Raw genomic sequence first — 55,688 nt, 5'->3', positions numbered from 1 at the left:
CATATATGCACTTGTTATTCATAAAGTGTGCATCTATGCTGGGGTTGTCTCGTTGTATGGACGAACAATAGGCCCGTAGAATGGCGGACGCAATAGGAAGGAAGACTTCATAATGATCAAGGTGGAGTGCCACGCGCAACTGGTCGTGCGCGACGCGGATGGCCGCGAGGCAAGCCTGACGGACGTTGTACCGCTGCTCGCGCTCGTCGCGGAAGAAGGCAGCATCGCGCAGGCCGCGCAGCGTAAGGGTTTGTCCTATCGCCATGCGTGGGGTTTGTTGCGCGAAGTGGAGGAGCGTCTGGGCGGCGCGCTGATCGCGAAGGCGCGCGGGCGCGGTTCGGTGCTATCCGAACTCGGCGAGGCCGTGCTGCGTTCGCAGCGGCTGTGCGGCGAGCGCCTTCAGGGCAATCTGCAGGCGCTCGCGAGTGAAGTGGCGAGCGACCTCAATCGATGGCTCGCGCCCGACGTGCAGGATCTGCGCATCCATGCTTCGCACGGCTACGCGGTGGCCACGCTGGTGACAGCGCTCGTCGGCGATCAGGTGCCGGTCGAGATCAAGTACCGCGACAGTGCCGACGCCATTTCGGCGCTCGCGCGTGGCGAGTGCGATCTGGCGGGCTTCCATCTGCCGCGCGGCGATTTTCGCGAGGCGTGCGCCGACGCCTATCGCAACTGGCTCGACCCGCAGCGTCATGTGCTGATCCATCTCACGCGGCGCAAGCAGGGGTTGTTCGTCGGACGCGGCAACCCGCGTCAGGTGACGGGCCTCGCCGATCTCGCGCGCGGTGACATCCGCTTCGTGAACCGGCAGCCCGGTTCGGGCACGCGCATGCTGATCGATCTGCTGCTGACGCGTATCGGCGTCGATCCGGAACGTGTGAACGGTTATGCCTCGTCGGAACTCACGCACTCGGCGATCGCGGCCTTCGTCGCGAGCGGCATGGCGGACGTGGGCTTCGGCGTGGAGCCGGCCGCGCATCACTTCGGGCTCGACTTCATTCCGATCGTCGACGAAGACTATTTCTTCGCCTGCGATCGCGGGCAGCTCGAACGCGAGCCGCTGGCCGCGGTGCTCGAGCTGTTGCGCGGCGCGCCGTTCAGGCAGGCGGTGGCGCAACTCGAAGGCTACGATCCCGACACTTGCGGCGACATCGTGCCGCTCGACGAAGGCTGGGCGGGCGCGCGTTGACGTGCGCGAAGCGTGGTTTCGCCGTCCGCGCGCTGTAATACGACGCAACATGCCCAGCGGGTGGGGCTGCAGAGTGCGGCGCTTTTTGTGATACTTTCAGACCGTATAGGTTCTTCCGTTCCAGATGCGCGTTGAGCGCGCCGATCGACCATGAAATTCCTGCTTAATGTTTGTGCAGCCGCCGCGACCGCGGGTGTGCTGTTCGCCACCGTCAACGTCGCCTTCGCGCAGAACTCGCCGGGCGTGCCGGGCGGCATTCTCGACGACGAGTTCAAGTTCAATGCGCATCCGCAGATGCAGTTCGCGGCATCGGCGCCGGACGCCAAATATCAGCACGGCAAACCGACTTCCGCGCGTAAAAAAGGCGATCTCGGCGATCCCAATGGTTGTAATCTGCAATGCCCGCAGGACAATTGATATTTTTATGACAATTTAATGAAAGCCGGTGCCATTGAATTCGATTAGCTTCGATTGGCGCCGGTTTTGATTTATCGCAGATTATTGCGATGCAAAAACAAAAAACTCGCGAAGCTTGTAAAAGCTTTCGCGAGTTTTTTATTTGCTGCCCAGAATTTTTGGTGGAGCCGGCGGGAATCGAACCCGCGTCCAGAAGCAGTCCATAAACAGTTCTACATGCGTAGTTCTGTCTTTTGATTTAACCGGAGCGACGCGGACGAACACGCTGCGCTACGGCGATTCACTAAATTTTCGACTCTGGCGTCGTGACGCCGACAGAGCTTAACTGACGTATATGACCTCTGGCGGTATTGCTACCGGTCTTGCGACACTAGCCCGTCAGTGAGCCAGGCAGAGGACGGCGGCCCTTAGGCTGCCAGTGCGAACGTTTCGTCGTTTGCAGTTACGTTTTTCCCATTGATTAACGAGGTGACGGGTCCTCGGCATGCCCTGCCTACTTCATAACCCCTGTCGAAACCAGGTCGGCCCCAGAGGAAGGAACAATTATCCCATAGTTCGCGAGATGAGGCGAACCGCGCCCGTTTCAAGGGGCGCGGGCGCGGTTTCGGCGCGTCGGGTGCTTCTGGGGCTGGATCAGGCGCGGCTGCCGACCGGGCGCAGCAAGGCGAGCAGCGTCTCGGCCGTGTCGGCCAGATAGTCGGCGTTCCATTGCTCGGGCGGCTCGATATTGCCGCAGTAGCCGTAGGCGGCGGCGATCGTGGCCATGCCGGCCGCGTGGCCCGCCTGGATGTCGCGCAGGTCGTCGCCGACGTACACCACGCGTTGTGGCGCGATGCCGAGCGCCTCAGCCGCATGCAGCAGCGGGGCCGGATGCGGCTTGGAGTAGGGCGTGGTGTCGCCGCTCACGACGCAGGCCGCGCGCGTGTCGAGATGCATCAGCTTCACGAGCGGGTCGGTCAGGCGCGCAACCTTGTTGGTCACGATGCCCCAGCGCACGCCGCGCGCGTCGAGGTCGTCGAGCACCGCGTCGATGCCCGCGAACAGCGCCGTTTCCACACGCAGATTGGCCGCGTAGTTGGCGAGGAATTCCTCGCGCATCGCGGCGAACTCGTGGTCGTCGGGCCCCACGCCGAAAGCGCCGCCGATCAGACCCCGCGCGCCCGCCGAGGCGAGCGGGCGCAGCTTCTCGTAGGGCGCGGGCGCGAGGCCGCGCGCGTGGCGCATCTGGTTGACGGCGGCGGCGAGGTCGGGCGCCGTGTCGGCGAGCGTGCCGTCGAAGTCGAACAGCACGGCGTCGTAGGCGGCGAGCGCGGCGACGTCGCGCGGCGCGGTATCAAGCGGAGTCTGGGTCATGTCGGAATGTGACGGGCGCGCCGCTTCAGGCTTCGCGCCGGCAGGCGATCATGTAGTTGACGCTGGAGTCGTTCGAGAGCGCGAAGTGGCGCGTGATCGGGTTGTACGTGATGCCCTTGATCTCGACCGCGTTCAGCCCGGCCTGGCGCACGAAGCCCGCAAGCTCGGAGGGGCGGATGAAGCGCGCGTAGTCGTGCGTGCCCTTGGGCAGCATCTGCGCGATGTATTCCGCGCCGACCACGGCGAGCAGGTAGGACTTCACATTGCGGTTGAGCGTGGAGAAGAACACCCAGCCGCCCGGTTTGACGAGCGTCGCGCACGCCTTGACCACGCTCAGCGGTTCCGGCACGTGTTCGAGCATTTCCATGCAGGTGACCACGTCGAACGAGGCGGGCTCGCGCGCTGCGATCGCTTCTGCTGCGATCTCCTCGTATTCCACCGTGATTCCGCTTTCAAGACTGTGCAAGTCGGCGACGCCGAGCGCTTCGCTCGACAGGTCGATGCCTTTGACGTTCGCGCCAAGACCGGCCATCGATTCCGACAGAATGCCGCCGCCGCAACCGATGTCGAGCACGCGCTTGGACGGCAGGTGCGCGTGGCTGTCGATCCAGCCGAGACGAATGGGGTTCAGCTCGTGCAGCGGCTTGAACTCCGCGTTCGGGTCCCACCAGCGATGAGCGAGATCGCTGAATTTCTGTAGTTCGTGGGGATCGGCGTTGGTCATGTCGAAGCGGCCTGAGGCGCGGTAGAAGGTTGGTGAAAACAAACCCCGAGTATATAGGCGTGCAGGGAAGGGGGCAAAACCGGAGGGCAAAAGCGGGGGCAAAACGGGCGCTGCTGCACCGTGGGCTGTGCGCGACGTTGCGAGTGACTTCGCGGCGCGTTGCGCGCAGATCGCAGTGCGTAGCCAGAGCGAAAGCGGCGCGGCAATAAAAAAGCCCCGCCGAAGCGGGGCTTTTGAGTCGTACAGCCGTAGCGCGCGATTACTGCTTTTGCGTGCCGACGACTTCGACTTCCACGCGGCGATCCGGTGCGAGGCACGAGATCAGCTGCTTGCGGTTCTTCTGGTTGCAGCCAGTCGTAACCGGGTTGCGCTTGCCCTTGCCTTCCGTGTAGATACGCTCTGCCGGGACGCCCTTGCTGACCAGGTACGACTTGACGGCTTGCGCACGGCGCAGCGACAGACGGTCGTTGTAGGCAGCCGAACCGATGCGGTCCGTGTAGCCCGTAGCAACGACGACTTCGAGGTTCAGAGCCTGGATCTTGCCTGCCAGATCGTCCAGCTTTTCCTTGCCAGCCGGCTTCAGGATAGCCTTGTCGAAGTCGAACAGAGCGTCGGCTTGATACGTGATCTTTTGGCTCGTGATTGCCGGCGGCGGCGGAGCGACCGGCGGCTGCGGTGCCTGGGCGACCAGTGCGCCATCGCACTTGGCGTTAGCCGTGGCCGGCGTCCAGAACGCATCGCGCCAGCACAGTTCGTTCGTGCCGTTCATCCAGACGTATTCGCCCGTGCCGTTCACCCAGTTGTCATTGACGGCTTGTCGCGACGCCGGCACCGATTGTGCCTGTGCGCTTGCAGCGACTACTGCGGTAGCTGCAATGAACGCGAGCTTTGAAAAGTTATTCATATTTCTCCTCTCGAAATTGAGATTACCGCAGGTTTACTGCGAGCCATATGACGAAGACAAGTCATACATTGCTCGAAGTATAACATTGGCACGTTGTGGGGCACGTCTTGTGTAGACTTCGAGCGGTGTCTAACTTTGTGCGTTGGCATTTTGCCATATCGTTCCCTTCCAACGATAAAAAAAATCCGCCCCTTTCATTGCGGCTCGTCGAATGTGGTACACCCGCAACAAAAAGTTCCCGACGAATCTCCTGGTAGTGTGCCTGGTTGTTTGCCTGTCAGTGTGTCTCGAAATTGGCTGCCTGTCGCGCGGTCTCGTGTCGCCACTGAGGTCCTTTCGCAACGGCGCTGCGCATTGTCGTTCATATGACGCAATCGTGCGTTTCGTGTGACGTGACAGATGACAATTCTTTACAGTTCCGGCGCACTTTCCATGCTCTCGCCATTGGTTTCACTCCCGTCCTTTCGCGCGGTTTGACGCGCGCTTCACACCCCGTCGCACGCTCAATCCCATTAGCGCCGTTTTGAGCCGTTCCAGGTCACCCCTCTAATAGGTATACGTGGAGCGCCTCGAGTCGGCGGGCGGGGGTGCCGCGCATGATAGAATCGGAAGATTGCGCTGCGTCCGCGGCGTCCATGCGACAGCAAGGGCGTGTTGCGATGCATCCAGGCCGCTCGCCCGTCAGGCAATGGCAGGTGAGGCCCTAGCATCGCGCGTGCCCGATAACGACATCGATAATGGATCAATTCGCCAAAGAGACTCTGCCTATCTCCCTCGAGGAGGAAATGCGCCGCTCGTATCTCGATTACGCGATGAGCGTGATCGTCGGGCGGGCGCTGCCGGATGTGCGAGACGGCCTCAAGCCGGTGCACCGGCGCGTGCTGTACGCGATGCACGAGTTGAACAACGACTGGAACCGCGCGTACAAGAAGTCGGCGCGTATCGTCGGCGACGTCATCGGTAAATACCATCCTCACGGCGACACGGCGGTGTACGACACCATCGTGCGTATGGCGCAGAGCTTCTCGCTGCGCTACATGCTGGTCGACGGCCAGGGCAACTTCGGTTCGATCGACGGCGACAACGCCGCGGCCATGCGTTACACCGAAATCCGCATGGCGAAGATCGGTCACGAACTGCTCGCCGACATCGACAAGGAAACCGTCGACTTCGGGCCGAACTACGACGGCAGCGAAAGCGAGCCGCTGATCCTGCCCGCGCGCATTCCGAATCTGCTGATCAATGGCTCGTCGGGTATCGCGGTCGGTATGGCCACGAACATCCCGCCGCACAACCTCAACGAAGTGGTCGATGCTTGCCAGCATCTGCTGAAGAATCCGCAGGCCACGATCGACGAGCTGATCGAGATCATCCCCGCGCCGGATTTCCCGACCGCCGGCATCATCTACGGCGTCGCCGGCGTGCGCGACGGCTATCGCACGGGCCGCGGCCGCGTCGTGATGCGCGCTCTTACGCACTTCGAAGAGATTGATCGCGGTCAACGTATGGCGATCATCGTCGACGAACTGCCGTATCAGGTGAACAAGCGCTCGCTGCTGGAGCGCATCGCCGAGCTGGTCAACGAGAAGAAACTCGAAGGCATTTCCGACATTCGCGACGAGTCCGACAAGAGCGGTATGCGCGTCGTGATCGAGCTCAAGCGCGGTGAAGTGCCCGAGGTCATTCTCAATAACCTCTATAAGGCGACGCAGCTGCAGGACACGTTCGGCATGAACATGGTCGCGCTGGTGGACAACCAGCCGAAGCTGCTGAACCTGAAGGAAATGCTCGACCATTTCCTGTCGCACCGCCGCGAAGTGCTCACGCGTCGCACGGTCTACGAACTGCGCAAGGCCCGCGAACGCGGCCACGTGCTCGAAGGCCTCGCGGTCGCGCTCGCGAACATCGACAGCTTCATCGAGATCATCAAGGCCGCGCCTACGCCGCCGATCGCGAAGCAGGAGTTGATGAACCGTTCGTGGGATTCGTCGCTCGTGCGCGAGATGCTCCAGCGTGCGGAGCAGGAAAACGCATCGGCCGGCGGCCGCGACGCGTATCGTCCGGAAGGGCTCAACCCGCTGTACGGCATGCAGGGCGACGGTCTCTATCGTCTGTCCGACACGCAGGCGCAGGAAATCCTGCAAATGCGTCTGCAACGCCTGACGGGTCTGGAGCAGGACAAGATCATTGGCGAGTACCGCGAAGTCATGGCGCAGATTGCCGACCTGCTCGACATCCTTGCGCGCCCCGAGCGCGTAACGACCATGATCTCCGACGAACTCACCTCGATCAAGAGCGAATTCGGCGATGCCCGCCGCTCGAAGATCGAGATGAACGCGACGGAACTGAACACCGAAGATCTGATCACGCCGCAGGACATGGTCGTGACCATGTCGCACGCCGGTTACGTGAAATCGCAGCCGTTGTCCGAATATCGCGCCCAGAAGCGCGGCGGTCGCGGCAAGCAGGCGACCTCCATGAAGGAGGACGACTGGATTGACACGCTGTTCATCGCCAATACGCACGACCACATCCTGTGCTTCTCGAACCGTGGCCGCGTGTACTGGGTGAAGGTGTATGAAGTGCCGCAGGGCTCGCGCAACTCGCGCGGCCGTCCGATCGTGAATATGTTCCCGCTGCAGGACGGCGAGAAGATCACGGTCGTGCTGCCGGTCAAGGAGTTCTCGGCCGACAAGTTCGTGTTCATGGCAACGGCGCTCGGCACCGTCAAGAAGACCCCGCTGGAAGCCTTCAGCCGCCCGCTGCGCAAGGGTATTATTGCGGTCGGCCTGGACGACGGCGACTACCTGATCGGCGCGGCCATCACCGACGGTCAGCACGACGTCATGCTGTTCTCCGACGCCGGCAAGGCCGTGCGCTTCGACGAGAACGACGTGCGTCCGATGGGCCGCGAGGCACGCGGCGTGCGCGGCATGCAGCTCGACGACAGCCAGCAGGTCATCGCGCTGCTGGTGGCCGGCGACGAGCAGCAGTCGGTGCTCACCGCCACCGAAAACGGTTACGGCAAGCGCACCCCGATCACGGAGTACACGCGTCATGGCCGCGGCACGAAGGGCATGATTGCGATCCAGACGTCGGAGCGTAACGGCAAGGTGGTCGCGGCCACGCTGGTCGACCAGGAAGCCCAGATCATGCTGATCACCAACACGGGCGTGCTGATCCGCACGCGCGTCTCGGAGATCCGTGAAATGGGCCGTGCAACGCAAGGTGTTACACTCATCAGCCTTGACGAAGGCACGAAGCTCTCTGGCTTGCAGCAGGTCGCCGAGGCCGACGCCGACGGCGATCTGGCCGAAGGCGAGGGCGAAAGCGAAGAGTAAGGCTGAGCCCGTAGTACAGGACGGCCCGCGTGAGCGGGCCGCTTCGTGTCCAGCGTCCCAGCCGGTGCGCTCGCGTATAAAATCGCGCGGGCGCCGGACGGCGAAGATGGGCGGCCACGGTACTGAATGATGGTGCTGAATGACGCCGGGTGGATTGGGCGGCGGGCGCGAAAGGCGCGCCCCGCGATCCGCGCGGCTGGCAGTTCGATTAATTTCTCTGAGGGAGTAATGATGCAAAAACGATTCAAGCAGGTTTTGTTGCTGGCCGCTCTCGTGCCGACGTTTGCCATGGCTCAGGCGCTCCAGAACCAGGCGCCCGATCAGGCACCGGCCGCTGCCGCAGCACCGATCGATCCGGCGAAGCAAGCCGCGATCAAGGACCTGCTCGACGCAATCGACGCACAGAAGCTCGTCGGCGCGATCGGCAACAGCGCACAGATGCAAGCCAAGCAACTCGTCCCGGCGATCCTGTCGGACGCGCTGTCGGAAAACAAGACGATGACGGACAAGCAGAAGCAGGCTTCCGTCCCGTCGCTGCAAAAGAACGCCGTGCCGAAGCTGGTTGACTCGGCAGGTCAGGTCTTCGCGACCGACTCGTTCAAGCAGGACGCGATGCAAGCTCAGTACGAAGCTTACGCAAAGTACTACAGCACGTCGGAAATCAAGGACCTGACCTCGTTCTACCGCAGCCCGACCGGCCGCAAGTTCATCCAGGTTCAAGACCAGGTTGGCCGCGACGTCGTCAACGGTCTGATGCAGAAGTACATGCCGCAGTCGATCAAGGCAACGCGTGACCAGGCCGACAAGGAAGTCGCGTCGGTCAAGCCGGCTAAGTAAGTCAGCATCGTCAGCATCACCGGTGCGCCTCTCTTGGGGCGCGATCGGGCACGATGCGTCGCCGTCCCCGGCGAGCCCGCGTTGGCGGGTTCCCGGCGACAATGCGATAATGGCCGTTTGCGCGATAGCAGCGCAAACGGCCTTTTCTTTTTCTGGCGCATCCCGGTGTCCTCAGCCGCCGCGCCTGCCTCGGGATCTCCTTACGATGCGCGTCTTCAACTTCTCCGCCGGACCGGCAGCCTTGCCGGAAGAGGTGCTCCGCCAGGCCGCCGACGAAATGCTCGACTGGCATGGCAGCGGCATGGGCGTGATGGAAATGAGCCATCGCGGGCCGGAATTCATGCAGATCCACAGCGAAGCGCTGCTCGATCTGCGTGAACTGATGCAGGTTCCCGCGAGCCATCAGATCCTCTTTCTGCAAGGCGGCGGCATCGGCGAAAACGCCATCGTGCCGCTGAACCTGTTCGGCTCGAAGCCGCGCGCGGACTTCGTCATCACGGGTTCGTGGTCGCAGAAGTCGCAGAAGGAAGCGCTCAAGTACGGCGCGTCGCACATCGCCGCCACGGGCCGCACCGAGGCCGGTTTCACGCATGCGCCGCAAAAGAGCGAGTGGCAGCTTTCCGACGATCCCGCTTACGTGCACCTGTGCACGAACGAGACGATCGACGGCGTCGAGACCTTCGAGATTCCCGATCTGGGCGACATCCCGCTCGTGGCGGACGCGTCCTCGCACATCCTGTCGCGACCGATGGACATCGCCAAATACGGCGTGCTCTACGGCGGCGCGCAGAAGAACATCGGCATGGCGGGCGTCACCGTCGTGATCGTGCGCGAGGATCTGCTCGACCGCGCGATGCCCGTCTGCCCGTCGGCGTTCGAATGGAAGACCGTCGCCGCCAACAATTCGATGTTCAACACGCCGCCCACTTACGCGATCTACATCGCGGGGCTCGTGTTCAAGTGGTTGAAGCGCCAGGGTGGCCTCGAAGCCATCGAAGCGCGCAATATCGAGAAGGCCCAGCTGCTCTACGACACGATCGATTCGAGCAGCTTCTACATCAACAAGGTGGAGCGCCGCGCGCGCTCGCGGATGAACGTACCGTTCTTCCTCGCCGACGAAACACGTAACGATGATTTCCTGGCCGGCGCGAAGGCGCGCGGGCTGGTGCAGCTGAAGGGCCACAAGTCCGTCGGCGGCATGCGGGCGTCGATTTACAACGCGGTGCCGCTCGAAGCAGTGCAGGCACTGGTCGAGTACATGAAGGAATTCGAGGCGAAAGCCTGACCTCGCGTCGGGCGGCGCCTGCCGCGCGCGCAGCTCACGCCGCGCGCCTCCTTTCAGATTGCCGGTTTCACGCATGGACGACGAACTCAATTCCCAACTCAAGCCGCTGCGAGAGCGTATCGACGCTCTCGACGCGCAGCTCATCTCCCTCCTGAACCAGCGCGCTGCTGTCGCGCTCGAAGTCGGCGAGGTGAAGAAGCATTTCAACGCGCCCGTGTTCCGTCCGGAGCGCGAGCTGCAGGTGATCGAACGCCTGCAGAACCTGAGCGCAGGCCCGCTCGGCAACGAGCACATCAGCGCCATCTGGCGCGAGATCATGGCCGCGAGCCGCTCGCTCGAAAAGACCATTTCGGTGGCCTATCTCGGGCCGGTCGGCACGTATAGCGAACAGGCGGTCTACGGTTACTTCGGTCAGTCGATCGAAGGTCTGCCGTGCCCGTCGATCGACGAGGTGTTCCGCGCGGTCGAGGCGGGCAGCGCCGAATTCGGCGTCGTGCCGGTCGAGAATTCGACCGAGGGCGCAGTGTCGCGCACGCTCGACCTGTTCCTGCAGACGCAGCTCTCGATCGGCGGCGAAATCGCGCTGCCGATCCAGCACAACCTGATGACGCAAAGCGGCAAGCTCGCGGGCGTGACGCGCGTGTGCGCGCATCCGCAGGCGCTCGCGCAGTGTCAGCACTGGCTGACGGCGAACGCGCCGCATCTGGAGCGTCAGGCCGTGTCGAGCAACGCGGAAGCCGCGCGTCTCGCGGCGGAAGATCCGACCGTCGCGGCCATCGCGGGCGAGCGCGCGGCCACGCATTACGGCCTGCTGATCGCCAACGCGCTGATTCAGGACGACCCGCACAACCGCACGCGTTTCGTGACGATCGGCAAGCAGCCGGCGGGCGTGTCGGGCCACGATCAGACGTCGATGATCGTCTCGGTGAAGAACGAGCCGGGCGCGGTCTACAAGCTGCTCGAACCGCTCGCGCGTCACGGCGTTTCGATGACGCGTTTCGAGTCGCGTCCGGCGCGTGTCGGCACGTGGGAGTACTACTTCTACATCGACTTCGAAGGCCATCGCGACGAACCCGCCGTGGCGGCCGCGCTCGACGAGCTCGGCAAGAAGGCGGCGTTCCTCAAGATTCTCGGTTCGTATCCGCGCTCGCGCTGAGTGCGCCGAGCGTTCGTGCGGCGCGCGCAGGCGCGCCTTCGCTGAATCAAGTCGATGTCACGTCGATGATGCCGCGCCGCCGCACGCGAGCGGCCCTGGAGAGACACGCATGACCCAGCCATTCGGCCCTTCCTATGTGCGCGCGATCGCGCCGTATGTCGCCGGCAAGCCGATTTCCGAAGTCGCTCGCGAGTTCGGACTCGACGAGGCGCGCATCGTCAAGCTCGCGTCGAACGAGAACCCGCTCGGCATGCCCGCGTCGGCGCAGCGTGCGATTGCGCAGGCGGCGGCCGAACTCGGCCGTTATCCGGACTCGAACGCGTTCGAGCTGAAGGCCGCGCTCGCGGCGCGTTACGACGTGCCGCCCGAGTGGATCACGCTCGGCAACGGCAGCAACGATATTCTCGAAATCGCCGCGCACGCGTGCGTGGAACGCGGTCAGTCGATCGTCTATTCGCAGTATTCGTTCGCGGTTTACGCGCTCGCGACGCAAGGGCTCGGCGCGCGTCACGTGGTGACGCCGGCCGTGCAGTACGGCCACGATCTCGACGCGATGCTCGCGGCCATCGCCGACGACACGCGCCTGATCTTCGTCGCCAATCCGAACAATCCGACTGGCACGTTCATCGACGGCACGGCGCTCGAAGCGTTCATCGCCAGGGTGCCGCGCGAGGTCGTCGTGGTGCTCGACGAGGCCTACACGGAATATCTCGCGGCGGACAAGCGCTACGACTCGATCGCATGGGTGCGCCGCTATCCGAATCTCGTGGTGTCGCGCACGTTCTCGAAGGCTTACGGGCTCGCGGGCCTGCGCATCGGGTTTGCGATCGCGCAGCCGGCGCTGACCGATCTGCTGAACCGTCTGCGCCAGCCGTTCAACGTGAACACGCTCGCGCAGGCCGCGGCGGTCGCGGCGCTCGGCGACACGGCGTTTCTCGAACAGAGCGCCGCGCTCAACGCCGAGGGCTATCGCACGCTCACGGCGGCCTTCGAGCGCATGGGCCTCGAATACGTGCCGTCGGACGGCAACTTCGTGCTCGTGCGCGTCGGTCAGGACGATCAGGCGGGCGAGCGCGTCAATCTCGGCTTGCTCAAGCAGGGTGTGATCGTGCGTCCGGTCGGCGGCTACGGACTGCCGCAATGGCTGCGCGTGACGATCGGTCTCGCCGACGAAAACGCCGCGTTCGTCGCGGCGCTCGAACGCAGTCTGGCCCCGGCATGAGCACGCCACTTTTTCTCGATCCGGTGATGGCGTGAGCGCGTTTCCCTTTAGCAAACTGGTGATTTTCGGTGTCGGCCTGATCGGCGGCTCGCTGGCGCGCGGGCTGCGCGAACGCGGCGCAGTGCAAGGTCAGCGCGGGCAGGTGATCGGCGTGGGCCGTCGTGCGCATTCGGTCGCGCGCGCGCTCGAACTCGGCGTGATCGACGCGGCCGCGACGCTCGACGACGAAGCGGCGCTCGCCGCCGCGCTCGACGGCGCCGACATCGTGTTGATCGCCGCGCCGGTCGCGCAGACCCAGGCGCTGCTCGAACGCATCGCGCCGCATCTGCAGCCGCACACGCTGATTACCGATGCGGGCAGCACCAAGAGCGACGTGATCGCCGCCGCGCGTGCGGCGCTCGGCGAACGCATCGGCCAGTTCGTGCCGGGCCATCCGATCGCGGGCCGCGAGTCGAGCGGCGTCGAGGCGGCGCTGCCCGACCTCTACGTGGGCCGCAACGTCGTGCTGTGTCCGCTGCCGGAAAATACGCCGGAGGCGGTGGAGCGTATCGCCGCGATGTGGCGCGCAACGGGCGCCGTGATCGGCCAGATGAGCGCCGCGCAGCACGACCGCGTGTTCGCGTCGGTGAGCCATCTGCCGCACGTGCTGTCGTTCGCGCTTGTCGACCAGATTCTCGATACGCCTGACGCCGAGCTGAAATTCTCGTTCGCGGCGGGCGGTTTCCGCGACTTCACGCGCATCGCGGCGTCGAGTCCCGAAATGTGGCGCGACGTGTGTCTCGCGAACCGCACGGCGCTGCTCGCCGAGCTGGACGCCTACACTGAAGTGCTGGCGAAGCTGCGCGTAGCCATCGACGCCGGCGACGGCGCGGCGCTCGAAACCGTGTTTGCGCGCTCGCGCGCGGCGCGCGAGGCGTGGCAGGAGCGCGGCGGCAAGAAGCTCGCGCAGGCGACGCCCGAAGCGGACGGCGCGAAGTAAAGCGACAAAGCAAGCGACAAAGATAGCGATCAGTAGTCAAGCATCAGCCATGCGGCGCGACGCAGTCCCGCGTCACGCCGCACCATCAGGACACGTCATGGAACACCTCGATCTCGGACCGTTCACCCGTGCGTCCGGCACGATCCGTCTGCCCGGCTCGAAGAGCATCTCGAACCGCGTGCTGCTGCTCGCGGCGCTCGCCGAAGGCGAAACCACGATCACGAATCTGCTCGATTCCGACGACACGCGCGTGATGCTCGACGCGCTCGAAAAGCTCGGCGTGAAGCTCAAGCGCGAAGACGACACCTGCGTCGTGCAAGGCACGCGCGGCGCGTTTACGGCGGTGCGCGCAGACCTTTTCCTCGGGAACGCGGGCACGGCGGTGCGTCCGCTCACGGCGGCGCTCGCGGTCAACGGCGGCGATTACCGCATCCACGGCGTGCCGCGCATGCACGAGCGCCCGATCGGCGATCTGGTCGACGGTCTGCGCCAGATCGGCGCGAAGATCGACTACGAGGAGAACGAGGGCTATCCGCCGCTGCGCATCCGTCCGGCGCAGATCGACGTCACGGCGCCGATCAAGGTGCGCGGCGACGTGTCGAGCCAGTTCCTCACCGCGCTGCTGATGACGCTGCCGCTCGTGCGCGCCAAGGACGGCGTGACGATCGTCGAAGTGGACGGCGAGCTGATTTCCAAGCCCTATATCGAGATCACGATCAAGCTGATGGAGCGCTTCGGCGTGAAGGTCGTGCGCCACGGCTGGCATCGCTTCGAAGTGCCGGCGGGCGTGCGTTACCAGTCGCCGGGCAAGATCATGGTGGAAGGCGATGCCTCGTCGGCGTCGTACTTCCTCGCCGCGGGCGCCATCGGCGGCGGCCCGCTGCGCGTGGAAGGCGTGGGGCGCGCGAGCATTCAGGGCGACGTCGAGTTCGCGGCGGCGCTCATGCGCATGGGCGCGAACGTCACGGTCGCCGACGACTGGATCGAGGTGCGCGGGATCGGCAACGATCACGGCAAGCTCGACCCCATCGACATGGACTTCAACCTGATTCCCGACGCGGCCATGACGATCGCCGTCGCCGCGCTGTTCGCCGACGGCGCGACCACGCTGCGCAATATCGCGAGCTGGCGCGTGAAGGAAACCGACCGCATCGCGGCGATGGCCACGGAGCTGCGCAAGGTCGGCGCAGACGTGGAAGAAGGGCCCGATTACCTGATCGTGCGTCCGCCCGAGAAACTTACGCCGAACGCGGCGATCGACACCTACGACGATCACCGCATGGCCATGTGCTTCTCGCTCGTGAGCCTCGGCGGCGTGCCGGTGCGCATCAACGACCCGAAGTGCGTCGCCAAGACGTTCCCCGATTATTTCGAGCGCTTCCTCGCGCTCGCCCAACCTTGAATCTCTTTAAGTCGCCGAGTCTCGCTGCCGAATGAAATCGACCCGTCCCTTTTATCCGACGCCCGTCATCGCGATCGATGGCCCGACCGCTTCCGGCAAAGGCACGGTGGCCACGCTGGTCGCCGCGCATCTCGGCTTTCACCTGCTCGACAGCGGTGCGCTGTATCGCCTGGCGGCGCTCGCCAGCATGCGCTACACGATCGCCGCCGATGATGCCGACGGCCTGGCGAAGCTGATCGACGACCTCCACATCACGTTTCGTGAGGGCATGGCCCAGCTCGACGGCGTGGACGTGTCGAACGATATTCGCGCCGAGGAAGTGGGCAACCGCGCCTCGATGATCGCCGCGCATCCGTCCGTGCGCACCGCGCTGGTGGCTCGTCAGCGGGCCTTCCGCAAGCTGCCTGGCCTCGTTGCCGACGGCCGCGACATGGGCACGGTGATCTTCCCGGACGCCGGTCTGAAGGTGTTCCTGACGGCCAGCGTGGAGGCCCGCGCGGCCCGCCGGTATAAGCAATTGATCCAGAAGGGATTTTCTGCTAATATGGATGACTTGCTCCGGGATTTGCGTGAGCGCGACGCGCGTGACAGTAACCGCGCAGCCGCGCCGCTCAAGCCTGCGGCGGATGCGAAGCTGCTGGACACCTCGGCGCTGACCATCGACCAGGCGGTCGAACAGGTCGTGCAGTGGTATCAGCAAGCGAGCGAACTGCGGAGTGAACTGCGACCCGCGCGGCAGGATGCGCACGGTAAATCGCAGTAAGAACGCAGTACAGCAGTAGCGGTAAATGTAGTGGTGCCCTGCTGGGAAGCAGGGCGTGTCTTAACCCTTTAACCCCGTATGGCTTTTGCATCTGTGCCACGAGCGTAAGCGCTCCGGCCTCAACGCCCAACCGGCCTGGAACAGGCTGGAAGCGCAGCAGAAACCATGCAAATCCAGATTTTTATGTCCGACCTGCAAACCTCCACCCCGAATACCGAATCTTTTGCGGCTCTGTTCGAAGAGTCGCTGACCCGCCAGGACATGCGCGCCGGCGAAGTGATTTCCGCCGAAGTCGTGCGCGTCGACCACAACTTCGTGGTCGTCAATGCTGGTCTCAAGTCCGAAGCCTATATTCCGCTCGAAGAATTCCTGAACGACGCGGGTGAAGTGGAAGTGCAGGCGGGCGATTTCGTTTCCGTCGCGATCGACGCGCTGGAAAACGGCTACGGCGACACGATCCTGTCGCGTGACAAGGCGAAGCGTCTCGCTTCGTGGCTGTCGCTGGAAAAGGCTCTCGACAACAACGAACTCGTGACCGGCACGATTACGGGCAAGGTCAAGGGCGGCATGACCGTCATGGTCAACGGCATCCGCGCGTTCCTGCCGGGTTCGCTGGTTGACACGCGTCCGGTCAAGGACACGACGCCGTACGAAGGCAAGACGCTCGAATTCCGCGTCATCAAGCTCGACCGCAAGCGTAACAACGTCGTGCTGTCGCGCCGCGCAGTGATCGAAGCCACGCAAGGCGAAGAGCGCGCAAAGCTGCTCGAAACGCTGAAGGAAGGCGCGATCGTCAACGGCGTGGTCAAGAACATCACCGACTACGGCGCGTTCGTGGACCTCGGCGGCATCGACGGCCTGCTGCACATCACCGACATCGCATGGCGTCGCGTGCGTCACCCGTCGGAAGTCCTGTCGGTTGGCCAGGAAGTCACCGCCAAGATCCTCAAGTTCGATCAGGAAAAGAACCGCGTTTCGCTCGGTATCAAGCAACTGGGCGACGATCCGTGGGAAGGCATCTCGCGCCGTTACCCGTCGGGCACGCGCCTGTTCGGTAAGGTCACGAACATCACCGACTACGGCGCATTCGTCGAAGTCGAATCGGGCATCGAAGGCCTGGTTCACGTGTCGGAAATGGACTGGACCAACAAGAACGTTGCTCCGTCGAAGGTTGTCCAGCTGGGCGACGAAGTCGAAGTCATGGTCCTCGAGATCGACGAAGACCGCCGCCGCATCTCGCTCGGCATGAAGCAGTGCAAGCCGAACCCGTGGGATGACTTCAGCCGCAACTTCAAGAAGGGCGACAAGCTCCAGGGCGCGATCAAGTCGATCACCGACTTCGGCGTGTTCATCGGTCTGCCCGGCGGCATCGACGGTCTGGTTCACCTTTCGGACCTGTCGTGGTCGGAAGCTGGCGAAGAAGCCGTCCGCAAGTACAAGAAGGGCGACGAAGTCGAAGCCGTGGTTCTGGGCATCGACGTCGAGAAGGAACGCATCTCGCTCGGCATCAAGCAGCTCGAAGGCGACCCGTTCAGCAACTTCGTTGCTGTCAACGACAAGGGTTCGACGGTTGACGGCGTGGTCAAGTCGGTCGACGCAAAGGGTGCAGTTATCACCCTGAACGCCGACGTCGAAGGCTACCTGCGTGCTTCGGAAATCGCGCAAGACCGCGTGGAAGATGCTCGCAACGTGCTGAAGGAAGGCGACAAGGTCAACGCGATGATCATCAACATCGATCGCAAGTCGCGTGGCATCAACCTGTCGATCAAGGCCAAGGATTCGGCTGAGACGCAGGAAGCCCTGCGCAGCATGTCGTCGGACACGGGTGCGGCTGCTACCGGCACGACCAACCTCGGCGCGCTGCTGAAGGCCAAGCTCGACGGCCAGAACCAGTAAGCCTCAAACGGGGGCAAGCTGAAGTATGACCAAATCTGAATTGGTCGCGCAGCTGGCTACGCGATTTCCGCAACTTGTCCTCAAGGATGCGGATTTCGCGGTCAAAACGATGCTCGATGCGATGTCCGAGGCGCTTGCCAAGGGCCATCGCATCGAAATTCGAGGCTTCGGCAGCTTTGGCCTGAACCGCCGGCCGTCGCGCGTCGGACGCAACCCGAAGTCGGGTGAAAAAGTGCTGGTGCCCGAGAAGTTCGTGCCGCACTTCAAGCCGGGCAAGGAGCTGCGCGAGCGTGTGGACCGTCGCTCGGGCGAGCCGCTGAAAGCGGACCAGCCGGACGACGATCTGTAAGCGCTGCAAGTTATTGCCGTGTTTGCGGTTGTCGGCAATCAATGCCAGATGGCCAGAACGCAAGGACCGGAAAGCGCCGGGGCTAATAGCCCGGCGCTTTTTTTTCGCCTGTTGGTTTCGCGTCCGCGGCGTCGTGGGGCGCTCGGCGTGTGTCCGTGCGAATGTCCCTGCGCGGTTTTGGCGCCGCCGCGCGTTCGCGCGCCACCTGCGCGGGCGCGAGGCCTTCCATTACAATACGGGACACTTCGGCGGCGCCGCTGCTGCGGCGCAACACGCGTTGCGGCATGCATGGCGACATACGTGCGGCGCCGGGGTTTGTTCAACTGCCAAGAGAATCCTTCATGAGATTGATCGCCTGGGTGATCCGTGTGCTGGTGTTCGTGCTGCTGCTCGTGCTCGCACTCGCCAACACGCAAACCGCGACGCTGAACTTTCTTGCCGGATATTCGTGGCAGGCTCCGCTCATTCTGATCGGCCTCGCGTTTTTCGTCGTCGGTCTGCTGGCCGGCCTGCTGTCCGCGCTGCCCGCGATTTTCCGGCTGCGCATGGAGAACGGCCGCCTCAAGCGCGAGCTGCGCACCGCGCGCGAAACGCCTGCCGTGGTGGCGGAGCCGCCGCTGCCGCCGCTCATCTGATCGATTTGCCGCTGCGCGTCTGCCCGGGCGCGCGGCTTGATTACCTCTCACCATCGCTCGCATGGATCTCGATTTCTGGTGGCTCCTCGTCATTCCCGTGGCTTTCGCACTCGGCTGGATGGCGTCGCGCTACGACCTCAAGGCGCTGCTGTCCGAAAGCGCCAACCTGCCGCGCTCGTATTTCCGCGGCCTGAATTTCCTGCTCAACGAGCAGCCCGACAAGGCCATCGACGCGTTCATCGAAGTCGCCAAGCTCGATCCGGAAACGGTCGAGCTGCACTTCGCGCTCGGTAACCTGTTCCGCCGCCGCGGCGAAACCGACCGGGCGATCCGCGTGCACCAGAATCTGTTGTCGCGCGCCGATCTGCCCGTGAACGAGCGCGATCACGCGCTTTATGAGCTGGGTCAGGATTTCCTGAAGGCCGGCATGCTCGACCGCGCCGAGGAAACCTTCAGCACGCTCAAGTCGGGCGATTACGCGCAGGGCGCGCAGCGCGCGCTGCTGACGATCTACGAGATCGAGAAGGACTGGAATCGTTCGATCGACACCGCGCGCCACCTCGAAACGATGGGCACGCCGTCGCTCGGCGTCGAGATCGCGCAGTTCCATTGCGAACTCGCGCAGGAAGCGCTGCAGCAGAAGAAGCCCGACGAAGCGCGCCGTCAGCTCGGCCTCGCGCTCAAGGCGAACGAGCACAACGTGCGCGCGACCATTCTCGCGGGCGATGTCGATGCGGCCAGCGGCAACTGGGAGTCGGCGCTCGTGCAGTGGCAGCGCGTCGAAGCGCAGAACCCCGCCTATCTGCCGCTCGTGGCCGAAAAGGTCATGAAGGGCTACGAGGCGCTCTGCCGCGCGCACGACGGCGCGCAGTTGCTCATGGAGTGGGTCGATCGCCATTCGTCGAACGATCTGCTCGATGTGGCCTATAAATATGTGTCGGAGCTGAGCGGTCCCGAAGCGGCGCACACGCTCGCGCGCACGCAGATGCAGAAGTCGCCGAATCTCGCCGGCATGACGCGTCTGCTCGAAGCGCAACAGGCGACGGCCGAAGAGCCGCGCCGCAGCGAACTCGAACTCATGCGCAAGCTGATCCAGCAGCGCACCAAGAACCTGCCGCGCTACACCTGCCAGAACTGCGGCTTCCGGGCGCGCCTGTTCTACTGGCAGTGCCCTGGCTGCAGCGGGTGGGAAACCTACGCGCCGCGCCGCGTCGAGCCGATTCCGGCTTCCAGCTGACGCGCCGCCGCGCACGCATTACCTCAATCCGAATCTGTTACCGGAGCGCGTATGAAAATCACCATTATCGGTACCGGCTATGTTGGCCTCGTCACCGGGGCGTGCCTTGCCGAAATCGGTCACGACGTGTTCTGCCTCGACGTCGATCCGCGCAAGATCGACATCCTGAACAACGGCGGCGTGCCGATCCATGAGCCGGGTCTGCTCGAGCTCATTCAGCGTAACCGCAAGGCGCGCCGCATCACGTTTTCCACCGACGTCGCCGCGAGCGTCGAGCACGGCGAAGTGCAGTTCATCGCCGTCGGCACGCCGCCCGACGAAGACGGCTCGGCGGACCTGCAATACGTGCTCGAAGCGGCCCGCAGCATCGGCCGCCACATGACCGGCTTCAAGGTGATCGTCGACAAGTCGACGGTGCCCGTCGGCACGGCGCAGCGCGTGCAGGCCGTGATCGCCGAAGAGCTCGCCAAGCGTGGCCTCGGCGCGAGCGACGCGCAGCGCTTCTCGGTGGTCTCGAACCCCGAATTCCTGAAAGAGGGCGCGGCCGTGGACGACTTCATGCGTCCGGACCGCATCATTATCGGCATCGACGAGGACGCCAATGGCGAAGTCGCGCGCGAGAAGATCAAGCGCCTCTACGCGCCGTTCAACCGCAATCACGAACGCACGATCTACATGGATGTGCGCTCGGCCGAATTCACCAAGTACGCGGCCAACGCGATGCTGGCCACGCGCATTTCGTTCATGAACGAAATGGCGAATCTGGCCGACCGCGTCGGCGCCGATATCGAGTCGGTGCGTCGCGGCATCGGTTCGGACCCGCGCATCGGCTATCACTTCCTGTACGCCGGTTGCGGCTACGGCGGCTCGTGCTTCCCGAAGGACGTGCAGGCGCTGATCCGCACGGCTGCGGAGTCGGGCCAGAACCTGCGCATTCTCGAGGCGGTCGAGGACGTCAACGACGGCCAGAAGGACGTGCTCGTGAACAAGATCGTCCAGTCGCTGGGCGAGGACCTCAAGGACAAGCATTTCGCGGTCTGGGGTCTCGCGTTCAAGCCGAACACCGACGACATGCGCGAGGCGCCGAGCCGCCGTCTGATCGCCGAGCTGCTGCGCCGTGGCGCGACGGTGTCGGCGTACGATCCGGTCGCGACGGAAGAAGCGCGTCGCGTGTTCGCGCTGGATCTGGCGAGCGCGCCCGAACTGCAGGCGCGCCTGACGTTCGCGGCGAGCCAGGACGACACGCTGACGGGCGCCGACGCGCTCGTGGTCGTCACCGAATGGACGGCGTTCAAGGCGCCGGACTTCGAATTCCTGAAGGAACAGTTGAAGACCCCGCGCATCTTCGACGGACGTAATCTGTACGAGCCCGACGCGATGGCGGAGCTCGGTTTCGACTATCACTCGATTGGGCGGCCCCATGTCAAACACGCAAACCCGGCCGCAGTCTGACGCCATGACCGACAGCGCGGCGCTCGCGCCCGAAGTCCAGGCCGTGCCGCGCGCGCAGTTCGCGCGCTCGCGTGTGCTCGTGGTCGGCGACGTGATGCTCGACCGTTACTGGTTCGGCGACGTCAACCGCATTTCGCCGGAAGCGCCGGTGCCGGTCGTGCACGTGCAGCGCCAGGAAGACCGTCTCGGCGGCGCGGCCAACGTCGCGCGCAATGCTGCGGCGCTGGGTGCGCAGGCGGGCCTGCTGTGCGTGGTTGGTCACGACGAGCCGGGCGAGCGCATCGTCACGCTGCTCGGCGAGAGCAACGTGAACGCGTATCTCGAACGCGATCCCGCGCTGCCCACCACCATCAAGCTGCGCGTGCTGTCGCGCCAGCAGCAGCTGCTGCGCGTGGACTTCGAAAACACGCCCGCGCACGAGGCGCTGCTCGCCGGCCTCGCGCGCTTCGACGCGCTGCTGCCGTCGCATGACGTGATCCTGATGTCGGATTACGCGAAGGGCGGCCTCACGCACGTCACGCAGATGATCTCGACCGCGCGCGCGGCGGGCAAATCGGTGCTGGTCGACCCGAAGGGCGACGACTGGGAGCGCTATCGCGGCGCGAGCGTCATTACGCCGAATCGCGCGGAGCTGCGCGAAGTGGTCGGCACCTGGAAGTCGGAAGACGACCTGCTCGCGCGTGTGACGAAACTGCGCCACGAATTGCAGTTCGACGCGCTGCTGCTCACGCGCTCGGAAGAGGGTATGACGCTCTTTTCCGAAGAGGGCGTGCTGCACGCGCCGGCTGTCGCGCGCGAAGTGTATGATGTCTCGGGCGCCGGCGACACCGTCATCGCGACCGTCGCGGTCTCGCTGGGCGCGGGCCTCTCGCTCGTCGAAGGCGTCGCGCTCGCGAATCGCGCCGCCGGTATCGTGGTCGGCAAGCTCGGTACGGCCACCGTCGACTACGACGAACTCTTTCAATGACGTGCCGCGCGCGGCGGCCACCAGGCTGTCGCGTGACGGACGCATCCCCGGGCCGGCTTCGGAGAGTTTTGCCGGTCCCGCGTGAACTCCTCTGCGCAGAACTACCATGACCCTCATCGTCACCGGCGCGGCCGGCTTTATCGGCAGCAACATCGTCAAGGCGCTCAACGAACGCGGCGAAGATCGCATCATCGCCGTCGATAACCTCACGCGCGCCGACAAATTCAAGAATCTGGTCGATTGCGAAATCGACGACTACATCGACAAGACCGAGTTCGTCGAGCGCTTCGCGCGCGGCGACTTCGGCAAGGTGCGCGCGGTGTTCCATGAAGGCGCCTGTTCGGACACGATGGAAACCGACGGCCGCTACATGATGGACAACAACTTCCGCTACAGCCGCGCGGTGCTCGACGCGTGTCTCGCGCAGGGCACGCAGTTTCTGTATGCGTCGTCGGCGGCGATTTACGGCGGCTCGAGCCGCTTCGTCGAAGAGCGCGACGTGGAAGCGCCGCTCAACGTGTACGGCTATTCGAAGTTCCTGTTCGACCAGGTGATCCGCCGCGTGCTGCCGAAGGCGCAAAGCCAGATCGCGGGCTTCCGCTACTTCAACGTGTACGGTCAGCGCGAAACGCACAAGGCGCGCATGGCGTCGGTGGCGTTTCACAACTTCAACCAGTTCCGTGCCGAAGGCCGCGTGAAGCTGTTCGGCGAGTACAACGGCTACGCGCCGGGCGAGCAGACGCGCGATTTCGTGTCGGTGGAAGACGTGGTGAAGGTGAACCTGTTCTTCTTCGATCATCCGGAAAAGAGCGGCATCTTCAATCTGGGCAGCGGCCGCGCGCAACCGTTCAACGACATCGCGACGAGCGTGGTGAACACGCTGCGCGCGCTCGAAGGTAAGCCGGCGCTCTCGCTCGCGGAGCAGGTGAAGGAAGGGCTGATCGAGTACATTCCGTTCCCGGATGCGCTGCGCGGCAAGTATCAGTGCTTCACGCAGGCCGATCAGTCGAAGCTGCGCGCAGCGGGCTACGACGCGCCGTTCCTGACGGTGCAGGAAGGTGTCGATCGTTACGTACGTTGGCTGTCTGGCCAGGTGTAACGCGCGATCGTTGCTCCCTAAACTGGACTCTCCTCGCCGGCGATGGTCGCCGGCGACGGCACAAGGGAGATCCAGCATGTTCAAGAAGCTTCTCGCCGCGGTCGCGCTCGTCGCCGCGTTCGGCCAGGCCTTCGCGGCCGTGGACGTCAACACTGCCAATGAAGATGCGCTGCGCGGCATCAAGGGCATCGGTCCCGCGCGGGCCAAGGCCATTCTCGACGAGCGCGGCGCGCACGGTCCGTTCAAGGACGCGTCCGATCTCGGCAAGCGCGTGAAGGGGCTTGGCGGCCACACCGTCGAACGTTTGCAGGCCGAAGGATTGTCGGTCGGTCCCGCGAACGGGCAGGCTGCCGTTGCGGCGCAAGGCGCGAAGGGCGCGCAGAGCGCACCGAACGCGCAAGGCAAGAACGCAGCGCCGCAGCCGGCTACCGTCGCCGTCAAGAAGTAGGGTCACGCTGCCGCAGTGTAGATTCGCGTGGGGTCGCGTGCGCCCGAGCCGGTGCGCCACGGCGTGCGCGACTTCGCAGAACAGGGATGAGCGGTTCCTTCAGGTGTCGCTTCGGCGACATTGACCCGCGGCTTGCGCCGCGGGCTTTTTGCAGCGCTGCCCGAATCCTCACCGAATCCCCAGTTTTTCCATCCCCACCGATGTCAGGGCTAGTCGGCGAGGGTTGGCCGCGTGGTTTAGAATCGAACGATCACGTATTCGCACAATCGCACGTCATTGCGCCTCACTATTCACTATGCCCTACAAGACTATTGAAGACACGATCGGCAACACGCCGCTCGTGCAGCTCGTTCGTCTCCCGGACGATGAAATCCGCGCCCGCAACAACGTCGTGCTGGCGAAGCTGGAAGGCAACAATCCGGCGGGTTCGGTGAAGGACCGCCCGGCGCTGTCCATGATCCACAAGGCCGAGGAACGCGGCCGCATCAAGCCCGGCGACACGCTGATCGAAGCCACGAGCGGCAACACGGGCATCGCGCTCGCCATGGCTGCGGCGATCCGCGGCTACAAGATGGTGCTGATCATGCCCGAGGACCTCTCGGTCGAGCGCCGTCAGAGCATGGCCGCCTACGGCGCGGAAATCCTGTTGACGCCGGTCAAGGGCGGCATGGAATACGCGCGCGATCTCGCCGAACAGATGCAGCGCGACGGCAAGGGCATCATCCTCGACCAGTTCGCGAACCCGGACAATCCGCTCGCGCACTACGAGACCACGGGCCCGGAAATCTGGCGCGACACGGAAGGGCGCATCACGCACTTCGTTTCATCGATGGGCACGACGGGCACCATCATGGGCACGTCGCAGTATCTGAAGGAACAGAGCACGGCGATCGAGATCGTCGGCGCGCAGCCTGAAGACGGCTCGCGCATTCCGGGCATCCGCAAGTGGCCCGAAGCCTATCTGCCGAAGATTTTCGACCGCAGTCGCGTCGATCGCGTGGAGAACGTGAGCCAGGCCGCAGCCGAAGCGATGGCGCGCCGCCTTGCCTCGGTCGAAGGTATTTTCGCGGGCATCTCGTCGGGTGGCGCGTGCGAAGTGGCCATGCGCATCGCGCGTCAGGTCGAGAACGCGACGATCGTGTTCATCGTCTGCGATCGCGGCGACCGCTATCTGTCGACGGGCGTGTTCCCGGCGTAAGCGAATCCGCCGCGCGGTCCGCGCGCGCACAGAATGAAAAACGGGCGGCCTGTTTGCGACAGGCCGCCCGTTGTGTTTTGTGACGCGTGGTGAGGTGCCGAGCGGCGCTTACTGCGTCGCGTTCGGGGTGTTCAGCGCCGGACCCGTGCCCACGTTCGGCTGCGTCGCGAGCATCTGCGCCTTCACGCGCTCGCCGAGCTGATACACCGCGAGTGCGTAGAAGAAGCTGCGGTTGTAGCGCGTGAGCACATAGAAGTTCTTCAGGCCGAGCATGTACTCGGTCGGACGGCCGGGCGTAGGCAGGTCGATGACGGTGACCGGCGTGCCGCCTTCCGCAGCGATGTCGATGTTCGGCTCGTTGAGCACGAGGCCCGAGCGCAGCAGCTGCACGAGCGGCCAGCGCGGTTCCGGCTTGCCGTCGGCGGCCGCCTGCGCGATGCCGAGACTGCCCGCGTCCTTCGCGATCTTCCAGACCACCGGGCGACCCGGCTCCCAGCCGTTCTGCTTCAGATAGTTCGCGACGCTGCCGATGGCGTCCGGCGTGCTGTTGCGCAGATCGATGTGATTGTTGCCCTCGTAATCGACGGCGTACTGCACGATGCTGCTCGGCAGGAATTGCGGGATGCCGATCGCGCCCGTGTACGAGCCGAGCACCGACGACGGGTCGATCTGCGCGTCGCGCGTCCAGACCAGATAGTCCTCGAGATTCTTGCGGAACGTTGCCATGCGGTCGGCGCGGTTCGGCGTATCCGGATAATCGAAAGCGAGCGTGGTGAGCGCGTCGAGCACACGGAAGTTGCCCATGTAGCGCCCGTAAATCGTTTCCACGCCGATGATGCCGACGATCACCTCGGGCGGCACGCCGAACTGATCGGCGGCGCGCTGCAGCGTGGCCTGATTCGCACGCCAGAAACGCACGCCCGCGTTGATGCGCACTGCATCGAGAAAACGCGCCTGATACGAGCGCCAGTTTTTCGCGCTCGGCGTGGGCGAGGGCGTGACGAGCTTCACGGCCGTGGCCGAATAGCTCGCACTCGAGAACAGCGCGTGCAGCGCGTCGCTGTTGAAGTCGTAGCGCGCGACCATGTCGTTGATGAAGGCGTCGACATTCGGATTGTTCGCGTAGCGCTGCGGGATGATCTCCTCTTCAAACGTTTGCCCCTGCGACGAAGCTTGAGGCTGCGTTTGCTGCGGCTGCGCCTGAACTTGCGGCTGCGTTTGCGGCTGCGTTTGCGGCACGGTCTGCGGCTGGGCCTGGGCGAGCGTGAGCGGCGCGTGTTGCGGGCTCAGTGCGTCGGGCGAGGCCGTCTGCGCGTGCGCCGCACCGCCCCAGAACGCCGACGCGGCGCACAGTGCAAGGGCGAAAGACGTGAGGCGGACGTGGCGGCAAGCAGGCAGGGCGGACTTGAGCGTCATGGGAGGCGGGTAGGTCGGGCAGGAGAGAACGTAATCCCGGGCAGTATACCCGAGCACCTTGCGTGAAACGGCCTTGGGCGTGCCGGGAGCGCGCATTGGCGCGGGTGCGCTGTGGTAACGTGATGACTGCCCGCGCACGATCGCGGGCGCAGCATGGTGGCAGGAAGCAAGAGACGAAGTAAGGCACTAAGTAAGGCAAGAAGCAGGCGGCACACCACAAGCCGCACGAAGTTTGGGAAGAATTGCAGTCCCGCGCAGCGAACCCCGACGAAAGACCTGAAGGAGACCCGCGGCGTGCGTCCCGGCGCGCGCGGCGGCCAGCACGACACATGACGACCGGCTTTTTTTCGCATCCCGACTGCCTGTTGCACGAAATGGGCGAGTGGCATCCCGAATGCCCCGCACGTTTGCAGGCCATCGAAGACCAGCTCATCGCGAGCCGTATCGAATCGCTGATCGAGCACGACACCTCCGCGCCGCTTGCCGAAGAATCGGCGCTGCTGCGCGTGCATACGCAGGCGCATATCGACTATCTGCGTGCGCTCTCGCCGCAGGAAGGCTATGCGGCGATCGACCCCGACACCTCGATGAATCCGCACACGTGGCAGGCCGCGCTGCGCGCCGCGGGCGCGGCCGTCGCCGCCACCGACGCCGTGCTCGCCGGCCGCTACGAGAACGCGTTCTGCAGCGTGCGTCCGCCCGGCCATCACGCCGAACCCGCGCGTGCGATGGGCTTTTGCTTCTTCAACAACGTCGCCGTGGCCGCGCGTCATGCGCTCGACGTGCATGGGCTGTCGCGCGTGGCCGTCATCGACTTCGACGTGCATCACGGCAACGGCACCGAGGCCGCGTTCGCCAGCGACGATCGCGTGCTCATGTGCAGCATCTTCCAGCATCCGTTCTATCCGTTTTCGGGCGCCGACCAGCAGGCGCGCAACATGGTCAACGTGCCGATGGCGGCGCGCACCAAGGGCATGGAAGTGCGCGAGGCGATCGACATTCTGTGGCTGCCGCGCCTGAACGAATTCAAGCCGGAAATGGTGTTCGTCTCGGCGGGTTTCGATGCGCACCGCGAAGACGATCTCGGCAATATGGGCCTCGTCGAAGACGATTACGCGTGGATCACCGAACAGATCTGCGATATCGCGAACCGCCATGCGAAAGGGCGCATCGTGAGTTGTCTCGAAGGCGGCTATAACCTCTCCGCGCTCGGGCGCAGCGTCGTGGCGCATCTGCGCGTGCTGGCGGGGATCTGATCCGCTCAACCGCTTCAACGTTTGAAGGAGTGTCGCGTCATGTGTGCTGCTGCCGTTGAGTCGTCGTCTTCGTCTGCCGCTGAGGCTTCGCAGGCTTCTCGCGAACATGCGCCGCTCGTCGAGGTCGAGCACGATGCGTACGGCGTGCCCGGCGTCGCGCGCCTCACGCTCAATCGTCCCGATGCGTTCAATGCGCTTTCCGAAGCGCTGATCGACGCCGTGCACACCGAACTCGCCGCGCTCGCACGCTCGGACGCGCGCGTGGTGGTGATCGCGGCGACGGGGCGCGCGTTCTGCGCGGGCCACGATCTCAAGGAAATGCGCGCCGCGCCGTCGCTCGACTACTACAAGCAGTTGTTCGCGCGCTGCTCGAAGATGATGCTCGCGATCCAGTCGATGCCGCAGCCCGTGATCGCGCGCGTGCATGGCGTCGCCACCGCGGCGGGCTGTCAGCTCGTGGCGATGTGCGATCTCGCCGTGGCCGCCGATTCCGCGCGCTTCGCCGTATCGGGCATCAATCTCGGGCTGTTCTGCTCGACGCCTTCGGTGCCGCTCACGCGCAACGTGTCGCGCAAGGCGGCCTTCGAAATGCTGATGACGGGCGAGTTCATCGACGCGCAAAAGGCGCTGCGTGAAGGGCTCGTGAACCGCGTCGTGCCCGCCGATGCGCTCGACGCAGAAGTGACGGCGCTCGCCGCGAGCATTTGCGCGAAGCCGCGCGAGGCGGTGGCGGCGGGCAAGGGCCTGTTCTACCGGCAACTCGAAATGGGCATCGAGGCCGCGTATCAGCTCGCCGGGCAGACCATGGCGTGCAACATGATGACGGACCCGGCGCTCGACGGCGTGCAGGCCTTCATCGACAAGCGCGGCGCGAAGTAAGGTCGAACGTCAAAGTCGAACGCCGCCTCAGCAATGGCGTTCGATCCATTCCAGCATCGACGCGATCACGCGCTCGCGATCCAGATCGTTGAGCGTTTCGTGATAGCTGCCCTCGTAGAGCGTGAGCGTGCGGTCCGGCGACCCCACGTGCGCGCCGAATGCGCGGCTGCCGTCGGGTTCCGTGAGCTTGTCTTCGGTGCCGTGCCAGATCAGCACGGGCAGGCGCAGCTGCGCGCGGCCCGCTTCGATACGCTTCATCGCTTCCAGCAACTCCGCGCCTGTGCGCGCCGGAATCGCGCCGTGGTGCACGAGCGGATCGGCGCGATTGGCCTGCACCACGGCGGCGTCGCGTGCGAGCAGGGCGGCATCGATCTTCATCGCCGGGAAACGCGGCCAGACGGCGCTCATCACGCGGCTCGCAGCGATCATCCACTGCGGCACGTCGCGGCCGGGCGCGAGCGCGGCGCTCGACAGCAAGAGCCCCGCGAGCGGCACGCCGCCTTGCGGCGCGCGCTCGATCGCATAGAGCGCGGCGATCGCGCCGCCCATGCTGTGGCCCATCAGAAAGAGCGGCGTGCGGCGCGCGGCGCATTGCGCGCCCGCGTGCGCGATCAGCGCGTGAGCGTCGTCCAGATATTCGTCGAAGCGGTTGATCCAGGCGCGCCGGCCGCTCGCGCGTCCGTGACCGCGCAGGTCGATCGTGTAGACATCGACGCCCGCGGCATTCAGGCGCGCCGCGAGCGCGGCGTAGCGCTGCGCGTGTTCGGCGAGGCCGTGAACCAGCGCGATGGCGGCGCGCGGCGGCGTCCCGCGCGTGCGCCAGGCGTAGAGCGGCAGTTCGGCGCCGTCGTGGGTGCGCAGCGTCACCGTGTCGGGCAGGCGCGCCGCGGCTTGCGCGGCGTTGATCGGTTGGGTCGTCTCCATCTGCGCTGTCTCTCTCGTCGTTGTAAGTTTTTGTCTGACGGCAGAGTGTAGCCGCGGTTTCATCGAGCTTTCCGTGCTTTTTGCCGCGCCGGGACTCTAATGAAATTCAGTAATGAATTTATCGAAATGGATTATTAAAAGGAATTTGGCTCGCCAGGGTAAAATGTCAAGTTGACTCCAGACCAGCAAACGGCGGCTGTCTGCCGGCGCGACGCGTACAGGCGATCCAGGCGATCGCGTGCACGGGCGGCGCGCGGCACGCCCGCCGTTTCGTTTTTTCCATGATCGAAATTCGAAACGTTTCCCAGCGCTTCGCGGGCCCACAAGGCTGGATCGAAGCGCTGCATAACGTCAATCTGACGATTCCGCAGGGCGAGGTCTTCGGCATTATCGGCCGTAGCGGGGCGGGCAAAAGCACGCTCGTGCGCACCATCAACCTGCTGACGCGGCCGACCGAGGGCGATATCGTCGTCAACGGTCGCACGCTCACGTCGCTGCCGAACGCGCAACTGCGCGAGGCGCGCCGCGAGATCGGCATGATTTTCCAGCACTTCAACCTGCTTTCGTCGCGCACGGTGTTCGACAACGTGGCGCTGCCGCTCGAACTCGCGGGCATGAAGCGCGCCGAAATCGAGGCGACGGTTCTGCCGCTGCTCGAACTCGTCGGCCTCACGGCGCAGAAAGACCGTTATCCGTCGCAGATCAGCGGCGGCCAGAAGCAGCGCGTGGGCATCGCGCGCGCGCTGGCGAGCAAGCCGAAAGTGCTGCTTTCCGACGAAGCCACCTCCGCGCTCGATCCGGAAACCACGCGCGCGATTCTCGACCTGCTGCGCAAGATCAATCGCGAGCTCAAGCTCACGGTCGTGATGATCACGCACCAGATGGAAGTGATCAAACAGGTCTGCGACCGCGTGGCCGTACTCGACGCGGGCCGCGTGGTGGAAAGCGGTCCGGTGATCGACGTGTTCCTGCAGCCGCGTCACGAAGTCACGCGCGCGCTGCTCGGCGACGTGATCGCGCAGGAATTGCCGCCCGCGCTCAAGGCGCGCGTGACCGAGCGTCTCGCGAAGGGCAACGCGCATCTGCTGCGCCTCGCCTTCACGGGCACGGGCGTCGATCAGCCGGTGCTGTCGGAAACGATCCGCCGCTTCGAACTCGATTTCAACATCCTGCACGGCCAGATCGACGAGATCCAGGGGCAGGCGTTCGGCTCGCTCGCGGTGCTCGCGGGCGGCGATCCGGTGAAGGTCGCGCAGGCGATTACGTGGCTGCGCGAGCAGGGTGTGGTGGTGGAGGAGCTGTCCCATGTGGAGTGAAATGTTCGATATGTTCGTCCAGTCGTTCTGGGAGACGCTCATCATGGTGGGCATTTCCGGACTGGTTGGCGCGGCCATCGGCCTGCCGCTCGGCGTGCTGCTCTATCTGACCGACCGCAACGGCGTGCTGCAGAACCTCGCCGTCAATCGCGCGATGGGCGTGATCGTCAACGCGGTGCGCTCGACGCCGTTCATCATCCTGCTGGTGGCCGTGATTCCGTTCACGCGCGTCGTGGTGGGTTCGTCGATCGGCACGGCGGCCGCCATCGTGCCGCTGACCATTTCGGCCGCGCCGTTCATCGCGCGTCTGGTGGAAACCGCGCTGCGCGAAGTCGATCGCGGGCTGATCGAAGCCGCGTTGTCGATGGGCGCGAGCACGCGCCAGATCGTCTTCAAGGTGCTGCTGCCCGAGTCGCTGCCCGGCGTGGTGGCGGGTCTCACGATCACGTTCATCTCGCTCGTCGGCTATTCGGCGATGGCGGGTGCGATCGGCGGCGGCGGTCTGGGCGACCTCGGCATCCGCTACGGTTATCAGCGCTTCGAACCCGAAGTGATGCTGCTCGTGGTGGTCGTGCTGATCGTGTTCGTGCAGCTCGTGCAGTCGTTTGGCGACTGGCTCGTGCGGCGTCTGAGCCACAAATAAGCCACAAACAAGCGATAAGTAAGCCTCAAAACCAGCGGTAACCGTCGCCCGGCCGCGCGCGACCTGCTTGCTCGCGGCTCGTCGATCACCTTCCACGAGACAAAGGTTTGGCCATGCAACGACGCTTCATGATCCGGCTGGCGAGCGCGCTCGGCGCGGCAACGCTGATCGCCCCGCTGTGCGCGCCGCTCGCGGCGCACGCCGACGAAACCATCAAGGTGGGCGTCACCGGCGGCCCGCACGAGCAGGTGATGGAAGTGGTCAAGCGCGTGGCCGCGAAGAACGGTCTCACGATCAAGATCGTGGAGTTCTCCGACTACGTGCAGCCGAATGCGGCGCTCGCGGGCGGCGATCTCGATGCGAACAGCTACCAGCATCAGCCATATCTCGATGCGCAGGTGAAGGACCGCGGCTACAAGCTCGTGAAGCTCGCCGACACGGTCACGTTCCCGATGGGCATCTACTCGAAGAAGGTGAAGACGCTCGCGGAGCTCAAGCCGGGCGCGCGGATTGCGGTGCCGAACGATCCGACCAATGGCGGTCGCGCGCTGTTGCTGCTGCAAAAGCAGGGCCTTATCAAGCTGCGCGAGAGCGCGGGTTTGAAGGCCACGCCGCTCGACATCGTGGATAACCCCAGGAAGCTGAAGATCGTCGAACTGGATGCGGCACAGATTCCGCGTTCGCTCGACGACGTGGACGCCGCCGCGATCAACACGAACTTCGCGATGGAAGCGGGGCTCAAGCCGAAGGCGGACGCGATCGCGATCGAGGATCCGAAAGGCCCGTACGTGAACGTGCTGGCGATCCGCGAGGCCGATCGCAACAAGCCCTGGGCGGCCAAGCTGGTGGCGGCGTATCACTCGCCGGAAGTGAAGCAGTACATCGAACAGAAGTTCGGCGGCGCGGTGATCGCGTCGTGGTGAACCCCGGGCAGACGGATTAGATAGAGAATTCAGTCGGAACCCGGGCTTGAAGCCCGGGTTTTTTCCGACATAAAATCGCACGATCGTTCGCTAGCGATATTCGCGACTGCCGGCCGCGCCGCGCAAGTAGCGCGCAGGTAGTGGATCGTGCGGGAAAAATGCTGGCGGCAAGCGGCGTCCTTCGGGGCTGTCGCTATAATGTCCGCCAGGTTGACGTATTCGTAACTTCGGAGCATGTGAATGAAAGTCCTTGTGCCTGTCAAACGCGTAGTCGATTACAACGTGAAGGTTCGTGTGAAGTCGGACGGCACGGGCGTCGACATTGCGAACGTGAAAATGTCGATGAACCCGTTCGACGAAATCGCCGTCGAAGAGGCCGTTCGTCTGAAGGAAGCGGGTGTCGCGACCGAAGTGATCGCTGTGTCCGCAGGCGTCGCGCAAGCGCAGGAAACGCTGCGCACGGCGCTGGCGATCGGCGCCGACCGCGCGATCCTGATCGAGTCGAACGAAGACCTTCAGCCGCTGGCTGTCGCGAAGCTGCTCAAGGCGCTCGTCGACAAGGAACAGCCGCAACTCGTCATCCTCGGCAAGCAGGCCATCGACGACGATTCGAACCAGACCGGCCAGATGCTCGCCGCGCTGGCGGACCTGCCGCAAGCGACCTTCGCCTCGAAGATCACGGTCGCCGACGGCAAGGCCACGGTCGCGCGTGAAGTCGACGGCGGCGCGGAAACGCTGTCGCTCGCGCTGCCCGCGGTGGTCACGACGGATCTGCGCCTGAACGAGCCGCGCTACGTCACGCTGCCGAACATCATGAAGGCGAAGAAGAAGCCGCTGGAAACGATCAAGCCGGAAGATCTCGGCGTGGACGTGACGCCGCGTCTGAAGACGCTGAAGGTTTCGGAGCCGCCCAAGCGCAGCGCCGGCGTGAAGGTCGCCGACGTGAAGACGCTGGTCGAGAAGCTGAAGACCGAAGCCAAGGTGCTGTGAGGAGCGAGAAAAAATGACGAATCTGGTTATTGCTGAACACGACAATCAGTCGATCAAGGCCGCGACGCTGAACGCGGTGTCGGCTGCACAGAAGATTGGCTGCGACGTGCACGTGCTGGTCGCGGGCCACAACGCGCAAGCGGCTGCCGATGCAGCGGCGAAGATCACGGGCGTCGCGAAGGTCATTCTGGCCGACGCGCCGCAGCTCGCACAGGGTCTCGCGGAAAACGTCGAAGCCACGGTGCTGTCGATCGCGAAGAATTACTCGCACATCCTCGCGCCGGCGACGGCAGCGGGCAAGAACGTCACGCCGCGTATCGCCGCGAAGCTCGACGTCGCGCAGATCTCGGACATCACGGCCGTCGACAGCGCCGACACGTTCGAGCGTCCGATCTACGCCGGCAACGCGATCGCCACGGTGCAATCGGCTGATCCGGTCAAGGTCATCACGGTGCGTACGACGGCGTTCGATCCGGTCGCAGCCGAAGGCGGCAGCGCGCCGGTCGAGAAGATCGACGCGGCAGCGGACAGCGGCAAGGCGCAATTCGTCGGCCGTGAAGTCACGAAGCTCGACCGTCCGGAACTCACGAGCGCGAAGATCATCGTCTCGGGCGGCCGCGGTCTGGGCAGCGGCGAGAACTACACGAAGGTGCTGGAGCCGCTCGCCGACAAGCTGAACGCCGCGCTCGGCGCCTCGCGCGCCGCAGTCGACGCAGGCTACGTGCCGAACGACTATCAGGTCGGTCAGACCGGCAAGATCGTCGCGCCGCAGCTTTACATCGCGGTCGGCATTTCGGGTGCGATCCAGCATCTGGCCGGCATGAAGGACTCGAAGACCATCGTCGCGATCAACAAGGACGAAGAAGCGCCGATCTTCAGCGTGGCCGATTACGGCCTCGTCGGCGATCTGTTCACGGTCGTGCCGGAACTCGTCAACGAGCTCGGCTAAGCATCGCGAATTCGAGACGCGAATCACAGACGCCTGCATCGCATGACGTCTGACACAGAAAAGGGGCGCCGCGTGCGCCCCTTTTTTCGTTCATCAGCGGATGAAGGGGGAGACTGACATGTACGACGCACCGATACGCGACATGCTGTTCGTGATGAAGGAGCTGGCCGGGCTCGACGAGATCGCCGCGCTGCCCGGCGGCGAGGACGCCACGCCCGAGACCGTCGAAGCGGTGCTGCACGAAGCCGCGAAGCTCTGCGGCGAAGTGCTCGCGCCGCTCAATGCCGAAGGCGATCGCCATCCGAGTCATTGGGACGACGGCGAAGTGCACGCGTCGCCCGGTTTCGCCGAGGCGTTTCGTCAATATGTGGCGGGCGGCTGGCAAGGCGTGCAGCATCCTCAGGAATACGAAGGACAGGGTTTGCCCAAACTCGTCGGCACGCCGTGCGTGGAGATGCTCAACTCGGCGAATCTCTCGTTTGCGCTGTGTCCGCTGCTGACCGATGGCGCGATCGAGGCGCTGCTCACGGCGGGCAGCGAGGCGCAGAAGCAGCGCTACGTGCCGAAGCTCATTTCGGGCGAGTGGACCGGCACGATGAACCTCACCGAGCCGCAGGCGGGCTCCGATCTCGCCGCCGTGCGCACGCGCGCCGAGCCGCAGGGCGACGGCACGTACAAGCTGTTCGGCACCAAGATTTTCATCACCTGGGGCGAGCACGACATGGCGCAGAACATCGTCCATCTCGTGCTCGCGCGCACGCCCGGCGCGCCTGAAGGCGTGAAGGGCATTTCGCTCTTCATCGTGCCGAAGTTTCTCGTCAACGCGGATGGTTCATCGGGCGCGCGCAACGACGTGCAGTGCGTGTCGATCGAGCACAAGCTCGGCATCAAGGCGAGCCCGACGGCGGTGCTGCAATACGGCGATCAGGGCGGCGCGATCGGCGAATTGATCGGCGAGGAAAATCGCGGGCTGGAGTACATGTTCATCATGATGAACGCCGCGCGTTTCGCGGTGGGCATGCAGGGCGTGGCGATTTCGGAGCGCGCGTATCAGCAGGCGCTCGCGTATGCGAAGGAGCGCGTGCAGAGCCGGCCCGTCGATGGATCGTCGAAGGCGGCGGTCACCATCGTGCATCATCCGGACGTGCGCCGCATGCTCGGCACGATGCGCGCGCTCACCGAGGCGGCGCGCGCGCTCGCTTACGCGGCGGCGGGCGAGAGCGACCGCGCGCATCGCGATCCCGATACGGCGGCGCGCGCACGTCATCAAGCCGTCTACGAATATCTCGTGCCGATCGTGAAGGGCTGGAGCACCGAGTCGTCGATCGAGGTGACGAGCCTAGGCGTGCAGGTCCACGGCGGCATGGGTTTCATCGAGGAGACGGGCGCGGCGCAGTTCTATCGCGACGCGCGCATTCTGCCGATCTACGAAGGCACGACCGCGATCCAGGCGAACGATCTGATCGGACGCAAGACGCTGCGCGACGGCGGCGCGGTGGCGAAGGCGCTGGCGGCTGAAATCGGCAAGACGGTCGCGGAACTCGGCGCGCAGGACGGCGGGGCGTTCAAGTCGATGGCGAAATATCTGGCGCTCGGGCAGGGCGCGTTCGAGTCGGCCGTGGATTTCGTGCTGGCGAATGCGAAGCGCGATCCGAACGCGGTGTTCGCGGGCAGCGTGCCGTATCTGATGCTCGCGGGCGTCGTGCTGGGCGGCTGGCAGATGGCGCGCGCGATGCTTGCCGCGCAACGGCTCATGCCGCACGATCCAAAGTTCTACGGCGCGAAGATCGCGACGGCGCAGTGCTATGCGGAGCAGGTGTTGCCGCGCGCGCTGGCGCTCGAAGCGGCGATTGTCAGCGCGAAGGGCGACGAGGGCGTGCTGGCGCTGCCGGAAGATCAGTTCTGATTTGCCGATTCACGGCGCGGGTATGAAAAACGGCGGCCTCTTTTCAGAGCGCCGCCGTTTTTTTTGCCGCCTTCAACGAAGCGGCGAGTCCTTACGCGTAAGCCGGACGATGCGTGCCGTGCTGTTCGCCGAGGTAGCGATAGACCGAGAGGTCGTCGGCCTTGATCGCGGGCTGCTTGCCCGAGATGAGGTCGGCGAGCAACTGGCCCGAGCCGCACGACATGGTCCAGCCGAGCGTGCCGTGCCCCGTGTTCAGGAACAGGTTCGAGAGCGGCGTGCGGCCGACGATGGGCGTGCCGTCCGGCGTCATCGGGCGCAGACCGGTCCAGAAGCTGGCTTGAGCCGTATCGCCGCCGCCGGGGAACAGATCGTTCACGCACATTTCGAGCGTTTCGCGGCGCGCCTGCTTGAGCGATTTGTCGAAGCCGACGATTTCCGCCATGCCGCCCACGCGGATGCGGTCGTCGAAACGCGTGATCGCGATCTTGTAGGTTTCGTCGAGCACGGTGGAGACCGGCGCGGCGTCGGCGTTGACGATCGGCGCGGTGATCGAATAACCCTTGAGCGGATACACGGGAATCTTCATGAGACCCGCGAGCATCTTCGTGGAGTACGAGCCGAGCGCGAGCACGTAGCTGTCGGCGCGCACGAGTTCGTTGCCGCATTGCACGCCCGCGATGCGGTCGCCCTGCACGGCGAGGCCGTCGATCGGCGTGTTGTAGCGGAACTTCACACCGAGTTCGGCGGCCATCGCGGCGAGGCGCGTGGTGAACAGCTGGCAGTCGCCGGTTTCGTCGCCGGGCAGACGCAGGCCGCCCGTGAGCTTGTGCGAGACGGCGGCGAGCGCGGGTTCGGCGCGGCCGAGTTCGGCGGCGCTCAGCAGTTCGTACGGCACGTTGGCGTCCTTGAGCACGGCGATGTCCTTCGCCGCGCCTTCGAATTGCTGCTGCGTGCGGAACACCTGCAGCGTGCCGCCCGTGCGGCCTTCGTACTGGATGCCGGTGTCGGCACGCAGCGCCTGCAGGCAGTCGCGGCTGTATTCGGCCAGACGCACCATGCGGCCCTTGTTCTGCGCGTAGCGCTCGGCCGTGCAGTTCTGCAGCATCTGCCACATCCATTGCAGCTGGAACTTCGTGCCGTCGAGGCGGATGGCGAGCGGCGCGTGCTTTTCGAACATCCACTTGATCGCCTTGAGCGGCACGCCCGGCGCCGCCCACGGCGCGGCGTAGCCCGGCGAGATCTGGCCGGCGTTCGCAAAACTGGTTTCGAGCGCGGGACCGGTCTCGCGATCGATCACCGTCACTTCATGGCCCGCGCGGGCAAGATACCAGGCGCTGGCCACACCGACCACACCACTGCCCAACACGACGACTCGCATAGCTGCTCCGTAGAGAGAATTGTTTGGGCTACGCGGTCTTGCCGGGACTCCGTGTGGCCGTTTTGATCGACGGCAGGGCGGATGGCATGAAAATCCGGATGTAGCCAGTAATATCGACTATGCTATTGTTGTAAGCCTAGGTTTTGTTATTGTATTTATCTGATTTTCAGGAAAAACATATGAGAACGCAGCGTCAGCCGGTCCGCGCGCTCGACCGGCTCGATCACCGCATCCTCAAGCTGCTTCAGCAGGACGGCCGCATGGCCATGAAAGACCTCGCGGAGCAGGTCGGGCTGTCGGTCACGCCGTGCATCGAGCGGGTCAAGCGCATGGAGCGCGACGGCGTCATCACGGGCTACTACGCGCGCGTGAATCCGAACGTGCTGGGCGCGGCGCTGCTGGTGTTCGTGGAGATCACGCTCGACCACAAGAGCGGCAACATGTTCGACCAGTTCCGCCGCGAGGTGCAGAAGATTCCCGAGGTGCTCGAATGCCATCTGGTGTCGGGCGACTTCGACTATCTGATCAAGGCGCGCATCGGCGAAATGGCGGACTACCGCAAGCTGCTCGGCGACATCCTGCTGCAACTGCCGGGCGCGGTGCAGTCGAAGAGCTATGTGGTGATGGAAGAGATCAAGGAGACGCTGACGATCGCGGTGGGCGAGTAGCCCGGCTCAAGCGTCGGGTTCTGGCAACCAACTCCGCCCCGTTTTTCGCACTCGACAAAGCGTCTCGATACTGTATATTTGTACAGTATCGAGACGCTTTGTTTTTGCCCCGCCGTGAACCGCAACCCTCCCGCGAACGACGCTAATCGCGCCCCCGACCCCGACGCCTGGTATCCCGTCGCGCCGCCTGCGCCGCGCAAGGGGCGCGGCGCGGTCACGAACCTGCAAGGGCGCTACGAGGTCGATCAGCGCGAGGCTTACGACGACGGCTGGCAGCACGTCGAATCGCCATCCGACGCGCGCGAGCGCAGCGATGAAGCGGGCGCGCAAATCGACGAGCAATCGGACGCGCAAGCCGGCGAGCGCGAAACGTCGGAGCCCGCGCTGCGCACGCAGATCTACGAGGAGCGCGCAAAAAGCATCCTCACGCGCAACCAGTCGCCGGACATTCCGTTCAACGTATCGCTCAATCCGTATCGCGGTTGCGAGCACGGCTGCATTTATTGTTTCGCGCGGCCCACGCACAGTTATCTGGGACTCTCACCGGGTCTCGATTTCGAGAGCCGCCTGTACGCGAAGATCAACGCGCCAGAACTGCTCGCGCGCGAACTGGCGAAACCCGGCTACGAGCCGGAGCCCATTGCGCTCGGCGTGAACACCGACGCCTGGCAGCCCGTCGAGCGCGAGCTGCGCATCACGCGGCGCGTGATCGAGGTGTTGGCGCAGCGGCAGCATCCGTTCGCAGCGATCACGAAATCGTCGCTGATCGAACGCGATCTCGATCTGCTCGCGCCGATGGCCGAGCGCCAGCAGTTCATGGCCGCCATCACCATCACCACGCTCGACGCCGACATCGCGCGCACGTTGGAGCCGCGCGCGGCCACGCCGTCGCGCCGCCTGCGCACGATCCGCACGCTCGCGCAGGCGGGCATTCCGGTGGGGGTGAGCATCGCGCCGGTGATCCCGTTCGTCACCGAACCCGACATGGAACGCGTGCTCGAAGCCTGCGCCGAAGCGGGCGCGACGAGCGCGAGCTTTATCGTGCTGCGGCTGCCTTGGGAAGTGTCGCCGCTGTTTCAGGACTGGCTCGCCGCGCATTTCCCGCAGCGCGCCGAGCGCGTGATGAGCCGCGTGCGCGACATGCGCGGCGGCAAGGATTACGAGTCGTCGTTTTCGCAGCGCATGAAGGGCACCGGGCTATGGGCCGACCTGCTCAAGCAGCGCTTTCACAACGCGGTGCGGCGGCTCGGGTTGAACGAGCGGCGTCACGGCATTCTCGACATGTCGGAGTTCGTGCGCGCGAAGGCGCGGGAACAGAAGCGCCAGCTCGATCTGTTCTGAGCGCAATGGCGCTGCGGTTACGTGAATGCCGCGTTACTGCGAAATCGCCTTGGCGGCTTCGACCTGCGATTCGAAATACGTCTGGAACGAAAGCGCGAGGCCGGTCATCAGCAGGAATGCGCCGATCAGCAGCGAGAAGATCACGACGAAGATCACGGTCCAGCCCGAGCGGCTCGCGCGCCGGCCCGCGAAGGCGGCATTGAATTGCGCGTCCCACTTCGCGTCGGGGCGCAGACCGTAGACGATCGCAGCCAGAAACGCCGAGAGCACCGAAATCGCGCCGATCACCGCCATCCCCCAGCCGGGCACCGACGCGCGTTCGGTGGCCATCAGCAGCAACACACCCGGAATGCCGACGAGCGTGCCGGCGATGTGCGCCCAGCCCCACACGTCGCGCGCGCCATACAGATAGAAGCGATGCGCGCCGAGGCTGCCAAGCAGAAAGGCGAGAGCGGCGGTGAGCGTCTTGTTGCGAAAGCGTGCTGCGGGCTTGTTGTGATTGGACATGAGCAGGCAGTGAGCAGGCGAAGAGCGGATGAAGCGCAGATGAGGGCGCAATGCGCGCGCGGCCCATTGTACGTGGCGTGCGCGCGCGCCAGCAGAGGCTGGCGCTTATGTTCGCGCTCACGCTTGCGGCGTTCGTGCGGCGTCCGGGCCCGCGCTTACGGCTTCGAATACGTCACGCGATAGATCGCGCCCGCGTAATCGTCGCTGATGAGCAGCGAGCCGTCGGGCAAGGGCAGCACATCGGCGGGACGTCCCCACTGGGTGTCGTCCGCGTTGAGCCAGCCTTGCGCGAACACCTGCTGCTTCGCGTTCTTGCCGTCCGCATCGACGCTCACGCGCACCACGCGGTAGCCCACCTTCTTGCTGCGATTCCACGAACCGTGCTCGGCGATGAAAATACTGTCGCGATACTCGGGCGGGAACATCGCGCCTGTATAGAAGCGCATGCCGAGCGCCGCGACGTGCGCGCCCAGTTGCGCGACCGGCGGCGTGAAAGCGCTGCACGGATGATCCTTGCCGAACTCGGGGTCGCTCACGTCGCCGCCATGACAGTACGGAAAGCCGAAATCGAGGCCCGCGCGCGGCAGGCGGTTGAGTTTGTCGGAAGGGATATCGTCGCCGAGCATGTCGCGGCCGTTGTCGGTGAACCAGAGTTCGTGCGTGCGCGGATGCCACGCGAAACCGACGGTGTTGCGCACGCCGCGCGCGAGGGTTTCATAGTGCGTGCCGTCCGGGTCCATGCGGCCGATCATCGCGTAGTGCGTGCGCTGCGGATCGTTCGCCGGCAGGCAGACGTTGCACGGCGCGCCTTGCGGCACGTAGAGCTTGCCATCGGGACCGAAAGCGATGAACTTCCAGCCGTGATGGCGCGAATCGGGCAGCGAGGACGTGACCACGGCGGGCTTGGGCGGGTCGTCGAGATGCGTGTCGATGCCGTCGAGCCGCACGATCGACGAAACCGCGGAGACATACAGTGCGCCGTCGCGCCAGGCCACGCCGACGGGCATCGTGAGCCCCGAGGCGATCACGTGCCGTTTGACGACGCGCCCGTCGCGCAACTCGAGCGCGTAGACGCGGCTGTCCATGCTGCCCACGTAGAGAATGCCTTGCGGCGAGAGCGTCATTTCGCGCGCGGCGGGCACGTCGTCGGAGAGGACTTCGATGTGGAAGCCCGGCGGCAACTGGATGCGCTCGATCGGCAGAGCGGCGCGCGCGAGCGGCGCGAGCAGGAGGAGCAGCAGCGCGATGCCGAGGCGTGTCGCCGCGCTGGCCCAATGTGATTTGTTGCGGCGGGGAGACAGGGCCGGATCAAATGGCCGCGCCTGCGTGGCGGAGGCGCCAGCGGCGAAAAAATCGCCGTGCGGGGCGTCAGGCCGGGCCGTCGTGTGCTGGAACGCTCGTGCGAAGCGGGCGCGAATCGCCGTTCGATCGTCGTGCATCGTCGCTTTCTCCTGGGGTTTTCACAGGGTCTCCGAGCAAGATTCCAGTTAAGTGTTTGTTATGCCATTGGTTTCGGGCTATAATCGCATGTTTCAGTAGTCCCGAACCCCCGGTTTTCAAGGATTCTAGTATGGTTATCATCCGTCTGGCACGCGGCGGCTCGAAGAAGCGCCCGTTCTACAACATCGTCGCAACCGATTCGCGTAACCGTCGCGACGGCCGTTTCATCGAGCGCGTGGGCTTCTACAACCCGGTCGCTACCAAGGGTGAAACGCTGCGCATCGCTCAAGATCGCGTGACGTACTGGCAGGAAAACGGCGCGCAAATGTCGCCGGCTGTCGAGCGTCTCGTGAAGCAATCGCAAAAGGCTGCTCCGGCTGCTTAAGTGCTTGCATGATGCTTGCCGGGCTGCGTCGCTCGACTACGGTTTTGTACCCGGTCTTGCCGCAGTCTTTCACCTGTTTCACCGTGCGCGTAGCGTAAGCCGCGTGTACGACATCAAGCTGGCTGCGAGGTTTGTCCATGCCCGAGCATGACGACGCAAAAGCGGACGCCAAGGCTAAGGGCGAGGTATCGCAGAGCAGTGGCAAGGCCGGCGGGCGCGCCGCGCCGTCGTTTGGCGCGTTCACGCGCAAAGCGCCGGTTCGCGACAATGCGCGTGCGCAGGTGCGTGAAAACGCATCGGAAAGCGCCGCCGCGAAAGGCGAAGGTCTGCGCGCCGAATCTGAGGCGAGCTGGCCGGCCGACGCGGTCGAGGTCGGCGCCGTCATCGACGCCTATGGCCTCAAAGGCGGGCTGAAGATCGCGCCGCACGCCGAAGGCGGCAGCGCGCTCATCGCCGCAAAGCGCTGGTGGTTCCTCAAGGGCCGCGAGCGTCCCACGCTGCATTCCGCGGTGCGCGCGAGCGCGAAGGTGCATGGCGACTCAGTCGTCGGGCAACTGAACGCAATCGCCGACCGCGACGCCGCGCTGCAGTTGCGCGGTGCACGCATCTACGTGAGCCGTGCCGATTTCCCCGCGCCGGAAACCGACGAGTATTACTGGGTCGACCTGATCGGTCTCGACGTCGCCAACGAGGCGGGTGTCGATCTCGGCAAGGTCGCCGGACTCATCGACAACGGCGCGCAGTCGGTGTTGCGCGTCGAGTATCCCTCGGCGGGCAAGGACGGCAAGCCTGTCACCGGCGAGCGGCTGATCCCGTTCGTCGGCGTGTTTGTGAAGACGGTCGACCTGGCGGCGAAGCGCATCGTCGTCGACTGGGACGCCGATTTTTGATCCTGCTGTGCTGATTCGCTGAACGGAGAGAGCGATGCAGTTCGATGTCGTCACGCTCTTTCCCGAGATGTTTCGCGCGATCACCGACTGGGGTATCACCAGCCGGGCCGCGAAGCAGGAGCGCTATACGCTGCGTACGTGGAATCCGCGCGATTTCACGACCGACAATTACCGCACCATCGACGATCGCCCTTACGGCGGCGGCCCCGGCATGGTCATGCTGGCCAAGCCGCTCGAAGCGGCCATCGGCGCGGCGAAAGCCGCGCAGGCGGAGCAGGGCGCGCGCGAACCGCGCGTGCTGCTGATGTCGCCGCAAGGCAAGCCGCTCACGCACGAGCGCGCCGTGGAGTTCGCCCAGGAATCCGGTTTCGTGATCCTGTGCGGCCGCTACGAGGCGATCGACCAGCGTCTCGTCGACCGTCACGTCGACGAGGAAGTGAGTCTGGGCGACTTCGTGCTGTCCGGCGGCGAACTGCCGGCGATGGCGCTGATGGACGCGGTGGTGCGTTTGCTGCCGGGCGTGCTGAACGACGCGCTCTCGGCGGTACAGGATAGTTTCGTCGACGGTCTGCTCGACTGTCCGCATTACACGCGGCCGGAGGAATACGACGGCGTGCGGGTGCCCGATGTGCTGCTCGGCGGCCATCATGCGGAAATCGAGCAATGGCGCCGCCGCGAATCGCTGCGCAATACGTTTCACAAACGGCCCGATCTGATTGCGCGGGCCCGCAAGAACAAGATGTTGAGCCGTGCCGACGAGGCATGGCTCGCTAGTCTCGCGAAAGGTTCGAGCGAAGCGTAACGCTTCGGGCGGGCAGGGCGCGGGACGCCCAAGGCGGCGCCGCTTCATGCGTGAACGGCGCCAGTTGTGAATCCATCCTCTATCGGGGCCGTGCTGCCGCACTGTGGCGCAGGTACGAACGCCGACAAGATGGCTTACGGAGTCATTCATGAATCTGATCGAAAAGCTCGAACAGGAAGAAATCCAGCGCGTGCTGGGCGAGAAAACCATCCCCGAATTCGCTCCTGGCGATACGGTGATCGTCAACGTGAACGTGGTTGAAGGTAACCGCAAGCGCGTTCAGGCATACGAAGGCGTCGTGATCGCAAAGCGTAACCGCGGTCTGAACTCGGCGTTCATCGTTCGCAAGATCTCGTCGGGCGAAGGCGTCGAGCGTACGTTCCAGACGTACTCGCCGCTGCTGGCCAGCATCGTGGTGAAGCGCCGCGGCGACGTTCGTCGCGCGAAGCTCTACTACCTGCGCAACCTGTCGGGCAAGAAGGCACGTATCAAGGAAAAGCTGGTGTCGAAAGAACGCGCAGCTGCTCCGGCCGAACAGGCGTAAAAGCTGTAAGAAAGAAGCACCCTTCGGGGTGCTTTTTTCTTTTTGGCCGCAAAATACTCTCCTGTGCCCGAACTCCGAGTCAGCCGTTGATCCGTCCAGTATTTGAACCCGAAAGCCTGCCGATCGAATCGACGGGCGCCGATCTGCCTCACATCGCCGCCGATCGGCTCACGCCCGCTGGCCTGCGCGCGCGCTTCGAACAGCGCCTGCCGTGGCAGCCCGAGCCGCAGGAAGCGCGTGTGCTGGAGATCCGCGATCCGCGCGAGGCCGCCGTGCTGATGCCGATCGCGATGCGGCCCTCGGGTCTCACGGTGCTGCTCACGCAGCGCGCCGACAATCTCAGCAATCACGCAGGTCAGGTCAGTTTCCCCGGCGGCAGCCGCGAGCCGTCCGACCCCACGCCGATCGCCGCCGCGTTGCGCGAGGCGCACGAAGAGGTCGATCTCGATCCTGCGCGCGTCGAGGTGCTGGGTGCGCTGCCGGACTACCTCACGGGCACGGGTTTTCGCGTCACGCCCGTGGTGGGCCTCGTGCACGAGCCGTTCACGCTCGCGGCCGACTCGCTCGAAGTGGCGAGCATCTTCGAGGTGCCGCTCGGCTATCTGATGAACCCCGCGCACCACGAAGTGCGCGTCTGGCGCTGGGAAGGCGGCGAGCGCCGATTCTTCGCGATGCCGTATCCGCAGCAAGGCGTGCAGCCCGGCGATCTACGTGGCGTGGGCGGCACGCATTTCATCTGGGGCGCGACGGCGGGCATGCTGCGCAACTTCTATCGTTTCCTGCTCGCCTGAGGCAGGGTGCGGGGCGCTCGGCGGCCCCTCAAGAACGCCCGCGTTCGTGCCGATAACGTGTTGCTGTTGTGTCTTTGCCGCCAGAGGTTCAGGCACATCTGGCCCTGTGATATCTTTGCAGCACCTTTCTAACACTCGAATCGCACGGCGCGTCGCATGACCTTCTTTTCCGTATTGCTGGCTCTCGTCATCGAACAGGTGCGGGCGCTGTCGCCCAACAATCCGGTCATGGCGCTCGTGCGCCTCAATGCGGAATGGGCCGCCCACGGCTTCGACGCGGGCAAGCAGAAACATGGCGTGCTCGCCTGGCTCGTGGTCGTGCTGCCGTGGACCCTCGTCACGGCGCTCGTCTACTACGTGCTCTATCACATCAGCTTCGTGCTGGCGTTCCTCTGGAACGTGGTGGTGGTGTACTTCACGCTCGGTTTCCGCCAGTTCAGCCACTATTTCACCGATATCCACCTCGCGCTGAATAACGACGACGTGCCGCGCGCGCGTGAAATCCTCACCGAATGGACCGGCATCGACGCCGTGGACATGCCCGTGAGCGAGATCGTGCGCCACACGTTGATCCACGCGGTGGTGGCCTCGCATCGTCACGTGTTCGGCGTGTTCTTCTGGTTCCTCGTGCCGATCGGTCCGGCGGGCGCGGTGCTGTACCGCCTCTCCGAATACCTTGCGCGCGAATGGTCGCGTCCGGCCGACGAGCGTACGGAAGCGTTCTCGAACTTCGCGCAGCACGTGTTCTTCGTGATCGACTGGATTCCGGCGCGGCTCACGTCGCTGGGCTTCGCGATCGTCGGCAACTTCGAGGACGCCATCTACGCCTGGCGCAACCATGCGAACCAGTGGCCGGACACCAACGAAGGCGTGCTGCTCGCGGCCGGTAGCGGCGCGCTGGGCGCGCGTCTGTCGGGTCCGCTCGCGGAGCAGTCGAGCGTCGACGCCATCGCGCAGCCGGGCGAGGGCGGTCCGTACACGGTCGGCGACGACTGCACGCCGCGCACGCTGCAATCGGCCGTGGGCCTCGTCTGGCGCGCCGTGATCCTGTGGATGATCCTGTTGCTCATGCTGACCATCGCGCTCTGGGTGTGAGCATGCGCGCTTAGGCTGCTGTCGCGGCAAGCGAATCAAAGCGAATAAAAAAGGCCCGTGCAGGTTGCACGGGCCTTTTGCATTTCATCGCGGCAAGCTGTGCGCCGCTTCAATCGTCAATCATCAATCGTCGAGCGGATCGCGCTCGCGTCCGCACTGCCAGCAGACCGTGAATTGCGGCTCCAGCGTCTCGCCGCACTGCGCGCAGCGCCACGGCCGCGCGCCCGGCGGCGGCCCGCTGGTGGCGTCGGCGATCAGCTTCCGGGCGAGCTTTTCGTCGCGCTCGTCGACGAGCCAGATCTCCGGCGCGCACTGTTCGGCTGGAATCTCGCCCATCGCGCCGCTCAGATAGCGGTTGTGCAGCTCGCAAGGCACGCCGGCCGTCGCGAGGATGTTCATCCAGTGCTGGGCGATCACCACGTTGGGCGCGCGAACGAGCTTGAGCATGGCTGCCGGGCGGCTTTCAGCGCACGATCTGGCTGATCTCGTGCACGAGCTGCGCGTAGAGCGCGTGACGCTCGGGCGCGACGCGGCCGTCGGCGACCGCTTCGAGCACCGCGCAGCCCGGCTCGTGCAGGTGATGGCAGTTGTAGAAGCGGCAGTGCGCGAGCAGCGGCCGGAACTCGGGGAACGCACGCTCCAGCGTGCCTTCGGTCAGGTGATAGAGCCCGAACTCCTGAAAACCCGGCGAATCGATCAGCGCACCGCCGCCAGGCAACTTGTAGAGGCGCGTGAACGTCGTGGTGTGGCGTCCGCTGTTGAGCGCGGTGGAGATCTCGCGCGTGGCCGCTTCGGCGTCCGGAATCAGCAGATTCACGAGCGTCGATTTGCCCATGCCCGACTGGCCGAGCAGGATCGTCTGATGACCGTTCAGATGCGCGGAGAGAATCGCGTGCGCTTCCTCCGGATGCTGCTTCTCCGAGACTTCGAGCACCGTATAGCCGAGCGCGCGATAGCGCTCCAGACGCTGACGCGCGAGCGGCAGCACGGCCTCGAGGTCGATCTTGTTGAGCAGGATGATCGGCGTGAGCCCGTTGGCCTCGGCGGCCACGAGCGCGCGCCCGAGCAGGTCTTCGCTGAAGTGCGGCTCGGTGGCGAGCACGATCAGCAACTGGTCGAGATTCGCGGCGAAGAGCTTCGACTTGAACTGGTCGGAGCGATAGAGCAGGTTGCGCCGCTCGCCGATCGCCACGATCACGCCCTGGTCGGCCGACGTCGACTGGTAGTCGACGCGGTCGCCCACCGCGACCTCGCTCTTCTTGCCGCGCGGGAAGCACTGCAGCGGCGCGCCGCCGTCGTCGGGCGCGACGAGATAGTGGCGCCCGTGGGCCGCGATCACGACGCCGTGCAGCGTCGCCGCCGCGCCGCCCTGTGCCGCCGGCGAGGCGGGCGCGCCGGCGGATTTCGAGGCGCGCCGGCTCATGCGTGCGACATCAGGCGATCGATCCGCTGCGAAGCCGGCGGATGCGAGTAGTAGAACGCCGTGTAGAGCGGGTCGGGCGTGAGCGTGGACGCGTTGTCCTCGTAGAGCTTCACGAGCGCGTTGACGAGTTGCTGCGCGTCGGTCTGCGTGGCCGCGAAGGCGTCCGCTTCGAACTCGTGCTTGCGCGAGCTGAGGCTGCCGAGCGGCGTGACGAAGAACAGGAACACCGGCACCGCGATGAAGAACAGCACGAGCGCGAGGCCTTCGTTGCCGCCGAGCAGCGACGGACGCACGCCGAGACCTTCGTAGAACCACACGCGCTGCGTGAGCCAGCCAAGCACGCCGAGCAGCACGAGGCTGATCGCGAACGTCACGAGCATGCGCTTGATGACATGGCGGCGCTTGAAGTGGCCGAGTTCGTGCGCGAGCACGGCCTCGATCTCGCTGCCCGAGAGGCGCGCGAGCAGCGTGTCGAAGAAGACGATGCGCTTGGCCGCGCCGAAACCCGTGAAATACGCGTTGCCGTGCGCGGAGCGGCGGCTGCCGTCCATCACGAACAGGCCCTTGGCCGCGAAGCCGCAGCGCTGCATCAGCGCTTCGATGCGCGAGCGCAGGGCCTCGTCGCGCAGCGGCTCGAACTTGTTGAAGAGCGGCGCGATGAAGGACGGGTAGAGCACCAGCACGAGCATCTGGAACGCGACCCAGACGACCCACGTCCAGAGCCACCAGAGGCTGCCCGCCTGCTTCATGAGCCAGAGCACCACGAACAGCAGCGGAATGCCGAACAGCGCGCCGATCACGAGACCCTTGATGCGGTCCGCGAAGAAGATGCGGCGCGTCATGCGGTTGAAGCCGAAGCGCTCTTCGACCACGAACTGGCGGTAGTAATCGAGCGGCAGCTCGATCAGGCCGCTGACCGCGAGCACGGCGCCGACCAGCGCGATCTGGCCGACGTAGTCGCGCCCGAGCCAGTCGGAAATGCCAAGGTCGATGGCCTGCACGCCGCCGAGCAGCGTGAGCGTGATCAGCACGACGGTGGACAGCACGATCTCGACCATGCCGAGGCGCGTGCGCGCGACGGTGTAGTCGGCGGCGCGCTGATGGGCCGCGAGCGGGATGGTGGCCGCGAACTGCGCGGGCACCGCGTCGCGATGCGCGGCGACGAAGCGGACCTGCCGCGAGGCGAGCCAGAGTTTGGTCGCGACCATGGCCAGAACGGCGGCCACGAAAATAATGCTGAAGGCCAGCGCGGGGGAGAGATTAGGCATCCGGGAAGTCCGTGGTATCTATGCGACAATTATATGTTCTCGTCGGCCCGGCCATCGCATCTCGCGATGGCGTCGCGCGCGCGGCGTCCCCATCGTGTTTCAGCGTTCCAGGTTCTCTTCCATGACTGACATCAATTCTGCCGATCCGGCGGGCCAGGCGACTCCGGCAATGGAGCGCACCGACATGAACCTGATCTGGCTCGACATGGAAATGACGGGGCTCGACCCCGATAACGACCGCATCATCGAAATCGCGGTGGTCGTGACCAATTCCACGCTCGACAAGATCGTCGAAGGCCCGGTGCTGGCGATCCACCAGTCCGAAGCCGTGCTCGACCGCATGGACGAGTGGAACCGCAACACGCACGGCCGCTCGGGCCTGACCGAGCGCGTGCGCGCCTCGACGGTGACCGAGGAAAGCGCGACCGAGGAAATCCTCGCGTTTCTCTCGCAGTACGTGCCGCCGGGCAAGTCGCCGATGTGCGGCAACTCGATCTGCCAGGACCGCCGCTTCATGGCGCGCTGGATGCCCACGCTCGAGCGCTTCTTCCACTATCGCAACCTCGACGTCAGCACGCTCAAGGAACTGTGCCGCCGCTGGCAGCCCGCGATCTACAAGGGTTTCCAGAAGCGCGCGATGCACACGGCGCTGGCCGACATCCACGAGTCGATCGACGAGCTCAAGTACTACCGCGAGCATTTCCTGATTCCGGCGGCCAGCACGTCGGCGGACGCGCAGGTTGCCAAATAAGCGGCGAAATAAGCGGCCAGATAAGCCGCGCGCGGACCGGTGAGATCGGTGAAGCGGTGAATAGATGAAAACGGCGCCCTCGGGCGCCGTTTTGCTTGCTGCAGGCGTGTTGCGGCTCGAATGGATCAAGCGCGCGGCGGACGCTGTGCGTTTTTCGGCCGGAACGCCGCCACGACGTTCGGATCGGTCTCGATATACGGGCCGCCGATCAGGTCGATGCAATACGGCACCGCCGCGAAAATGCCGGGCACCTTCACGGCGCCGTCGGCGTCGCGCAGACCTTCGAGCGTTTCCTTGATCGACTTCGGCTGGCCCGGCAGGTTGACGATGAGCGCCGCGTGATCGTCGGTTTCGCGGATCACGGCGACCTGGCGCGACAGAATCGCCGTGGGCACGAAATTCAGGCTGATCTGGCGCATCTGCTCGCCGAAGCCCGGCATTTCCTTCGTGGCGACCGCGAGTGTGGCTTCGGGCGTCACGTCGCGGCGCGCCGGGCCGGTGCCGCCCGTGGTCAGCACGAGGTCGCAGCCGAGGCCGTCGACGAGCGCCGTGAGCGTGGCCGAGATGGTGGCCGCGTCGTCGTGGATCAGACGCGTTTCGGCGCGCCACGGCGATTTGAGCACGGCGCCCAGCCATTCCATCAGCGACGGAATGCCTTTGTCCTCGTAGACGCCCGCGGTGGCGCGGTCGCTGACCGACACGAGGCCGATCACGAGTTCATCGGGATGGCTGCGCTCAGGCTTCGTCATCGTCGCGTTCTTCGTCGGCGTGCGCGTTGCCGGCCTGGTCGTGATCGTCGCCGTCGTCGGCCTGGGCGCTCGCGTCCTTGATCCACTGGAACAGTTCGCGGAAGTACTTGGGCGGCTTGGCCTGCTGCTGCTCGCGGCGGACGTTGCGGATCAGCGTGCGGCCTTCCTGCGGGTCGGCGGCGGGGTGCTGGCGGATGAATTCGGTCAGCGCGGCGTCGTCGGCGAGCAGTTTTTCGCGCGTGCGTTCGATCCAGTGCAGGCGCGCCGTGGCGGCCTTGTTCACGCCGCGATACTCGTCGAAGGCGGTGCGCAGCGCGGCGACTTCGTCCTCGCGCAGGCCGCGCATCATGCGGCCCACGTACTGGAGCTGGCGGCGCTTGCCTTCGTGGTCGGTGATGCGGCGCGCTTCGTGGACGGCGTCCGCGAGGTCTTCCGTCATCGGCATGCGCTTGAGCGCGTCTTTCGGCAGCTCGACGAGCGCCGTGCCCAGTTCCTGCAGCGCGGTCATTTCGCGCTTGAGCTGCGATTTGCTGGGGCGATCGTAGCCGTTGTCGTCCTCTTCGGCGACAGCGTCGTTCATCGGTTGAATGCGGGTTTTGCGTTTCATGGGGCGTATTGTAGCGCGCGCGGGAGGGCGCATCGGACGGATGGGCCGCACGTGCGCCGGCGCGCCCGTGCGCGAGCCGCGAGACGGTACGCGCCGGCAGCCGCCCGTGGTGCTGGGTGCGCGTTCGCATACCTTGCTATGATCGCGGAATGCGCCTGAAGCAAGGGCGCCTGATGCGACACCTCCGACACACGACAAGCGGGCCGCCTGGCCCGAAACCGGACCGTAACGACAATGGCAGCAGACATCGAAGCCCGGCAACGTTTTTTCCCGCACACCCAGGACGAACTCAAGGAAATCGCGTCGGACATTCTCCGTCACGCGAAGACGCTTGGCGCGAGCGACGCGGCGACCGAGATCTCCGAAGGCGACGGCCTGTCGGTTTCCGTGCGGCGCGGCGAAGTCGAAACCATCGAGCATAACCGCGACAAGTCGGTCGGCGTGACCGTCTACATCGGCAACAAGCGCGGCAACGCGAGCACCTCGGACTTCTCCGCGCAGGCGCTCAAGGACACCGTGGCGGCCGCGTACAACATCGCGCGCTTCACCGCCGACGACGACTGCGCGGGCCTCGCCGAGCGCGAGCTGCTCGAAACCGCGCCGCGCGACCTCGACCTCTATCATCCGTGGAGCATCACCGCCGACGAAGCCGTCGAGATCGCGCGCCGCGCCGAAGACGCCGCATTCGCCACCGACCCGCGCGTCACCAACTCGGAAGGCGCGAGCGTCTCCGCGCAGCATTCGCAGTTCGTGCTGGCCACCTCGGGCGGCTTCATTCACGGTTATCCGTATTCGCGCCACTACGTCGCGTGCGCGCCCATCGCGGGCTCGGGCCGCAGCATGCAGCGCGACGACTGGTACACCTCGCGCCGCAGCGCGAGCGAGCTGGCCTCGCCCGAAGCGGTGGGCCGCTACGCCGCCGAGCGCGCACTGTCGCGCCTGAACGCGCGCGGTCTGGACACGCGCAAGGTGCCGGTGCTGTTCGAGGCGCCGCTGGCGGCGGGTCTGCTCGGCGCGTTCGTGCAGGCCGTGAGCGGCGGCGCGCTGTATCGCAAGACCTCGTTCCTCGTCGACAGCCTGGGCAAGCCGGTGTTCGCGCCGCACATCCAGGTCGTCGAAGATCCGCACGTGCCGCGCGCCGCGGGTAGCGCGCCGTTCGACGAGGAAGGCGTGCGCACGCAGCGCCGCGAAGTCGTCAAGGACGGCGTGGTGCAGGGCTATTTCCTCTCGTCGTACTCGGCGCGCAAGCTGGGCATGCAGACCACCGGCAACGCGGGCGGCTCGCACAACCTGCAACTGCAAAGTTCGCTGACGAACCCCGAAGACGACTTCGAAGCCATGCTGAAGAAGCTCGGCACGGGTCTGCTGCTGACTGAGCTGATGGGGCAGGGCGTGAACTTCGTGACGGGCGATTATTCGCGCGGCGCGTCGGGTTTCTGGGTCGAGAACGGCAAGATCCAGTATCCGGTCGAGGAAATCACCGTGGCGTCGACGCTGCAGGAAATGTTCCGCCACATCGTCGCGGTGGGCGCCGACACGCTCGCGCGCGGCACGCGTCAGACCGGCTCGGTGCTGATCGAGCGCATGACGGTGGCGGGGCAGTAAGCGCGCGGTTCAGACGCTCGAATGAAAAACGGCACGCCCAAGCGTGCCGTTTTTGTTTTGGCGGACGCGTTGCGCGCGTCTATCAATCGCGCCGCTCGTACGTCACGAACGCGAAATCGAAATCGTTGGGCGCGTTCGCGTGCAGCGTGTCGCGCGCGGTTTCCTGCCACTGATCGGGATCGGGCGCGGGGAAGTGCGCGTCGCCCTCGAAGTCGGCGGCGATCTCGGTGACGATCAGCTTGTGCGCGAGCGCGATGCCTTCCGCGTAGAGCTGCGCGCCGCCGATCAGGAACGCCTCGGGCGCCTGATCCTGCGCGGCGAGCGCGAGCGCTTCGTCGAGGCTCGTGGCCGTGTCGCAGCCCGGAAAGCGCTTCGTGGCGTCGCGCGTCACGACGATGTTGCGGCGACCCGGCAGCGCGCGGCCGATCGATTCATGCGTCTTGCGGCCCATGACGATGGGCGCGCCCATCGTGGTGCGCTTGAAGAAGGCGAGGTCTTCGGGCAGGCGCCAGGGCAACTCGTTGTTGCGGCCGATCACGCCGTTGCGGGCGCGAGCGACGATCAGGGTGAGCGTCGTCATCGTGAGTCGAAGTGCAAAAGGTTTGAAAGGTCAACCGCTTCGATTCTACCCGACGCCGTGCGCCCACCCGCCGGCCTCGCGCCGCGATGCTTGCGCGCCGCGCCTGCACGGTTCCCGCGCCGATCTCACTCCGATCTCACTCTGGATCGGCGGGCTCGGCCTCCGGCTGGTTCTCCGCGTCGCCGCCGAAGATCGTCTTCTCGTCGCGCAGCCCGTGCGTGCCCATGAGCCGGTACAGCGTCACACGCGAGATGCCGAGATCGGTGGCCGCTTCGTTCAGGCGGTGCCGATGGCGCAGCAGCGCCGCTTCGATCGCGCGCTTCTCGGCGGCTTCGCGCGCGGCCGCGAGCGTGATCGTTTCCTGCTCGGAGAACTGGCCGAGATCGAGGTCGTCGGCGGAAATGAGCTTGCTCTCCGCCATCACGATCGCGCGCCGCACGCGGTTGATCAGTTCGCGCACGTTGCCGGGCCAGTTGTAGTTGTACATGGCCTCGATCGCGTCGGGCGTGAAGCCGCGAATGCGCCGCGCGCTGTCCTGCTTGAACTTGTGCAGGACGTGATGAGCGAGGATCTCGATGTCCTTGCCGCGCGCGCGCAGCGGCGGTTCGTCGACGCGCAGCACGCACAGGCGGTGGAACAGGTCCGCGCGAAAGCGTCCGTCGCGCATCGCGGCTTCGAGATCGACGTGAGTCGCCGAAATGATGCGCACGTCGACGGGAATCTGTTCGCGCCCGCCAAGGCGCTCGATCTTGCCTTCCTGCAGGAAGCGCAGCAGGCTCGCCTGGCTTTCGAGCGGCAGATCGCCGATTTCGTCGAGAAAGAGCGTGCCGCCATTGGCCGCTTCCACGCGCCCGATCTTGCGCTGGTTCGCGCCCGTGAACGCGCCGCGCTCGTAGCCGAATAGTTCGGATTGCAGAAGATGATGCGGAATCGCGCCGCAGTTGATCGGCACGAACGGCGCCTTGCGACGCGGCGAGCGCTCGTGAATCGCCAGCGCCGTGAGTTCCTTGCCGGTGCCCGATTCGCCCGAGATGAACACGGTCGCGTCGGTGTTCGCCACTTTGCGGATCGTGCGGAAAAGCTGCTGCATCGCTTCGCAGGTGCCGACCATCTCGTCTTCGTCCTGGCTCGCGGCGGCGGCCGCGGCGGGCGTTTCGTCGAGGTCGCACAGCGTAACCATGCCGAACGCGTGGCCCACGAGATAGTCGAGCGTCGCGTGCGCGACCGGCAGATGCACGTAGTCGAAGCAGTAGTGGCGGATCAGGCGGCGCACGTCGCGGTCGGTGAGACGCTGCGCGTCGGTGAGCGCGATCCAGCCGACCTGCTGCAGGCTCAGCGCCGCTTCGAGTCCGGCGATGTCGCGCGGCGCGAAGCCGGTCAGATCGACGATGCCGGCGCAGGCGGGCTCGGCCTTCACGAGGCGCGCGGCCTCGTGCGCCGTCTTCGCCGTGACGATCTGCCAGCCGCGGCTTTTCAGGTGCGCGCTCAACTGTGTGTCGGGCGTGCGCGCGACGTACAGCAGCACGCGCTCCAGCTCGGCGACCGGCCGTGCGTCGCTCGCGCGCGCCGCGGCCATGCCGGACGCCGCGACGTCAGCCACGGCCACGTCCGACGCCGTCTTGTCCGGCCTCGCGGCCACGGTGGTCTGGGGGACGGACGCCACCGCGAGCCGCTGGCTCACGCCAATGAAAGGTGTCACGGTGGCGCTCAGATGTGAGGGTTCGCGCACGATCGGCCTCGCGTTCATCAGAAGGTGTAGGGGAACCGCACGCCGACGACGAAGTTCGGTGCGTCGGGCGTGAGGCCCACCGACACGGCGCCGTTGATCGTCAGGTGCTTGTTGACCACGTGATTCAGGCCGAAGTTGAGCGTCGAGGCGGTCGTCTCGCTGCCCGGCACGCCGGTCCAGCTGCCGCCGGGCGCCTTGGTCTTCGACTGCGGCTCGATCGCCATCGTGTAGGAGATGCTGGCCGAGTCCTTGTCCGAGAACGCGAGCGCGACGCCGCCGCCGAACTGGATGATGTCGCCGAGTTTCACGTCGGCCGGCTGCGTCTGCCCGACCACGGACGAGATGTCGGCGAACGAACGCGAGATGTTGTACGTGTACGAAAGGCTGCCGAACAGCACGACCGGATCGTAGGTCTTGAGCACCGAGAGCCCGGCCGTGACGTTCCAGAAACCGGTGCCCGTGGGCAGCTTGCTCGGCGCGACGAGGTTGGTGTTGTCGGGCGTGAGCTGCTGCACCTTGATGCCGAACGGCGAGGTGCCGGTGGGCGTCTTGACGCGCAGGCTGCCGACCACGTCGGGCAGGTTGTTGGTTTCCTTCAGGAACTGGTAGTAGATCCCGAAGTTCACGTCGCCGATCGCGTTCGAATTCACCGACGCATCGGAGAGCGTGCTCGCCGCGCCGCCTGCGCCGCCCACGACGAAGCTGCTGTGGCGATAGATGTACGGCACGTCCACGTCGATGCTCATGCGGTCCGTGATGCCGTACCGCGTGTCCAGATCGGCCATCACCTGGTGCGATTTGGTCTCGCCGAGGTTGATGTTGCCGAGGAAGATCGCGTCGAGCGCCAGGAAGCCCGAGAGCTGAAGCTGGCGGCGGTCGTAGTAGGTGTCGCTGATACCCCAGTCGAGCGTGAGCTTGTGGTCGAACAGCGGCGCATGCTCGCGCTCGACGACGGCCTGCTCGGCCTGCGTGCGCGTGGGCTGCGCTTCCTTCTGCGTTTCGCCCACGGTCGGATTCACGCCGACCGGCGCGCCTTGCTGCGGGCCGCTCGCGGCGGACGCGCCGGTCGCGCCGCTGGTG

At 65.1% G+C, this 55,688-nt stretch carries 53 protein-coding genes and 1 other RNA gene; 37 read left to right on the top strand and 17 right to left on the bottom strand.

Features of this window, described 5'->3' with window-relative positions; all coding sequences use genetic code 11:
• Positions 1-112 precede the first annotated feature (112 nt).
• Positions 113-1,189, top strand: coding sequence for a substrate-binding domain-containing protein (locus G3N97_RS05150; protein WP_205992234.1), 1,077 nt, complete (start codon positions 113-115; stop codon positions 1,187-1,189).
• 150 nt (positions 1,190-1,339) lie between these two features.
• Positions 1,340-1,606, top strand: a complete 267-nt coding sequence (locus G3N97_RS05145) for a hypothetical protein (protein WP_074983912.1) — start codon at positions 1,340-1,342, stop codon at positions 1,604-1,606.
• A 159-nt stretch (positions 1,607-1,765) separates the two neighbouring features.
• Here the strand turns inward: G3N97_RS05145 and ssrA are convergent.
• The 4 genes from ssrA to ompA all read right to left on the bottom strand — a co-directional run bounded on the left by ssrA (position 1,766) and on the right by ompA (position 4,587).
• Positions 1,766-2,135, bottom strand: a transfer-messenger RNA (tmRNA) gene (gene ssrA / locus G3N97_RS05140).
• A gap of 104 nt (positions 2,136-2,239) precedes the next feature.
• Positions 2,240-2,959, bottom strand: coding sequence for a phosphoglycolate phosphatase (gene gph / locus G3N97_RS05135; RefSeq protein ID WP_205992233.1), 720 nt, complete (start codon positions 2,957-2,959; stop codon positions 2,240-2,242).
• Positions 2,960-2,984: 25 nt separating this feature from the next.
• The gene (gene ubiG, locus G3N97_RS05130; RefSeq protein WP_205992232.1) at positions 2,985-3,683 is read right to left on the bottom strand and encodes a bifunctional 2-polyprenyl-6-hydroxyphenol methylase/3-demethylubiquinol 3-O-methyltransferase UbiG; all 699 of its coding nucleotides are present in this window, start codon (positions 3,681-3,683) and stop codon (positions 2,985-2,987) included.
• 259 nt (positions 3,684-3,942) lie between these two features.
• Positions 3,943-4,587, bottom strand: coding sequence for an outer membrane protein OmpA (ompA, locus tag G3N97_RS05125; RefSeq protein ID WP_065058274.1), 645 nt, complete (start codon positions 4,585-4,587; stop codon positions 3,943-3,945).
• 737 nt (positions 4,588-5,324) lie between these two features.
• Between ompA and gyrA the strand changes: the two genes are divergently transcribed.
• From gyrA to cysM, 17 genes are all read left to right on the top strand, one after another.
• On the top strand, positions 5,325-7,928 hold the full coding sequence (gene gyrA, locus G3N97_RS05120) for a DNA gyrase subunit A (RefSeq protein ID WP_074983909.1): 2,604 nt from the start codon (positions 5,325-5,327) through the stop codon (positions 7,926-7,928).
• Positions 7,929-8,159: 231 nt separating this feature from the next.
• Positions 8,160-8,765: a DUF2059 domain-containing protein gene (locus G3N97_RS05115; protein WP_205992246.1), complete on the top strand. Its 606-nt coding sequence runs from the start codon at positions 8,160-8,162 to the stop codon at positions 8,763-8,765.
• A gap of 205 nt (positions 8,766-8,970) precedes the next feature.
• Entirely contained in the window at positions 8,971-10,050 is a 1,080-nt protein-coding gene (serC, locus tag G3N97_RS05110; protein WP_205992231.1) for a 3-phosphoserine/phosphohydroxythreonine transaminase, read from the top strand.
• 73 nt (positions 10,051-10,123) lie between these two features.
• A complete protein-coding gene (gene pheA / locus G3N97_RS05105) occupies positions 10,124-11,206 on the top strand; it encodes a prephenate dehydratase (protein ID WP_065058277.1) in 1,083 nt (360 codons plus the stop codon).
• 109 nt (positions 11,207-11,315) lie between these two features.
• A complete protein-coding gene (gene hisC, locus G3N97_RS05100; RefSeq protein WP_205992230.1) occupies positions 11,316-12,428 on the top strand; it encodes a histidinol-phosphate transaminase in 1,113 nt (370 codons plus the stop codon).
• A 31-nt stretch (positions 12,429-12,459) separates the two neighbouring features.
• Positions 12,460-13,407: a prephenate dehydrogenase/arogenate dehydrogenase family protein gene (locus G3N97_RS05095; RefSeq protein WP_205992229.1), complete on the top strand. Its 948-nt coding sequence runs from the start codon at positions 12,460-12,462 to the stop codon at positions 13,405-13,407.
• Positions 13,408-13,504: 97 nt separating this feature from the next.
• Positions 13,505-14,809, top strand: a complete 1,305-nt coding sequence (gene aroA / locus G3N97_RS05090) for a 3-phosphoshikimate 1-carboxyvinyltransferase (RefSeq protein ID WP_205992228.1) — start codon at positions 13,505-13,507, stop codon at positions 14,807-14,809.
• A gap of 31 nt (positions 14,810-14,840) precedes the next feature.
• Positions 14,841-15,572, top strand: coding sequence for a (d)CMP kinase (gene cmk, locus G3N97_RS05085; protein WP_205992227.1), 732 nt, complete (start codon positions 14,841-14,843; stop codon positions 15,570-15,572).
• Positions 15,573-15,737: 165 nt separating this feature from the next.
• Positions 15,738-17,468 (top strand): 30S ribosomal protein S1, encoded by a 1,731-nt coding sequence (rpsA, locus tag G3N97_RS05080; protein ID WP_065058282.1) that lies wholly within the window; start codon positions 15,738-15,740, stop codon positions 17,466-17,468.
• Between the two features lie 25 nt (positions 17,469-17,493).
• Positions 17,494-17,817, top strand: coding sequence for an integration host factor subunit beta (locus G3N97_RS05075; RefSeq protein ID WP_205992226.1), 324 nt, complete (start codon positions 17,494-17,496; stop codon positions 17,815-17,817).
• Positions 17,818-18,158: 341 nt separating this feature from the next.
• Positions 18,159-18,452 carry a LapA family protein gene (locus G3N97_RS05070; RefSeq protein WP_065058283.1) on the top strand — a complete coding sequence of 98 codons (294 nt, stop codon included), beginning with the start codon at positions 18,159-18,161 and terminating at the stop codon, positions 18,450-18,452.
• Positions 18,453-18,513: 61 nt separating this feature from the next.
• Positions 18,514-19,689, top strand: a complete 1,176-nt coding sequence (gene lapB / locus G3N97_RS05065; protein ID WP_205992225.1) for a lipopolysaccharide assembly protein LapB — start codon at positions 18,514-18,516, stop codon at positions 19,687-19,689.
• Positions 19,690-19,740: 51 nt separating this feature from the next.
• Positions 19,741-21,141 (top strand): UDP-glucose/GDP-mannose dehydrogenase family protein, encoded by a 1,401-nt coding sequence (locus G3N97_RS05060; RefSeq protein ID WP_065058285.1) that lies wholly within the window; start codon positions 19,741-19,743, stop codon positions 21,139-21,141.
• 4 nt (positions 21,142-21,145) lie between these two features.
• On the top strand, positions 21,146-22,108 hold the full coding sequence (gene rfaE1, locus G3N97_RS05055; protein ID WP_241030396.1) for a D-glycero-beta-D-manno-heptose-7-phosphate kinase: 963 nt from the start codon (positions 21,146-21,148) through the stop codon (positions 22,106-22,108).
• Positions 22,109-22,214: 106 nt separating this feature from the next.
• The gene (gene rfaD / locus G3N97_RS05050; protein ID WP_205992223.1) at positions 22,215-23,207 is read left to right on the top strand and encodes an ADP-glyceromanno-heptose 6-epimerase; all 993 of its coding nucleotides are present in this window, start codon (positions 22,215-22,217) and stop codon (positions 23,205-23,207) included.
• 76 nt (positions 23,208-23,283) lie between these two features.
• Positions 23,284-23,655 carry a helix-hairpin-helix domain-containing protein gene (locus tag G3N97_RS05045; protein ID WP_205992222.1) on the top strand — a complete coding sequence of 124 codons (372 nt, stop codon included), beginning with the start codon at positions 23,284-23,286 and terminating at the stop codon, positions 23,653-23,655.
• Positions 23,656-23,950: 295 nt separating this feature from the next.
• Complete coding sequence (gene cysM, locus G3N97_RS05040) at positions 23,951-24,853, top strand: cysteine synthase CysM (protein ID WP_205992221.1); 903 nt, start codon at positions 23,951-23,953, stop codon at positions 24,851-24,853.
• 108 nt (positions 24,854-24,961) lie between these two features.
• Here the strand turns inward: cysM and mltB are convergent, their stop codons facing one another.
• Entirely contained in the window at positions 24,962-26,269 is a 1,308-nt protein-coding gene (mltB, locus tag G3N97_RS05035) for a lytic murein transglycosylase B (RefSeq protein WP_241030395.1), read from the bottom strand.
• A gap of 329 nt (positions 26,270-26,598) precedes the next feature.
• Between mltB and G3N97_RS05030 the strand changes: the two genes are divergently transcribed.
• Entirely contained in the window at positions 26,599-27,525 is a 927-nt protein-coding gene (locus G3N97_RS05030; RefSeq protein WP_205992220.1) for a histone deacetylase family protein, read from the top strand.
• A 39-nt stretch (positions 27,526-27,564) separates the two neighbouring features.
• A complete protein-coding gene (locus G3N97_RS05025) occupies positions 27,565-28,404 on the top strand; it encodes an enoyl-CoA hydratase (RefSeq protein WP_205992219.1) in 840 nt (279 codons plus the stop codon).
• Positions 28,405-28,431: 27 nt separating this feature from the next.
• On the opposite strand, the gene G3N97_RS05020 is transcribed toward G3N97_RS05025, so the two are convergent.
• Positions 28,432-29,328, bottom strand: a complete 897-nt coding sequence (locus G3N97_RS05020) for an alpha/beta hydrolase (RefSeq protein ID WP_205992218.1) — start codon at positions 29,326-29,328, stop codon at positions 28,432-28,434.
• 281 nt (positions 29,329-29,609) lie between these two features.
• On the opposite strand from G3N97_RS05020, the gene G3N97_RS05015 reads away from it, so the two are divergent.
• The 6 genes from G3N97_RS05015 to G3N97_RS04990 all read left to right on the top strand — a co-directional run bounded on the left by G3N97_RS05015 (position 29,610) and on the right by G3N97_RS04990 (position 36,055).
• Positions 29,610-30,644 carry a methionine ABC transporter ATP-binding protein gene (locus G3N97_RS05015; protein ID WP_205992217.1) on the top strand — a complete coding sequence of 345 codons (1,035 nt, stop codon included), beginning with the start codon at positions 29,610-29,612 and terminating at the stop codon, positions 30,642-30,644.
• On the top strand, positions 30,634-31,287 hold the full coding sequence (locus tag G3N97_RS05010; RefSeq protein WP_205992216.1) for a methionine ABC transporter permease: 654 nt from the start codon (positions 30,634-30,636) through the stop codon (positions 31,285-31,287). The genes G3N97_RS05015 and G3N97_RS05010 overlap by 11 nt, the downstream gene beginning before the upstream one ends.
• Positions 31,288-31,400: 113 nt before the next feature.
• Complete coding sequence (locus G3N97_RS05005) at positions 31,401-32,210, top strand: MetQ/NlpA family ABC transporter substrate-binding protein (protein WP_065058295.1); 810 nt, start codon at positions 31,401-31,403, stop codon at positions 32,208-32,210.
• A gap of 240 nt (positions 32,211-32,450) precedes the next feature.
• On the top strand, positions 32,451-33,200 hold the full coding sequence (locus G3N97_RS05000; RefSeq protein WP_205992215.1) for an electron transfer flavoprotein subunit beta/FixA family protein: 750 nt from the start codon (positions 32,451-32,453) through the stop codon (positions 33,198-33,200).
• 13 nt (positions 33,201-33,213) lie between these two features.
• Positions 33,214-34,149 carry an FAD-binding protein gene (locus G3N97_RS04995; RefSeq protein ID WP_205992214.1) on the top strand — a complete coding sequence of 312 codons (936 nt, stop codon included), beginning with the start codon at positions 33,214-33,216 and terminating at the stop codon, positions 34,147-34,149.
• 118 nt (positions 34,150-34,267) lie between these two features.
• Positions 34,268-36,055 (top strand): acyl-CoA dehydrogenase, encoded by a 1,788-nt coding sequence (locus G3N97_RS04990; protein ID WP_205992213.1) that lies wholly within the window; start codon positions 34,268-34,270, stop codon positions 36,053-36,055.
• A 91-nt stretch (positions 36,056-36,146) separates the two neighbouring features.
• Here the strand turns inward: G3N97_RS04990 and G3N97_RS04985 are convergent, their stop codons facing one another.
• Entirely contained in the window at positions 36,147-37,433 is a 1,287-nt protein-coding gene (locus G3N97_RS04985; RefSeq protein ID WP_205992212.1) for a D-amino acid dehydrogenase, read from the bottom strand.
• Positions 37,434-37,612: 179 nt separating this feature from the next.
• Between G3N97_RS04985 and G3N97_RS04980 the strand changes: the two genes are divergently transcribed.
• Complete coding sequence (locus G3N97_RS04980; protein ID WP_074983885.1) at positions 37,613-38,101, top strand: Lrp/AsnC ligand binding domain-containing protein; 489 nt, start codon at positions 37,613-37,615, stop codon at positions 38,099-38,101.
• Between the two features lie 114 nt (positions 38,102-38,215).
• A complete protein-coding gene (locus G3N97_RS04975) occupies positions 38,216-39,442 on the top strand; it encodes a PA0069 family radical SAM protein (RefSeq protein WP_205992211.1) in 1,227 nt (408 codons plus the stop codon).
• Positions 39,443-39,475: 33 nt separating this feature from the next.
• Here the strand turns inward: G3N97_RS04975 and G3N97_RS04970 are convergent, their stop codons facing one another.
• Together G3N97_RS04970 and G3N97_RS04965 are read right to left on the bottom strand one after the other, a co-directional pair.
• Positions 39,476-39,949 (bottom strand): NINE protein, encoded by a 474-nt coding sequence (locus G3N97_RS04970; protein WP_205992210.1) that lies wholly within the window; start codon positions 39,947-39,949, stop codon positions 39,476-39,478.
• 155 nt (positions 39,950-40,104) lie between these two features.
• Positions 40,105-41,388 (bottom strand): sorbosone dehydrogenase family protein, encoded by a 1,284-nt coding sequence (locus G3N97_RS04965; RefSeq protein ID WP_205992209.1) that lies wholly within the window; start codon positions 41,386-41,388, stop codon positions 40,105-40,107.
• 131 nt (positions 41,389-41,519) lie between these two features.
• On the opposite strand from G3N97_RS04965, the gene rpsP reads away from it, so the two are divergent.
• The 6 genes from rpsP (at position 41,520) to G3N97_RS04935 (ending at position 45,896) form a co-directional block, all read left to right on the top strand.
• Positions 41,520-41,774, top strand: a complete 255-nt coding sequence (gene rpsP / locus G3N97_RS04960; RefSeq protein ID WP_065061258.1) for a 30S ribosomal protein S16 — start codon at positions 41,520-41,522, stop codon at positions 41,772-41,774.
• Positions 41,775-41,911: 137 nt separating this feature from the next.
• Complete coding sequence (gene rimM, locus G3N97_RS04955; RefSeq protein ID WP_205992208.1) at positions 41,912-42,664, top strand: ribosome maturation factor RimM; 753 nt, start codon at positions 41,912-41,914, stop codon at positions 42,662-42,664.
• A 34-nt stretch (positions 42,665-42,698) separates the two neighbouring features.
• Positions 42,699-43,466 (top strand): tRNA (guanosine(37)-N1)-methyltransferase TrmD, encoded by a 768-nt coding sequence (trmD, locus tag G3N97_RS04950; RefSeq protein ID WP_074983877.1) that lies wholly within the window; start codon positions 42,699-42,701, stop codon positions 43,464-43,466.
• Between the two features lie 148 nt (positions 43,467-43,614).
• Complete coding sequence (gene rplS / locus G3N97_RS04945) at positions 43,615-44,010, top strand: 50S ribosomal protein L19 (protein WP_205992207.1); 396 nt, start codon at positions 43,615-43,617, stop codon at positions 44,008-44,010.
• Between the two features lie 86 nt (positions 44,011-44,096).
• Positions 44,097-44,801, top strand: coding sequence for a CoA pyrophosphatase (locus G3N97_RS04940; protein WP_205992206.1), 705 nt, complete (start codon positions 44,097-44,099; stop codon positions 44,799-44,801).
• 156 nt (positions 44,802-44,957) lie between these two features.
• The gene (locus tag G3N97_RS04935) at positions 44,958-45,896 is read left to right on the top strand and encodes a CobD/CbiB family protein (RefSeq protein ID WP_205992205.1); all 939 of its coding nucleotides are present in this window, start codon (positions 44,958-44,960) and stop codon (positions 45,894-45,896) included.
• A 123-nt stretch (positions 45,897-46,019) separates the two neighbouring features.
• Here G3N97_RS04935 and G3N97_RS04930 read toward each other — a convergent pair whose 3' ends face one another.
• From G3N97_RS04930 to G3N97_RS04920, 3 genes are read right to left on the bottom strand one after another with little or no spacing between them, the layout of a single operon-like run.
• A complete protein-coding gene (locus G3N97_RS04930) occupies positions 46,020-46,343 on the bottom strand; it encodes a DUF2007 domain-containing protein (protein ID WP_205992204.1) in 324 nt (107 codons plus the stop codon).
• Between the two features lie 16 nt (positions 46,344-46,359).
• Positions 46,360-47,319, bottom strand: a complete 960-nt coding sequence (gene rsgA / locus G3N97_RS04925; protein WP_205992203.1) for a ribosome small subunit-dependent GTPase A — start codon at positions 47,317-47,319, stop codon at positions 46,360-46,362.
• A complete protein-coding gene (locus G3N97_RS04920; protein ID WP_205992202.1) occupies positions 47,316-48,587 on the bottom strand; it encodes a M48 family metallopeptidase in 1,272 nt (423 codons plus the stop codon). Before G3N97_RS04920 ends, rsgA begins: the two co-directional genes overlap by 4 nt.
• 121 nt (positions 48,588-48,708) lie before the next feature.
• On the opposite strand from G3N97_RS04920, the gene orn reads away from it, so the two are divergent.
• Positions 48,709-49,338 carry an oligoribonuclease gene (gene orn / locus G3N97_RS04915; RefSeq protein ID WP_205992201.1) on the top strand — a complete coding sequence of 210 codons (630 nt, stop codon included), beginning with the start codon at positions 48,709-48,711 and terminating at the stop codon, positions 49,336-49,338.
• Positions 49,339-49,463: 125 nt separating this feature from the next.
• Here the strand turns inward: orn and mog are convergent, their stop codons facing one another.
• Both mog and yjgA read right to left on the bottom strand, forming a co-directional pair.
• Positions 49,464-50,087, bottom strand: a complete 624-nt coding sequence (gene mog, locus G3N97_RS04910; RefSeq protein ID WP_065061268.1) for a molybdopterin adenylyltransferase — start codon at positions 50,085-50,087, stop codon at positions 49,464-49,466.
• Entirely contained in the window at positions 50,074-50,694 is a 621-nt protein-coding gene (gene yjgA, locus G3N97_RS04905; RefSeq protein ID WP_241030393.1) for a ribosome biogenesis factor YjgA, read from the bottom strand. The genes mog and yjgA overlap by 14 nt, the downstream gene beginning before the upstream one ends.
• Positions 50,695-50,928: 234 nt before the next feature.
• Between yjgA and pmbA the strand changes: the two genes are divergently transcribed.
• Entirely contained in the window at positions 50,929-52,299 is a 1,371-nt protein-coding gene (gene pmbA / locus G3N97_RS04900; RefSeq protein ID WP_065061270.1) for a metalloprotease PmbA, read from the top strand.
• Positions 52,300-52,381: 82 nt separating this feature from the next.
• Here the strand turns inward: pmbA and G3N97_RS04895 are convergent, their stop codons facing one another.
• The 3 genes from G3N97_RS04895 to G3N97_RS04885 all read right to left on the bottom strand — a co-directional run.
• Positions 52,382-52,879, bottom strand: coding sequence for a dihydrofolate reductase (locus G3N97_RS04895; RefSeq protein ID WP_205992200.1), 498 nt, complete (start codon positions 52,877-52,879; stop codon positions 52,382-52,384).
• Between the two features lie 136 nt (positions 52,880-53,015).
• Positions 53,016-54,455 (bottom strand): sigma-54 dependent transcriptional regulator, encoded by a 1,440-nt coding sequence (locus G3N97_RS04890; RefSeq protein WP_205992243.1) that lies wholly within the window; start codon positions 54,453-54,455, stop codon positions 53,016-53,018.
• A 170-nt stretch (positions 54,456-54,625) separates the two neighbouring features.
• Positions 54,626-55,688 (bottom strand): hypothetical protein (locus G3N97_RS04885; protein ID WP_241030392.1); only part of this gene is annotated, 1,063 nt, incomplete at its 5' end.

The sequence above is a fragment of the Paraburkholderia sp. Ac-20347 genome (genome assembly GCF_017104805.1).
In the GTDB taxonomy this organism is placed as follows: domain Bacteria; phylum Pseudomonadota; class Gammaproteobacteria; order Burkholderiales; family Burkholderiaceae; genus Paraburkholderia; species Paraburkholderia tropica.
Note: the sequence above shows the minus strand (reverse complement) of the source record. Positions and strands in the feature narration are given on the sequence as shown.

What these genes read in the sequence shown, in the direction of transcription:
- G3N97_RS04920 (WP_205992202.1), bottom strand. Translation starts at nt 48,587, where the DNA reads ATGCCTAATCTCTCCCCCGCGCTGGCCTTCAGCATTATTTTCGTGGCC.
- cysM (WP_205992221.1), top strand. Translation starts at nt 23,951, where the DNA reads ATGCCCTACAAGACTATTGAAGACACGATCGGCAACACGCCGCTCGTG.
- G3N97_RS05075 (WP_205992226.1), top strand. Translation starts at nt 17,494, where the DNA reads ATGACCAAATCTGAATTGGTCGCGCAGCTGGCTACGCGATTTCCGCAA.
- G3N97_RS04965 (WP_205992209.1), bottom strand. Translation starts at nt 41,388, where the DNA reads ATGCACGACGATCGAACGGCGATTCGCGCCCGCTTCGCACGAGCGTTC.
- G3N97_RS05020 (WP_205992218.1), bottom strand. Translation starts at nt 29,328, where the DNA reads ATGGAGACGACCCAACCGATCAACGCCGCGCAAGCCGCGGCGCGCCTG.
- lapB (WP_205992225.1), top strand. Translation starts at nt 18,514, where the DNA reads ATGGATCTCGATTTCTGGTGGCTCCTCGTCATTCCCGTGGCTTTCGCA.
- G3N97_RS04990 (WP_205992213.1), top strand. Translation starts at nt 34,268, where the DNA reads ATGTACGACGCACCGATACGCGACATGCTGTTCGTGATGAAGGAGCTG.
- rpsP (WP_065061258.1), top strand. Translation starts at nt 41,520, where the DNA reads ATGGTTATCATCCGTCTGGCACGCGGCGGCTCGAAGAAGCGCCCGTTC.
- aroA (WP_205992228.1), top strand. Translation starts at nt 13,505, where the DNA reads ATGGAACACCTCGATCTCGGACCGTTCACCCGTGCGTCCGGCACGATC.
- G3N97_RS05150 (WP_205992234.1), top strand. Translation starts at nt 113, where the DNA reads ATGATCAAGGTGGAGTGCCACGCGCAACTGGTCGTGCGCGACGCGGAT.
- ompA (WP_065058274.1), bottom strand. Translation starts at nt 4,587, where the DNA reads ATGAATAACTTTTCAAAGCTCGCGTTCATTGCAGCTACCGCAGTAGTC.
- G3N97_RS05015 (WP_205992217.1), top strand. Translation starts at nt 29,610, where the DNA reads ATGATCGAAATTCGAAACGTTTCCCAGCGCTTCGCGGGCCCACAAGGC.
- G3N97_RS04930 (WP_205992204.1), bottom strand. Translation starts at nt 46,343, where the DNA reads ATGCTCAAGCTCGTTCGCGCGCCCAACGTGGTGATCGCCCAGCACTGG.
- gyrA (WP_074983909.1), top strand. Translation starts at nt 5,325, where the DNA reads ATGGATCAATTCGCCAAAGAGACTCTGCCTATCTCCCTCGAGGAGGAA.
- G3N97_RS04985 (WP_205992212.1), bottom strand. Translation starts at nt 37,433, where the DNA reads ATGCGAGTCGTCGTGTTGGGCAGTGGTGTGGTCGGTGTGGCCAGCGCC.
- gph (WP_205992233.1), bottom strand. Translation starts at nt 2,959, where the DNA reads ATGACCCAGACTCCGCTTGATACCGCGCCGCGCGACGTCGCCGCGCTC.
- pmbA (WP_065061270.1), top strand. Translation starts at nt 50,929, where the DNA reads ATGGCAGCAGACATCGAAGCCCGGCAACGTTTTTTCCCGCACACCCAG.
- G3N97_RS04895 (WP_205992200.1), bottom strand. Translation starts at nt 52,879, where the DNA reads ATGACGACGCTCACCCTGATCGTCGCTCGCGCCCGCAACGGCGTGATC.
- G3N97_RS05045 (WP_205992222.1), top strand. Translation starts at nt 23,284, where the DNA reads ATGTTCAAGAAGCTTCTCGCCGCGGTCGCGCTCGTCGCCGCGTTCGGC.
- serC (WP_205992231.1), top strand. Translation starts at nt 8,971, where the DNA reads ATGCGCGTCTTCAACTTCTCCGCCGGACCGGCAGCCTTGCCGGAAGAG.
- trmD (WP_074983877.1), top strand. Translation starts at nt 42,699, where the DNA reads ATGCAGTTCGATGTCGTCACGCTCTTTCCCGAGATGTTTCGCGCGATC.
- G3N97_RS05060 (WP_065058285.1), top strand. Translation starts at nt 19,741, where the DNA reads ATGAAAATCACCATTATCGGTACCGGCTATGTTGGCCTCGTCACCGGG.
- G3N97_RS05030 (WP_205992220.1), top strand. Translation starts at nt 26,599, where the DNA reads ATGACGACCGGCTTTTTTTCGCATCCCGACTGCCTGTTGCACGAAATG.
- rimM (WP_205992208.1), top strand. Translation starts at nt 41,912, where the DNA reads ATGCCCGAGCATGACGACGCAAAAGCGGACGCCAAGGCTAAGGGCGAG.
- G3N97_RS05025 (WP_205992219.1), top strand. Translation starts at nt 27,565, where the DNA reads ATGTGTGCTGCTGCCGTTGAGTCGTCGTCTTCGTCTGCCGCTGAGGCT.
- G3N97_RS04980 (WP_074983885.1), top strand. Translation starts at nt 37,613, where the DNA reads ATGAGAACGCAGCGTCAGCCGGTCCGCGCGCTCGACCGGCTCGATCAC.
- G3N97_RS04970 (WP_205992210.1), bottom strand. Translation starts at nt 39,949, where the DNA reads ATGTCCAATCACAACAAGCCCGCAGCACGCTTTCGCAACAAGACGCTC.
- G3N97_RS05005 (WP_065058295.1), top strand. Translation starts at nt 31,401, where the DNA reads ATGCAACGACGCTTCATGATCCGGCTGGCGAGCGCGCTCGGCGCGGCA.
- G3N97_RS05115 (WP_205992246.1), top strand. Translation starts at nt 8,160, where the DNA reads ATGCAAAAACGATTCAAGCAGGTTTTGTTGCTGGCCGCTCTCGTGCCG.
- G3N97_RS04935 (WP_205992205.1), top strand. Translation starts at nt 44,958, where the DNA reads ATGACCTTCTTTTCCGTATTGCTGGCTCTCGTCATCGAACAGGTGCGG.
- G3N97_RS05070 (WP_065058283.1), top strand. Translation starts at nt 18,159, where the DNA reads ATGAGATTGATCGCCTGGGTGATCCGTGTGCTGGTGTTCGTGCTGCTG.
- G3N97_RS04890 (WP_205992243.1), bottom strand. Translation starts at nt 54,455, where the DNA reads ATGGCCGCGGCGCGCGCGAGCGACGCACGGCCGGTCGCCGAGCTGGAG.
- ubiG (WP_205992232.1), bottom strand. Translation starts at nt 3,683, where the DNA reads ATGACCAACGCCGATCCCCACGAACTACAGAAATTCAGCGATCTCGCT.
- G3N97_RS05000 (WP_205992215.1), top strand. Translation starts at nt 32,451, where the DNA reads ATGAAAGTCCTTGTGCCTGTCAAACGCGTAGTCGATTACAACGTGAAG.
- rpsA (WP_065058282.1), top strand. Translation starts at nt 15,738, where the DNA reads ATGCAAATCCAGATTTTTATGTCCGACCTGCAAACCTCCACCCCGAAT.
- G3N97_RS05145 (WP_074983912.1), top strand. Translation starts at nt 1,340, where the DNA reads ATGAAATTCCTGCTTAATGTTTGTGCAGCCGCCGCGACCGCGGGTGTG.
- cmk (WP_205992227.1), top strand. Translation starts at nt 14,841, where the DNA reads ATGAAATCGACCCGTCCCTTTTATCCGACGCCCGTCATCGCGATCGAT.
- hisC (WP_205992230.1), top strand. Translation starts at nt 11,316, where the DNA reads ATGACCCAGCCATTCGGCCCTTCCTATGTGCGCGCGATCGCGCCGTAT.
- G3N97_RS05010 (WP_205992216.1), top strand. Translation starts at nt 30,634, where the DNA reads ATGTGGAGTGAAATGTTCGATATGTTCGTCCAGTCGTTCTGGGAGACG.
- rfaE1 (WP_241030396.1), top strand. Translation starts at nt 21,146, where the DNA reads ATGACCGACAGCGCGGCGCTCGCGCCCGAAGTCCAGGCCGTGCCGCGC.
- rfaD (WP_205992223.1), top strand. Translation starts at nt 22,215, where the DNA reads ATGACCCTCATCGTCACCGGCGCGGCCGGCTTTATCGGCAGCAACATC.
- pheA (WP_065058277.1), top strand. Translation starts at nt 10,124, where the DNA reads ATGGACGACGAACTCAATTCCCAACTCAAGCCGCTGCGAGAGCGTATC.
- G3N97_RS04995 (WP_205992214.1), top strand. Translation starts at nt 33,214, where the DNA reads ATGACGAATCTGGTTATTGCTGAACACGACAATCAGTCGATCAAGGCC.
- mltB (WP_241030395.1), bottom strand. Translation starts at nt 26,269, where the DNA reads ATGACGCTCAAGTCCGCCCTGCCTGCTTGCCGCCACGTCCGCCTCACG.
- orn (WP_205992201.1), top strand. Translation starts at nt 48,709, where the DNA reads ATGACTGACATCAATTCTGCCGATCCGGCGGGCCAGGCGACTCCGGCA.
- mog (WP_065061268.1), bottom strand. Translation starts at nt 50,087, where the DNA reads ATGACGAAGCCTGAGCGCAGCCATCCCGATGAACTCGTGATCGGCCTC.
- rplS (WP_205992207.1), top strand. Translation starts at nt 43,615, where the DNA reads ATGAATCTGATCGAAAAGCTCGAACAGGAAGAAATCCAGCGCGTGCTG.
- yjgA (WP_241030393.1), bottom strand. Translation starts at nt 50,694, where the DNA reads ATGAAACGCAAAACCCGCATTCAACCGATGAACGACGCTGTCGCCGAA.
- rsgA (WP_205992203.1), bottom strand. Translation starts at nt 47,319, where the DNA reads ATGAGCCGGCGCGCCTCGAAATCCGCCGGCGCGCCCGCCTCGCCGGCG.